Genomic DNA, 57,671 nt, shown 5'->3' with positions numbered 1-57,671 from the left:
CTTCCGCCCATGTTCAGAATCTCTTCCGACATATCTCCGGCAATCTCGCAGATGCGGCTCATGTCAGTGATCATCTTCAAGGCAGCACTGACCGTTCTTAAGTCCTGGGCCATCGGGGCCTGCAGCAGCAGATACTTCATGCATAGCTGCTCAATGGCCTTTTCCTTGGAACGGATCTCTCCCTGCAGGGCCATCGCTTCTTTCGCAGATTTGCTGTCACCCTCCATGAGGGCAGTATCCGCCAGGCGGATGGCTTTCTCTGCAAGTCCTCCCATGGAGATCATTTCGGTATTCAGGTCTCTCAGACCCGAGTCTAATCTTGAACGCATGATGCAGTCCTCCCTTTTCTGACGGTCTGCCAGAATATCACGTGCTGAGGAAGCGGTATCACCATTGCTACATTACCATAAATCAGCACTCGCAATCAGCCGAAAAGGCAGTTCTTCCTCTACCCGAATCAGTATGAAAAATGAATGTAAAGTGAATGCGGAGTGAAACGTTAAATCTATGTAAAAAGTGAAGCAGATCGGCAAAGGACAGGCAGAAATCGGAATGTGATCAGGTCTTTGTGCTACACTGATCCATATGGAAAAAATCGAATCCCTGCAGAACGCCAGAATCAAGGAATGGGCAGCCCTGCACGAAAAAAAAGAACGAGACCGGACCGGAAAATTTCTCGTCGAAGGAGAGCACCTCATTGAAGAAGCCATCTCTGCAGGCATTGCTGAGTGTGTGATCAGCGACCTCGAAGAGACGCCATTTCCAGATATCCGGAACCTCTTCGTTACCGATAAAATCATGAAGAAGCTTTCGGCTAATGTGTCCAAAGCTCATCTGATTGCGGTATGCAGAAAGCCTGAACCATCAATCACTTCGTATCATCGACTGCTTCTGTTAGATGGAATCCAGGATCCGGGCAATCTCGGCACATTGATCCGCACGGCCGTATCGTTTTCTTTTGACGGCATCTGCTGCTCGGAAGAGACGTGTGATTTCTATAATGAGAAGACAATCCGCAGCACCCAGGGGGCACTGTTTCATATTCCTCTGATCCGCACGGATCTGAACAAACTGGTTCCTGAACTTCAGAAACAGGGGGTCAAGGTTATTGCGACAGCTCTCGATGCCAGCATTCCGTTCTCTTCGTTAGAAAAGAGTGAGCAGATGGCCTTTATCCTGGGCAATGAAGGACAGGGCGTTTCAAAGAACCTTCAGCAGACTGCAGACGAACGGATCCGCATAGAGATGCATGGCTTTGAATCTCTCAATGTCGCCGTTGCCGGCGGCATCGTGATGTACCGGTTCCGGGCTTAGTAGTATCCGTATCCGCCGAACTCATAGCGGAATTTCTTCTCGGAAGGATCTGCCCGAAGTTCCGTCTCGGTTTCATGATCGATGCGCATCCAGCGATTCTCCGCAGGCAGTCTCATGCGGAAACGATTGATCGCTGCTTCGTCTCCCTGCAGAACCAGTTCGACATCACCGTCTTCCAGGTTTTTCACATATCCGGTCAGACCTAATTCCTGGGCAAGGGCCATGCACGTATAGCGGAAGCCCACTCCCTGGACTCTTCCTTCATAGAGAATCTTCACTCGTTTCATAGCTTCAGAATAGCACGAAAACACGTTTCAGGAGGTATTCCATGACAGCGATTCTGCTGAATCAGACAAACTTCGATCAGGCATGGGCTGCAGAAACCCTGTATGAGCTGATCCGTCCCGGCATGAAGGTCTGCATATTGCCATTAGCCTATGAAGAAGGCTGGGCCAGCGATGCAGAGATCTTCCAGGATCGCTTCTCCGAAGGAAGCGAATACTATGAAGACCTCAGAAGACCATTTNTTTCCTACGGCATCAAGCAGAAAGATATCTATTTTGCGGACTACCACCGCGAAGAACCGGAAGAGCTGGAACATGACATCCGACGGTCGGATATCCTGTGCGTGGTCGGCAATGACCCGGAAGAGTGCATGCTGCGCATGGAAGACCTGGGGCTGATCCGGACCATCCGGAATTATCCGGGACTTCTGATCACAATCTCGGAAGCATCCAAGATTCTTTTAGAAGAGTATTACCGGACGCCGGATGAGGATCATGAGTTCGAATACCGGGATGGACTGGGGCTTCTGTCCGGGTTTGATCTTGATACGCATTACTTTGAAGACGTATTTCATCTCGGCGGAATCATCCGGGCCCTCGAAGAAAAGGGAAGATCAATCGCGATTCTTCCGGACAAGGGAGGCATTCTGCTGGATCATGGCAACATGGAATTATTAGGCAATGCGTTTATTGCCGGACCGGATGATCTCGATGAGATCTATCAGCTTTACCATGAAGTGGAAGAACGATAGGAATTGATTTTCGGTTCGTTTCTGAATATGATTATTTCTGTTCAAAGCGCAGAAGAAGAGACAAGTACTCGCATCGCATCTGTCCAAGAGAGGAATCGGAAAGGCTGAGACGATTCTGACAGGGGTGCAGAGGAATTCACTCTTCCAGTGAGATTAATCGTCTCCGGGACTCTCCGTTACAGAGCAATCAAGGTGCACTTTCTTTTGAGAAAGTGAATCAGGATGGTACCGCGTTCATGACGTTCCTGGATGTTTCAGGAACGTTTTTTATCTGATCAGGAGGAAAGAGATTCATGAGTGAACACATTGAACAGGTTCAGAACGAAGCCCTGGCAGCCGTGCAGTCTGCCGGAACGATGGAAGAACTGAACCAGGTACGGATCGCGTATCTTGGCAAGAAAGGCTCCATTCAGGCATTGATGGCAGAGATGAAGAATCTCCCGAAGGAAGAAAAGCCTGCCTTCGGCCAGAAGGTCAATGCCTGCAAACAGGCAGTCACGGAAGCCCTGGAGAAACGCCAGGAAGCGCTGAAGGAAGCCGCGTTAGGCACACAGCTTGAAAAAGAGAAGATTGATATCACGCTGGCCGGCGATCGGCTGGAGACGGGAACGATTCATCCGCTGATCATGATTCAGCAGGAGATTGAAGACCTCTTCATCGGCATGGGCTACAAGATTGCCGAAGGACCGGAAGTTGAGCAGGACTACTACAACTTCGAGCTTGCCAACATTCCGAAGGACCACCCGGCAAGAGATATGCAGGATACGTTCTACATCGATCCGAATACGCTGCTCCGTACCCATACCACGGCCATGCAGATGAGAGAGCTGGAAAAGGCACATGGCCAGCTTCCGATCAAGCTGATCTGCCCGGGCAAGGTATACCGCAGAGACGATGACGATGCGACGCATTCCCATCAGTTCATGCAGTGCGAGGGTCTGGTCGTCGGCGAGCATATCACGCTGGCCGACCTGAAGGGAACCCTGGAGTTCATGGCCAACCGCATGTTCGGCGAAGGCCGGCAGATCCGTTTCCGTCCTTCCTATTTCCCGTTCACGGAGCCTTCCGTGGAAGTCGATGTCTCCTGCCCGTTCTGCAATGGCAAAGGCTGCAGCGTCTGCAAAGGCAGCGGCTGGATTGAGATTCTCGGGGCCGGCATGGTGCATCCGCATGTGCTGGAGATGAATGGCTTTGATCCGAAGAAGTGCAGCGGCTTTGCCTTCGGAGTCGGCCTGGAGCGGGTTGCGATGCTGAAGTACGGCATTGATGATATCCGCAGCTTCTACACGAATGATCTGAGATTCCTGAAGACATTCGACCGGTTTGACTGAGGAGGAAAAGACGATGAGATTAAGTTATAAATGGCTCAGTGAATATGTGGACCTTGCCGGCATCAGCCCCGAAGAGCTTGCTCAGAAGATGACGACGGCAGGCTTGGAAGTCGAAGGCATCGAACCGATGGCTTCCGGGACGAACCTGGTCATCGGCGAAGTCCTTTCATGCAACGACATTCCCGATACGCATCTTCATGATACGGTTGTCCGCATTCACGAGAACCCGGAAGAAACCGTTAAGATTGTCTGCGGAGCACCGAACTGCAGAGCAGGCCTCAAAGTCATCACTGCATTGCCGGGGGCAAAGCTTCCGGGCGGAACAATTCTTGCAAAGCCGGTTCATGGCCATGAAAGCAATGGCATGCTGTGTGCACTGTTTGAACTTGGCGTCGATAAGAAATTTCTGAGTGAAGCACAGATCGCCGGCATTGAAGAACTGCCGGCAGATGCACCGGTCGGCGAAACCGAGGTGCTCAAGTATCTTGGCTATGATGATACGATCCTCGATGTGTCGCTGACCCCGAACCGGGCCGATTGCGCGGCCATGTGGAATATGGCAAAGGAAGTCGGTGCGATTCTCCATCGTCCGGTCACCTGGCCGGATTACAGCGGCAAGGACGAAGCCGGAGAAAAGGGAACCTTCTCTGTCACGCTGAAGACGTCGAAGTGCACGAGCTACTGGGGCAAGGTAGTGAATCATGTCAAAGTCGGCCCTTCTCCGAAGTGGATGGTGAACTATCTCCATGCGGCTGGCATGAACAGCATCAACAATGTCGTCGATATCTCGAACTTTGTCATGCTGGAGACCGGTCAGCCTCTGCATTACTATGATCTTTCCAAGCTTCCGCACCATGAGATTACCGTTGTCGATGATGTGGAAACCAAGCTCACTGCTCTTGATGGGGCTGAGTTTGAAATTCAGAAAGGCGATATCCTGATCACGACCGGAGGCGAGCCGACTGGCGTTGCCGGCATCATGGGCGGCGAAGAATCCATGATCGATGAGAATACCAAAGCAATTCTCATTGAAGCAGCCCATTTCGATCATGCGCAGATCCGCCGTACTTCGATCCGTCTGAATCTGATCACGGAAGCAGCTTCACGGTTCACGAAGGGACTGGAGCCTTGTTCCATTGAAAAGGGCATTGCCCGGTCCGTGGAACTGCTGCAGAAATATGCGGATGCGTCCGGCTTTGAAGAAACCGTCAAAGCAGGAAATGAAGTCTATCAGCCGCTGGCGGTTTCAGAAACCCTCAGCCACTGCAATGGCCTGCTTGGAACCGACTTCACGATGGAGCAGGTAGCAGATGTTCTGAAGAGCCTTGATTTCAGACCGGAAATCGATGGCGATACCATCCTCTCGCATATTCCTTCTTATCGTACCGATATTGAAGGACAGGCAGACATCGATGAAGAGGTGATTCGTCTCATCGGTTTTGACAGCCTCGGATCTACACTTCCGCAGATGCAGGCAACTGTAGGAAGACTCTCTCCGGTCCAGGCTCTGCGCAGAAATACGAGAGAAATTCTCACGGCACTGAATCTTCATGAAGTCGTGACCTATACGCTGGTCGGCGAAGACTATATTCAGAATGCCTACCAGCCGGCCGGAGAAGCAATTGCCTTATCCATGCCGATGTCTGAGGCAAGGAAATATATCCGTACTTCTCTGATCAACTCCATGCTGGAATGCGGGCAGTACAATGAAGCACATTCCAATACGGATCTTGCATTCTTCGAGCTTTCCAAAGTTTATGGAAAAGGCGGCAAGGAAGAAGAACGTCTGGCAATTTTCCTTGATGGCAATCTCCATTCTGATCCGCTTCATCAGCATACGGTTTCCGGCGACTTCTATGCCATGAAGGGAATCTTGACTGAATGGCTGAAAAAGTGCGGTTTCCAGGTACCAAGAGTATCCATCCGGGAGAACAAGACCGATCTTGTTCACTTCCATCCGTACCGTTCGGCAGAACTCTGGCTGGATCATTCGTTCCTCGGCGTATTCGGAGAAGTGCATCCGACCTACGCTGCAAAGTATGATCTGAAGCGGGTGGTCTATGCAGAACTCAACCTCGGACCGGTTCTGAATGGCAAAGCCGGAAGAATCCGCTATACGGCTCCGGATCGCTATCCGTCTGTATCCAGAGATATCGCTCTGGTTGTCGATCGCAGTGTACCGGCAGAAGAACTTCTGGAAGTCGTAAGAAAAGCCGGCAAGAAGATCGTACGTTCAGCAGAGATCTTCGATGTCTATGAAGGCGAACATGTGGAAGCAGGCAAGAAGTCTGTCGCTCTGCATATCGTCTATCAGGCATCGGATCATACATTGAAAGAAGAAGAGATCACTGCTGCTCACCAGGCAATCCTGGACAGCCTCAGCAGCAAGCTTTCAGCACAGTTAAGAGCCTGAGCTCAGAAAGGAACAGGGAAAGGACCTGTTCCTTTCTTTGGTGTGCTTTCTTTACAATTCCCGGATATGATTCTCTCTGGAGGATGAGAAACCGATGAGATACTATCTTTCTGCAATTCTTGCTATTCTGTTCTGGAGTTCTTCTTTCATTGCTACCAAGATTGCCTATCAGTCGGTTTCTCCGCTTTTGCTCTGTATGATCCGCTTTGCAATCGCATCCATTCTGATGGGGGCAATCTGCCTTCTGAAAGGAAACCGTCAGAAAATCGAAAAACAGGATCTGAAACCCGTGCTTCTCTCTGCAATTCTCGGCATCAGTGTCTATTATGCTTTGGAGAATATTGCACTTCAGAAGACATCTGCTTCCGATACTTCTCTGATTGAAGCGGCTTTTCCGGCTCTTACTGCCTTGGTCGGTCTGACGGTATATCGGGAAAGACCCTCAAAAAGGATGCTGGCAGGAATTCTCATTTCCATTGCCGGAATTGCTGTGCTCACGGAATATGATCCATCCGAATCTTCTTCTCTCTTCGGAAACCTGCTTCTTCTGGCTGATGGCTTTCTCTGGGGCTTTTACAACTACGAAACCAAGTCGATCTCCGGAAAGTATGATTCTTTTACCATGACGTTTTATCAGACCGTGATCGGAACGATCTTCTTCCTGCCGATGATGGTATTAGAAAAACCGATGCTTACCAGTATTACGCCATCCGTGTGCCTTGCCATTCTGTATCTCAGTGCTGCTTGTTCGGTGGCAGCATTGCTTCTGTATAATTATGGTCTGAAGGGAATCCCCGCTGCTAATGCTGCAATTATCATGAATCTGATGCCGATCTTCGGCGTTTTCTTCTCCTGGCTGATTCTGCAGGAAACTATCAGCCTTCGCCAGGTGTTCGGGGGCATCATCATTCTGATCGGGGTATCCGTATCGACGACGAGACAGCCGGCGTAAAAAAGCACCAGAGAGTGGTGCTTCGCTTCTCGGCTATCTGATTTTCTTCCGGAACACTGCCAGCACGGCAATGAAGGCCAGTGACAGGATTCTGCTGAAGGTCTGTACGCCAGTATGTTCATAGACACAGATATAATTACCAGCTTCTTCAGCATAGAAGGAGACGATGGATTGACTGCTGGGGAAGGTCGTGACTTTCTGTTTCGTTCCATCTGAACTGATGTGATAAACCTGGTAGCCTTTATACCAGGTAAGCGGAAGCAGATAAGTTTTTCCGGTTTGCGATTCCTCAATGGAGAAAGACAGAGCAGTTCCGTCCTTGGTATAAGCAATATCCGTATCCGTTCCATCATTGTTCTTGATAGCAGTGGAATAGCCTCGGAAGTCCGGGCTGTTCAGAGGAAGATAATCCCCTCCGGCAAGTTCTACCCGCATATAGGTTGCAGAATAATAGGGGTCTGTCAGTCTGCCTTCAGTGATATCCGAATAGGTGCTGGAGCTGGTGATTCCGAATGTCCGGTTCATGGCTGGTGCCAGATGCCAGACTCCTTCTGCAGTCACCGCAGCACAGAGCACAACTGGCAACCATGATTTCTTTGCCAGGTGAGAAATTCCTGCAGCTGCGGGGACAGTCAGCAGAACCATTGCCAGTCCCTCTAAGCGCCATGGAAACTGCAGGATCCTGAGGGCTGCTAAGCTGCCCCATGGGATCCAGTCTCCTGGCAGCAGCATCATCACATAGCCCAGAATCAGGCAGCTCTTGATAAAGCACTGCTGTTTTTGTTCCTCGCTTGGAACAAGGAACCAGGTCAGCGGTGCAAAGGTCAGGAAGCAACCGATATTCAGCAGCATCTGCCGGTCTTTTTCCAGATTATTTGAGCCATATCCGAAAATGGTTTGATTGGCAAAGAATTTCCATAACGGCATTGCCCCGGAAGAAAGATCCGAAGAAGCCCCGTAATAGTTCAGGATAAAGGTATTGCTGGAGAGCTGTTCGATCATCGGCAGCGTGAACCAGGCTGTGACAAGAAATGCGATCAATACTGCCTTGCAGAGAGAAATGAACTGATCTTTGCTGATCCGGTTCAGATCGATGCAGAAGAAGACAAGGAACAGGACAACCCCGAATAGAAAGGACAGATTATGACAGCACAGAAGCCCTGTCAGACCAATCGTGACCAGGGGCCAGTGATCTGCCTTCTTCTGGTCCAGAACTTCATAGAGACCTGACAGAAGCACCGGATAGAACACAAATGCCATCGTCTCTCCGACTGCACTGCGCACATAGACATCCGTAATGCGGTAGTTTGCAAAGAGATATGCTGCAGAGATCAGAATTGCTATCCCCGCTTTTCCAGAGGTGCGGTCAATGAGACAGCACATGGCATAAGCAGAAAAGAATGTGGCTGAAAAGATCACGAACTTATAGCAGAAGGCAAGAGAACAGCCGGCGCTGTAGAGCAATGCCGGAATGATCATGAAGAGATCGTTGTAGAACATCGGGCTGGCATAGCCGAAGCCATGATTCTTGTACGGGTAGATACAAGGAAACCAATCGCCGGCCGCGATGCGTTCTGCCATCCCGGTGATCCGGGAAAGATGGAAGAATGTATCATGCTCGATGCCCACGAAGTCTTTCAGCAGATACGGATAGCAGAATACAAGACTCAGAATCAGGGCGGCGAGAAGGTATCTCCCATAATGCGAGAAATAGCGTTTCATATTATCCGAAATACCAGCTCGGGAACCACTCCAGGAACTTGATATAAGCAGTCGTGGTGCAGAATCCTGCTGTAGCCGGAAGGAACATCACAAAGAGCACTGCCACTGCAATCAAGAAGATGCGGGCCCAGAGGTTCAGAGACGAATTGTTCTTCTTCCAGATCCGTTCAATGCAGTAGGCAATTGCAAGAATCATGAAGAAACTGGTCGGATAGAAGTGATATGCAAAGACACAGCGCTTGACCAGGGTAACCCATGGCAGGAATGCCGAGAGATATCCAGCGGCGATGATCCATGCATTCCGGTCTCTGTCTTTGAGAGCTCGCTTGATGACATAGAGGATAGCAGGGAAGCCAGCCCACGTCAGCAATGGATTCGAGAAGCAGGAAATAGAGTGATACATGCCTTCGGCATCCATTCTTCCGAAATACCAGATCGGCCGGATATCAAACAGCCACTGGTACCAGGTGCTCTGGTATGGATGTGTTGCCTTGAGATTGATGTGGTAGTGATACATATACTCGCACTGGCTCCAGACATTGGAAATGGACCAGCCATCTCTCCATACCTTGCACGGAAGATAGGAAACCCAGTAGATCACGATCGGAATGCCGATGAAGAATAAGAAGCACCAGGCAATCGTCTTCCAGAAATATGCCTTGCCATTGCCAGCCATCTTCTGAAGCAGCTCAAGTTCTTCAGCACTGTATTTCGAGGCGTCTCCAGCCAGAGCTTTCACAGCACAATGAGATTCATGAACTCTGACTCCCAGAGTCATAAACAGCAGCACTGCAAGACCGATGGCACTGTAGCAGGCAGTCCATTTCGTAGCGATGCCGATGCCCATTGCGATCCCGCACTTCAGCAGCGTTTTCAGAGAATCTTTCAGGGACGAATCATAGTAATTCGTATAGCAGTAATCGATCATGAACCGGTACATGAGCAGAATCCAGAACACGCTGAACGGTTCCAGCGTTGCAATTCTGGACGTCGCCAGGTGCATGAAGTCGCACGCCAGCATCAATGCTCCCGCACCAGCCACCTTCTCCTTCTGAAACAGCCGCTTCAGAATGCCGTAGAATAACGGAATCAGGAAGATTCCGAACAGGACACCCGGAATTCTCCAGGCTAATGGATTCATGCCGAAAAGCTTGATGCTCAGGGCAATGAGACACGTACCGAGCAATGGATGAACGGTCGCATACATGTATTCGCCATTTGCGATCTCCCAGGCATTGCGCGGATGGTAGACTTCATCAAAATAGCTTTCATTCAGATAGATCGGATCCAGAGCAAGCTTATCCTGTTCATCAATGAGCAGGGTAGCAGGATATTCCATCGTGCCGCCCTCATCTTCCTTCACAGCCACCGGAAGAAACTTCTTCTCCACGGCTGCCTTGAAACCGATCTCGGTCAGCGTGTCGTTCTTATTGACGGAAGTGATCCGGATATAGCGGTAATTCCAGTCTCCGGTGACCAGCTTGTACTGATAGATGCTGCCATCGCTGAGTGTGGTGAGTTCCTGCCAGTTTTCTCCATCTTCGGAGCCGGAGATCTGCAGATCATGGAAACCGAGCTGATACGTATCCAGGTTGCTGTTATTGTCGCCCTCACCATAGATTGCATAGATCGTATCGAAATGCGTGTCTTCCGTCAGCTCCAGCACCACGCTCTGCGGAGTCGTGCTCGGCTGCCAGGTCGTGCTCGGAAACTTCGTGCTGCCAAGCTGCCAGAACGAAACAATCGCATAGCAGACGGTCAGGACACTGACGTACCACCAGTCCTTCTTCGTCCACTTTGAAGTTTTTCTCGTGCCATGAAACCAGGGAAGGTGTTCCTGCTTCTTTTCCTGCTTCTGATCTTCTTTCCATCTGATCGGTGCAAATCGGAACACCAGCCATAAAACGAGCACTGCACATAGACAGCACAGCACCATCGGAAGCAGTTCCGCATCCTGAAATAATCTGAGACTTAAACTGCGCATAAAAACCTCTTTTCAACCAGAAAATTATACTATTTCCATCTGAAAACATTATGCCCAAAAAGACTTCCCTGTTTTCAATAGCGAATGTTATGAATCATAACAAAAATAAGATTTTAGGTTCCGGTATTCCTGCCTGTTCTGAAATATGATACGTTATATAAGCGAAGATTAAGGCAAAATATATAGTTATTGTTACAGAAAATAACATTCAGGAGGACTATGAAGAAATTATCACAGAAAAGACTTGCTGATACGATTCTGAACGGCAGAAAGCAGAAGGGGCTGACGCAGCAGAAGCTTGCCGAACTGACCGGCATCAACCGCACGATGCTCAGCCATATGGAAACCGAAGAATATATGCCTTCCATTCCTCAGCTGGAAGCCCTGGCTTCCGTCCTGGAATTCGATCCGGGTGATCTATTTGAAGAAGCTTCTTCTGCTCAGAGCACAAGGCCGGATCCATCTCTCAGGATTGCAGTAGCCGGTACCGGCTATGTCGGTCTTTCCATTGCCGTATTGCTCAGTCAGCATCATAAAGTCACCGCAGTGGATATCGTGCAAGAGAAAGTGGATCAGATCAATCAGAGAATTTCCCCGATCCAGGATGAATACATCGAGAAGTATCTGAAAGAGAAGACGCTGTTTCTGACTGCAACCATGGATGGAAAAAGCGCCTATGCAGATGCCGACTTCGTGGTAGTTGCTGCACCGACCAACTATGACTCCAGCAAGAACTACTTTGATACCTCTGCCGTGGAACAGGTGATTGATCTGGTCCTTTCGGTAAACAGAAAAGCGATCATCGTCATCAAGAGCACGATTCCGGTCGGATATACGAAGTCTCTGCAGCAGAAATATCCTGGAGCGCATATCCTCTTTAGCCCGGAGTTTCTGAGAGAATCCAAGGCATTGTTTGATAACCTCTATCCATCCAGAATTATTGTCGGTACCGATATGGATCATCCAGAACTGGTAAAGGCTGCTCATACCTTTGCAGAACTGCTTCAGGAAGGGGCAATCAGGGAGAATATTCCGACTTTGTTCATGGGTACGACCGAAGCAGAGGCAGTCAAGCTATTTGCCAATACGTATCTTGCATTGAGAGTCAGCTACTTCAATGAACTGGATACGTATGCCGAGACCAAAGGCCTTGATACGAAATCGATCATTGACGGGGTCTGCCTGGATCCCCGCATCGGAACACATTATAACAATCCATCATTCGGCTATGGCGGCTACTGCCTGCCGAAGGATACGAAGCAGCTATTGGCAAATTACAATGACGTTCCGGAAAACCTGATCCAGGCAATCGTGGAATCCAACCGGACCAGAAAAGACTTTATTGCTGACCGTGTTCTTCAGAAGGCTGGGTATTATTCCTACGGGGAAGATAACAGCTATTGCAAAGACCAGGAAAAGCAGGTGACGATCGGTGTCTTTCGGCTGACCATGAAATCCAACAGCGATAATTTCCGCCAGTCTTCAATCCAGGGAGTCATGAAGCGCATCAAAGCCAAAGGCGCCTCTGTGATCATCTATGAGCCGACGCTGGAAGATGGAACCACTTTCTTCGGCAGCAAGGTAGTCAACAATCTGAAGTCTTTCAAGGATCAGTCTGCCTGCATCCTGGCGAACCGCTATGACAGCTGCCTGGATGACGTGAAAGACAAGGTCTATACCAGAGACCTCTTCCGAAGAGACTGAATGATTCTCGTCAGATCCGGAACTATGCATTCTGCATGTTCCGGTTTTTCTGATGCAAAGAGAATTTCCGGAAACCTTGGAACATCGAGAAGCAGATATATCTGTTTCTCGATGCCTCTTAATAGTTTCTTCATGAAGTCAGCCATATCCGTGCCAGGGTTATGATCCGGACTTGGCCAGCTATGGTGCTTACTGCATTTTCTTTGTTTCTTCTCCTCATTGCGAATGGCAGTATCAAATTCCTATGGATTCCGTGTCAGAAGGTACAGCAGTTTTCAGGAATTCCTCAGCTCATACGGAGCAGTTTTAGTTGGGGATTTATGGTACGTAATCACATTGGATGCAGATGATTTTAATGACTTAATCATCTGCATGCATGTGGATAACGCGCCTGAAATGGTGTAAACCTCACTATTTTGTTAAGAAAATGAGAAAGAAGCTGGTTTGATACAGGAAAAAATCTTATGCTTTACGATAAGATCAGATATCAGCTTATGACACGAAAAAATCCTGGCCACGCCATAGAAAAAAAGCCATCGGAATCATCCGAAAGCTTGCAGTGAACATTTAATTCTTATAGCCGTTTGTCCCAAGAACAATGCGGACATAATCACGGCATGAATCGACAATTGCATCGATGATCACAGTTTGCTCTTCATCATTCACCTTATAAAACACAAGATTCTTTTTCAGAACAAGAACTTTATATCCCTGCCGTTTTAATACTGGATACTTTGGATCAGCACCCATGCGGGGAAAAGCTGAAAGATTGTTGAGGGATTCTTCAATCGAGTCCAATATTTCCAAAGCGTTTGCCGTTCCGAAATTGTCAGCAATCCTAAGGATGATTTCTCTCAGCTGCTCATCAAATGTATCAGTTCTTGTCAGCTGATACATGATTATTCACCTTTTAGTTCCTTCCGAAGAGAATCAAAGGATTCTTTCAAAGGTGCAGTTCTTCCTTCACGAACATCTTCTTCGGCTTCACCAAGCATTTCCAGAAGCTCAAGCCTGGCTTTCATAAGCTGATAATCTTCATAGCCAAGACTGACTGTATCGCCTCTTCCGTTTACTGTAATAATGACGGCTTTGCCATCCTCCCGGCATTCCTTTGACACTTCACTGTAATGATTTCTCAAGTCCGCAGATGGCCTGATAGATTCAGAAAAAATCATAGGCAGCCTCCTTATAGTCAAATTCTATCGTTTTATGACTATTCTTACAAGTCTTCCTGATAGAAAAAGGGTAGAAATCAGGGCATTCTTAACGTAGCAGGATAAGGAGTTTTGCAATACAAAATCCGGTGCTTCGGAATTGCCCAATGGGCAATTCGATGATAACAAAAGGGGTTTCTGCGTATTACAACTGTGTTATATCCTTCACTTTTTCCAGATGATGCCCTTGAGAAAGATTGTGCGCATTCCACAAGGAGTTTTCTCAAAAAAGTGTTTCCCTGCTTTGTTATTCCCGTTTGGTTCTGATCCCCGCTGCTGCTGAGTTCTCCTGCAACCAGACCCAAAAACGCTGCAAAGTTCTTTGCTTTAACGAATCTGGTGAAATCTCCGATTTCTACAATCACAGCCAGTGCAGTCAGCACTTTCACTGACTTAAAGCAGATAAGCTTGTGAACTGCTTCCCGGTATTTATCCGATTCAGCGATTTCTTCAAAGCGCTTGTTCATCTGTTCAATGCGATCAGAAACTGTTTCATATGACAGCAGGTAAGAATTCAGCGTTTCCTTGTTAATTCCCTCCAGAGGAAGCTCCTTAAGCCATTTCATGTGCTTCTTTGTCCAGTAATTCTTACCATCCGTAAATTTATATCCGTGCCTGGTAGTAAAGGCACAGATCTGCTGTTTGATCACTTTGAGCTGCTTCTTGTGATCCTGCTGCATACGGATGAAATCACGTACTGATTCATCTTCTTCATCAGGGGTATAGACTTCACTGTATTCATGATTCTTCAGTGACCTGGCAATCGCTTCGGCATCCCGCTTGTCAGTCTTCTTCCTGCAGCGCATGTTGATTTCTGTTCCGGTAATAGAAGCAGGGGCAAGGATCTTTGTGGTCAGACCATTACTTTCAAGATCGCGCTTCAGTTTAAACCTAAGGCAGCCAGCTTCATATCCGACAATGATCTCTGTTCCTTCGCTGGCGCTTGGCTATCTGATCATGAATCTTTTCCTGGTATCGGGCAATCTCAGCGGAGATGTGTGTTCGACCTTGTTCGGATCCACTTCAATTCTTACACTGACTTCCGGGGAGGTGATGATCTGTGCTCTATTTTCGGCTGTCGTGATGGTGATTTATCTGGTGTATTACCGGGAGATTTTCCGGATTTCCTTTGATGAAGAATTTGCCGAAGCAACTGGCACGAGGGTTTCTGCTCTGAATACTTTTCTAGCCGGGATCATTGCAGTGACGGTTGTTCTGGCAATGGAGCTTGTCGGTTCTCTCTTGATCTCAGCATTAGTGATTTTCCCGGCTGTCACTGCTATGCAGATATTTTCTGATTTCAGAAGGGTTTCGATCTTCTCGGCAGTCATCGGTGCATTTGGTACCGCTGCCGGAATTCTGATTGCAATTCTGGCCGGGACGCCGGTAGGGTCGACGATTGCTGCGACAGATCTCATGATCTTTCTGATGGTCCTGATCGGCGGAAGAATGAGACCATGATCCGGAAGCTTCTGACTGCTTTGATCGCTGGTCTCTTATTTGAATGCATGCATGGTTGCACTCCTTTGAAACCCAGACTTCTCAGGGGGTGGAACCCATCTCTGAATAAGAAGAACCTGATGATGGCATTGATCTCGATCTGGTTGGGCAGAGCAGTACAATTGTTTATTCTGAAGTTTACAGCATGATGCTGAGCCCGGAGAATTACCGGCATAAGACCATCAGAATCTGCGGATATCTTACAGAGGGAAGAAATTCCAGAGGAGAGCAAGCACCGGTATGTCTAATTCCGGACGCAGCCCAGTGCTGTGCTCAGGGTATCCTGCTTGAATGGGAGGGAACACATGTCTATCCGGATGATTATCCGGCCGAAGGAGAACAGATTGTTATCCAGGGAGAATTTGATTATTCTACGGATGAAAACTATATCTATCCAAAACTGCTGGATGCAGAGATGGTTCCATTGTTCGGATGGGATGCGAGTCCTGCAATCGGATCTGCAGGAACAGAATGAGCGGAACAGATCATAGCTTCGACAGCAGAAAGAACGTGGCTGGGAAACCAGGCATTTCTGCTTCTCATTAGAAATATATGCTTAACGGACGGCAAGAGGAAGTTAATCTTTTCTCTGAGTTCAGGATGAAAAGATGCTGCCCGAAGGATTCTTCAGAAAAGAATCATAGGCTCTTTCTGCTTCAGCTCCGGAATATGCCGCAGTTCTTCTGCATGTTCCGGATTATTCTCTCTGGTGCAGTATCTGGTACTTTGATCGGGGCTTAAGAAATCATGGCTTGAATTCCAGACAATAGATCGGTCCACCAGAACGAAGTTCTGCTGGTGGGGTGCTTTCAGCACCTCGCCAAGATTGGATAAGTATTCTGAGACAGAAGAATTCTGAATTTCTGTATTCAGCACAAAATACAGGTTTATTCCCCTATGAACGAGTTTATTCAGATTCTGATATTCGTTCTGAATGGTATTGAGATCAGGATCGGTAAGGAAGAAGAGAACTTCTTTTCGGGCGTGGGTGAGGTCCTGATTCCACGGCTCATGCCAGGAACTTCCTGCATAGTAGTAGCGATCAACGGATATCTCTTCCTGTGCTTCCTGTTCCTGAACTCCATATCCTTCTTTCTGGTACTGCTTCAATCGTTTTCCATACATGGCCATTGCCATCGGAATACGGGAATCCACATAGTCATACACCTTGACCAGGTCTTTTCCTTCATAGTTCCGATGAATGCGGCCGGTATACTGAATGATTCTGCTTTCTCCGGAGATCGGCAGAGTAAGAAACAGACAGGAAAGAATCGGAAGATCGAAACCTTCGCCAAGCAGGGAACTTGTGCTCAGCAGTACGAAGCCTTGTTCGGGATCATGTTTTTTCAATCGTTCGATTGCTGCATTCCGCTCGGTCTTGTTCATAGCCCCAGTCACCAGCTCTGTATAGATATCTGCGTCTTCCAGCATTCTGAACAGGACGTTCAGATGTTCAATTCGTTCTGAGAATACGAGAATTTTCTGGTTCTCATTGTATTCCTTATGGATATCCTGGAAGATCAGGAAGTTTCTTGCCTGGTCTTCTGAGAGCTCCTTCAGAAGGCTGCTGGGGGTAATCTTCGAACCGAGAATTTCAGCGGCAGTATACCGCGGGATCAGTACTTGCCTGAAGGTATAAGACCGCCTTGCTTCAGCAGTGGATTCCCGGAACCGGATCGGTCCGCAGAACATGAAAATGGCTTTCTCGAGCCCGTCTTCTCGTTTCGGGGTTGCAGTAAACCCATAGATGTATCTGCAAGGAGTGTTGCGCAGGATTTTCAGACAGGTTTCAGACCCGGCGCGATGTACTTCATCTATGATCAGAAGTCCGTAATGACTCATGAATTCTTCCAGGTGTTCAAAACCGGAAACCGTATCCATGCTGGCAACGTCGATATGGAATCCCGGGTTCTTGGAGCCGCCTTTCAGCTTTCGGACATATGGATGATGTATCTTTTCTTTGTCGGGGTAGTTCAGAAAAGTATGAATCTGATTTACCCATTGATTCAGAATTGTGATTTTTGGAACCAGGACCAGTGTTGATACCTTCAGCTGTGCAATGATCCAGATCGCAAGCACCGTTTTTCCGAAGCCGGTAGTGGCATCCAGAATTCCCAGATCATGCTTCATGAGGATTGGTGCAGCTTGTTCCTGGTTCTTTCTGAGTTTGCCGAGGAAAGAAACCTCAATGGGTTCTCCGGTCGTTGTCTGATCGCTGATGGTGATCCGGCTTTCAGGAAAGATGGAAACCAGTTTTTCTTCTGTTCCTCGTGGCAGCGAGATGTACTTCTCGTCTTCGTCGCAGAAAGAACGAACTCGAGCAATTCCGTAGACAGAGCGATGGTTTCTCTGCGCTTCAAAGAACTTCGAGTTCCACATGCTTGATAAGCTCCTCAGCTGGAGCAAGGTTGCTGCATTCAGGAATCGTTTTTCAAATCGAAGCATGGCTCCTCTTGTTCCCTTGATTTCTGAACTGAACTTCATCCCGGTTTCGAGACGCATCGCTAACTGGTCCTGGTCAAAGAAGTAGGTTTCAGAATTCTGTGTATTCAGAAAGGCGGCAAGCTCTTCGGCAGTGATTTTCTTCCGCGTGCGAAGGTAATCGAACGGGTGCGGAATCTGAGTGCCTTCTTCAGACAGGAAGAATGTTTTCCCATCGGATAAGTGAGAACCATTCAGGGGCAGGGCAATCAGATTGCCGACACCGTTTTCCGGCAGGTAATCCTGATTCGGGAACAGGCGATCAAAGGAACTGAAGGAAAGATTCCGGTTATGTTTCATAGATTCTCTGAGCAGTCCTTCTCCCATTCTCCGGGCAAGAAGAGCGCGGACAGGAACCGCAAAGAAGAACCAGAGATGTCCGCCTGCTCCGGAATTTGATCGCTCCATGATGGGATAGAAACCATAGGATAAGGCTGTCTCATAGACACCGCGCATGGCATGGAACCAGTCGTCCTCGTCAAAATCGATTGCCAGGATCTGGCAGAGAGAATGATCCATCAGCGGATATAAACCGATCCCCTTTGGAATCGCCTTTCCGGTGAAGTAGTTTTCAAGGTCTTCTTTCTTCAGACCGCGGAAGGAGCGATGAGGGCACTTCAGACAGGTCTGTCCGCTGCCGGAAGCATGAGGACAGACAACTGTCATATTGTTGCGGCATACCGGATTCCAGCCATACTGATCACGTTTTCTGCTGTAGTAGCGATATGCAAAAATATCAGTTCTTCCGGCAAAGTAATCCAGGTAGATTCTGATCTTATCTTCCTTCTTCAGAACCGGGAGGTATTTCTGCGGAAGAAGACCGTGCTCTGAAAGAATCTCTTTCAGCTCTTTGTTTTCGTTCCGCAATTGTTCCAGTTCCTGGTTCTGATCATCCATAAGCAGCCTCAAAGTCGATCTGAACTCATTATAGCGTGTGAACTATCCGATGGCGGAAGACTGCAGGCAGCATGAACCTGCATCATGGAAGAACATGAAAATCCAGGGTTCCATCTTTGTGCAAATGAGCAGAAACAAGGGGAATCGTTGTCGCAAAGACCTATCTGATCTGCAGAGAATAGGCAGAGGTCTGAGGAGGCTCAGCCGTCTGCACTGCAGGAGGAAGCAGTCTCATCAGAAGAATCTGGTATCATAGTTTCGAAAGAGAATGATGAAATGATTTCAGAAAATACTTATCTGAATGAATATCCTCTGAATCTTCTGATTGATGTCTATGAGCAGGCAGGAATACCGTTTGACCCGGCATGCTATGCAATGACAGAAGATCAGAGAAATGGTCTGGAACAGGCAGTCTTTTCTCTGAGTGCCAGACTGCAGAGGTTTCTCAGAAAAAGATATCTCGAGGGGCAGTCCTGCAGAGCAATTGCGGTGTCCGAAGATATTTCGGAAGCCAGAGTCAGGACTGCGCTTCATCGCCTGCTCAAGAATCTTTCCAGACCTGAAAACATGGATCTGATTCAGAACGGGCTGCAGATTGTCCTGGAAAAGCAGAAGGCGGCAATTGCCGGAATCGTTGATGATCCTCGAGCAGAAAAGATCACTCTGGAACAGCTGAACTTGACGGTCAGATCCTATAATCTTCTGAAAGCTGCAGAACTTTTTACGGTAAAAGACATTCTGAAATCAGAACAGGAAGGAAGACTGTCCGCAATCAGGCTCTTAGGAGAACAAGGAAGAAAAGAGGTTCTTGCCAAAGCAGAAGCCGCAATGGTGAAGGATGGTGACGCATCGTGAACAGAAAAGGAATGTATTCTTCCGGTGAGTTTGCAGAAAAAGCCCATGTGACGCTGAGGACGATTCGCTACTATGACAAGATGAATCTGCTGAAGCCTTCCATGCATACAGAAGCAGGGGCCAGATTATATTCTGATCAGGACTTTGCAAAGCTTCAGCAGATTCTGCTGTTCAAGTATCTTGGATTTTCTCTGGAAGAGATCCGTGAAATGACCTTGGCTTCCGCAGATCCTCATTTTCTGAATGAATCGCTGAAGATTCAGAAACGTCTGCTTCAGGAGCGGCAGGAAGAGCTGCAGTCCATGATTCTTGCGGTAGATCAGACCTCAGCAGCATTGGAACAGAAACATGAAATCGACTGGGAACAGATGCTGAATCTGATTCATCTGACCGATATGGAAACAGAACTTCGGACCCAGTATCAGAATGCAACAAATATCAATGCCAGAATTGCTCTTCATCGTGATTTCTCTGTGAACCCGGAAGGGTGGTTTCCATGGCTTTTCCGTCAGATGCCCCTGAAACCTGGAATGCGTGTACTGGAACTGGGCTGCGGAAACGGAGCATTATGGCTGGAAAACCTCAGTCATATTCCTTCAGAGATTTGGATTCTGCTTTCTGATTCTTCAGAGGGCATGGTCAGGGAAGTTCAGCACAAACTGTCAGAGGATCAGCATTTCTCATTTCAGACGATTGAGATGGACCATATCCCATATTCTGATCAGTCATTTGATCTCGTGATTGCAAATCACGTATTGTTCTACAGCAATGACCTGGATCAAACACTGAGAGAGATCAGAAGAGTCCTGAAGCCGGAGGGAACCTTGGCGGCAAGCACGTATGGGGCTAAGCATATGAAGGAAATCACGCAGCTGGTTCAGAAATTCAACCCTGAGATCCGTCTTGCGGCTGAAAATCTCTATGATCAGTTCGGACTGGAGAATGGAGAGGAAATTCTGAAGCCATACTTCAGATCTGTCATTTTAAGAAGATATGAAGATTCCATTGAGATTTCCGAAGCTGACCCTCTGATTTCCTATATTCTCAGCTGTCATGGCAATCAGAACAGACTGCTTCTGGATCACTATAAGGAATTCCGGGAGTTCGTACAGAATAAAGTACGAGATGGATTCCATATCACGAAAGATGCAGGAGTCTTTCTTGCAGAATAAACTAGATATTCAGAAAAATGACCAGAAAGTTCTTGAAGATGACGTAACGTCATCTTTTAATGTGCTTGTTGGAGGAAATGACTGAAGATGAAAGGTATCGTACTTGCCGGCGGTGCTGGCACAAGGCTTTATCCATTGACAAGAGTGACTTCAAAGCAGCTGCTGCCTGTTTATGATAAGCCGATGATCTATTATCCATTGAGCACGCTGATGCTGGCGGGAATCAGAGATATCCTGATTATTTCTACGCCAAGCGATACGCCAAGATTTGAGGAACTGCTGGGAGATGGGGCGTCTTATGGACTCCATCTGACTTATGCCGTTCAGCCAAAACCAGAGGGCCTGGCGCAGGCCTTCCTGATCGGCAAAGAATTCATCGGTGATGATGCCTGTGCCATGGTCCTTGGAGACAACATCTTCTATGGCAGAGGGTTTGCTGCAACCTTGAGAGAAGCAGTCAGAGATGCTGAAGAGAATGGAAGAGCTACGGTATTCGGATACTATGTGGCAGATCCGGAACGGTTCGGAGTCGTGGAGTTTGATGAAGATGGCCATGCACTGAGCATGGAAGAGAAGCCTGCCCATCCGAAGTCCAACTATGCAGTAACTGGTTTGTATTTCTACCCGAAGGGAGTTTCTGCAATGGCGGAGAAGGTGGTACCTTCTGCGCGCGGAGAGCTTGAGATTACAACACTGAATTCCATGTATCTGGAAGAAAAGAAGCTGGATGTTCAGATTCTTGGCAGAGGGTTTGCATGGCTTGATACCGGAACGATGGAGTCATTGCTGGAGGCGGCAGAGTTCATTCATATGGTGGAGGCAAGGCAGGGAATCGTGATCTCTGCTCCGGAGGAAATTGCCTATAAGTTCGGATGGATTACCAAGGAAGAGCTGCTGAAGGCGGCAGAGGCGTATGGGAAGTCTCCTTATGGACAGCATTTACGTAATGTAGCAGATGACAGGATGGTTTATAAGCAGAAATGACAAGAATACTGATTACTGGCTGCAAAGGGCAGCTTGGAACGGAGATTCAGAAGCAGTTAAGACTTGGCTGCAGTGAGATCGGATCCATACCGGAGTCTCTGAAACATGCAGAGGCAGTTCCGATTGATCTCGACACGCTGGATCTCAGCAAGCTTTCTGAAGTAAAAGAATATGTCCGGAATGTGAATCCGGATCTCATTATCAACTGTGCAGCATTTACGAATGTAGATGGCTGTGAGACAAATCATGATGTTGCCTTCCAGGCAAATGCATTAGGTCCTCGGAATCTTGCTATTGCTGCGGAAGAATGCGGAGCGAAGCTGATTCATGTCTCAACGGATTATGTCTTTGACGGAAAAGACAATGGCAAGGTTCCCAGAGACGAATCAGATCGTCCGAATCCGATTTCTGCATATGGTTCCACAAAGCTTGCCGGTGAGGAATTTGTCAAAGCCTTCTGCAGCAGATACTTTATTGTCCGTACTGCCTGGCTGTATTCCTACTATGGGAAGAACTTTGTGAAGACGATTGTGAATGCGGCAAAGAAGACAGGTGCACTTGAAGTAGTGAATGACCAGTGCGGAAATCCTACCAATGCCGCAGATCTTGCCCATGAGCTGCTGCAGCTTGCAGACACCGCAGAATATGGACTGTATCACTGCACTGGGGAAGGAATCTGCTCCTGGTATGACTTTGCTTCAGAGATCGTGAAAGATGCAGGTATTGATGCAACCGTTGCACCGATTTCTACCGAAGGTTATAAGCAGAAACATCCACAGTCGGCAGATCGGCCTGCCTGGTCTGCACTGGATAATCGGATGCTGCGGTGCACGATTGGCAATGAGATGCGCGACTGGCGAACTGCTCTCGAGGAATTCTTCAGGAACTGGGATGGCAATAATGGAATGAAGGAGGAACACTGAATGACTGCAACTTATCTGGTAACCGGCTGTGCCGGTTTCATCGGTACGAATTTTGTCTATTACATGCTTCAGAAATACCAGGATATTCGGATCATCAACCTGGATAAGCTGACTTATGCAGGAAATCTGGAGAATCTGAAAGACGCAGAGAACGATAAGAGGCATATTTTTGTTCAGGGAGACATCTGCGATAAGGAACTGGTTGCTGATCTTCTGAAGAAGTATGACCCGGACTATGTGATCAACTTTGCCGCAGAGTCTCATGTAGACCGTTCCATTGCAAATCCGGAGATTTTCGTTCAGACGAATGTCATGGGTACCGTGAACCTTCTTCAGCGGTGCAAGGATGCCTGGTATGATGCAGAAAGCAGAACCTGGAAAGCAGGAAAGAAGTATCTGCAGGTATCTACGGATGAAGTATATGGAGCACTAGGTGCAGAAGGATACTTCATGGAGACGACGCCATTGAACCCGCATTCTCCGTATTCGGCTTCCAAGGCAAGTGCAGATCTGTTTGTCAAAGCTTTCCATGATACGTATGGGATGCCGGTCAATATCACCAGATGTTCCAATAACTATGGTCCGTATCAGTTCCCGGAGAAGCTGATTCCATTAATGATCAACAATGTGAAGCATCATAAGGAACTGCCGGTCTATGGAGATGGCATGCAGATCAGAGACTGGCTGTATGTCGCAGATCACTGCAAGGCCATTGATATGGTTGCCTCCAATGGAAAGATCGGCGAAGTATACAATGTCGGCGGTCATAATGAAAGACCGAATATCTTCATCGTAAAAACCATCATTGCCCAGCTTCATGATCGTCTCAAGGATGAAGAGATTAATGAAAGTCTCATTCATCATGTCACAGACCGCTTAGGTCATGACCGCCGTTATGGTATTGATCCGACCAAGATCAAGAATGATCTTGGATGGTATCCGGAGACTCCGTTTGAAAAGGGAATCGTATTAACGATTGACTGGTATCTGCACCATGAAGAATGGATGGATCATATCACTTCCGGAAACTACCAGAAGTACTATGAGACCATGTACAGTGCAAAGAAGGAGTTAGACTGATGGAGCAGTTCCGTTTTGAAGAAACAAAGATCCCTGGAGTTGTAGTGATCTATCCGAACGTTCATGGTGATGAACGCGGCTATTTCATGGAAACCTACCAGCAGGATCTGTTTGAACAGGCAGGAATCACAAGACCATTCGTGCAGGACAATGAAAGCTCTTCTTCCAAGGGAGTGCTGAGAGGTCTTCATTTCCAGAAAAATCATACCCAGGGAAAACTGGTCCGTGTTACGAGAGGTCAGGTCTTTGACGTAGCAGTAGACTGCAGACCAAATAGTGCAACCTTCGGTCAGTGGACCGGAGTTACGCTGGATGAGCGTCTCAAAAATATGTTCTATATTCCGGAAGGCTTTGCCCATGGCTTCCTGGTATTAAGCGATATGGCAGAGTTTGTCTACAAGTGCACGGATATCTATGATCCGACCAGCGAGGGCGGCATTCCATGGGATGATCCAACTGTCAATGTAGAGTGGCCGAAGCTGGATGTTCCATACAAGACCAGTGCAAAAGACAAGCTTCATGAATTCTTCAAGGATCAGAAGTTTGAATTCTTCATTAATTATTAACCGCAATAAGTTTGTGATCAAATGAGTTATTTTTATATTCGTATCAATGTGAATAATTAATAGAAAAAAACACTAACATATTGTAAAGCGTTACGTAGATTCCGGATGATATGCAGAATTCCAAGCAAATTGTCTTAAGTCTTAGTTAAAGGAATATGCTGCTCTTTTTTTCAAAAAAGATTCTTTTTCACCGGAAAAGTATTATTTTAAACGGAAGAAATGATCAGTTCTTATTCCTTTTGACTGGGCACCGTGAATTAAACGTATATTAATAAATGGGGGATTTTATGCGCGGTAATCAAAATAAAAAAGCTTTATTATTTTATGCATTGTGGATAGCCTATTTTGTATTTTTGATAATACAGCATAAATTTGTTTTCCTTCATTTTGATGATTTTGGATATGCTAGTTTAAGTTACGGATATACCTTAAATTCAAATGGAATGAATTGGACTTTTGCTGATCTCTTACATTTTTTGAAATGGCATTATCTAAATTGGGGAGGTAGAGTTCTGTTTTTTGCAATTGGAATAATTGCGATACGAATTGGGCAATGGTTCATACAAGATTTTCAAGCCTGCATTATTTTCTTGATCACATTGCTGATATATCAGTTAGTAAAGAAAAAAGAGAAAGATTTCCTTGCTGCATGGATAGCCATTATTCTATACGGTATGACTAGCCTTTCCGTCTTTAGTGATGGGGTGTTCTGGTATACCGCTTCAGAATTATATGTTTGGCCTTTTGTTTTTTTGCTTTTGGCAAATCTTTTGATAAACGTAGGTTTGAAGAAGAACACTCAATTTTTCCTAATTGGTTTATTCTTGTTTATTGCTGGGTTTTCACAAGAACAGGTAGCGGTTTTGACATTTGTATTCTGCTCCATTTTAATAATATTTAGTGTTTCAAAACGTCTTTCCTATAAAAATATAGCTGTATATATTGCTGGAATCGTTGGTGCAATAATTGAAATATTCGCTCCAGGAAATTTTGTTAGAGCGAACAGTGATTTCTACAATGAATTCAGACAACTTTCTTTATTCGAAAAAATAGGAGAAAATCTTCCAAAACTGTTAGTTAATACTCTTGGTGATATTTTTATCTTTATTCTTATTATTTTCTCAATTTGGCTGTCTTTTATTTATGTTGATTACAATATCAAGAATAAAAAGAATAAAAAAATACTCCTTTTATGTAACCTTATAGTGAGTGCTTTTGGGTGCTACTTCTATTTATTGCAAGGACAAAGAATGAATTTTATAGCACTGTTATGCGGATACAGCTTAATCGTTCTTTTTCTAGTCCAGGTCAGTATTTATTTATTAAAAGAAAAAAAGATATATTTGTTTTCTTTGTTAATTGGAAGTGTTTGCTCCCAGGGAATGATGTTGCTTTCTCCTTCGATTGATAGTAGAACTGTATTGCCATTTCTAATAATACTCCATCTCATTTTTGCAGATATTGCAATGTTTAATTATAATGCTACAAGTCATAGCAAAAGGGTTTATCAAGCTGGGCTAATTTCAGTTTCTATATTATCAATTATTAACCTTTCTTATGTCACTAACGGTTACAAAAAAAACTCAGAAATTAATGTGTTGAATCAAAATAAATTATTTGAAAAGTCACAATTAATTAAAGAGGGAGTTCCAGTAGATTATATATTGCTTTATAGATTATATGATGACAGATTTACTTCTCAGATGCCCTACCAGCAATCTATTATTTCTCCATGGTTAAAAAACTTTTATGAAATTCCTCAAGAAGTCGTATTATTGTGGCAGGATTTTGATATGCCGGGAAATGAATATGAGTATATTAAATTCAAAGACCCAGAAATCAAGTCAATCTATCCGGAGAAAATAGACACTTCCACTTCTAGAGATGAGAATCTAGGTGTAAATATTGCTGTGACTCCAGTAGCCATGGATAGAAATACAGTTATAGTCATTAATGATAAAGAATACGAAACAGTTTTTGATAGGAATGGCTATTATTCTACGCATGTTAAAAGTGAAATACTGGCTTTAGGAAAATTAAAAGTTCAATTGGTAGATACTGTTTCGGGGAAAAAATCTGAAGTTAAATATATTTTTGTTGAAGATTAAAATCTTTGCTTTGTAAGTTTATATGTACATGTTGCATTCCACAGGAACTTTTGATAGTTACGTATAAAAAAGTTGAAAGCTTTACAGTTTGAAATTACCTACATAATATTGAATCTATATGAGTAGTTTCGGAAGTCCCGGACGCACTGAAGGGAGGGATGCCTGATAGGTAATGAAATTCATGAATTATTGATTATGAAGAGCAAATGCTGCATGAAAAAAAGGTATCATACGACGCTGCCTGAGAAATGAATTTCTACTGATCAGCTGAAGTGCTCAGCTTTTCCCCAGGCATCAAGATGAATGTTGATACCTGCGAGCATGACGAAGAAGTTATGTTTTGATCCGTTCCGGCAGGAAAGAGAATGAAGACCGTAGTCATTGAGAATGTGGTTATTGATTCATTCAGTGGAAGTACGGTTCTTGTAGATTTCTTTCCATTCGTCAGAGCCATACATCAATGGGCTGAAGAGTTTCCTTTTCAAAGATTTTCACTGCTCCGCCGTCATCTGATTTACTGTACTGATCGCCAAACGGACAGAAATCAATCTTTCTTATTTTGAGAGGATAGCTGGATTTCGTAGCCTTCATAAAACGATCGTAACCATCATGGACCATCTCAGTTCCATTCTGGCAGACAGGAACGCTACGTTCATTGAGATGTCCACATTCTACATAGGGATTTCTAAGGCGTGATTTTCGCATTTTCCAATCAATGACAGGTATGGTATCTTTATGGCGCAGATATTCGTAGATGTTATAAGAAGCGCTTGCAGAATCGAAGCATATATATCTGGGAGGGAGCTCCTGGTTTATGTCGAAAAACTGAGCGGTTGCGATCAGAGAAAGACAACTTGTTTTTCTAATCATGCAGGAAATCGAGATAGTCAGACTTAGAAGAAATATGTTGGAGCATACAGAAACCTCCTCGGTTCCCATAACTAGCCGAGCGGAGCGAGGCCGCGGCCAACAGGTTCTTGTCAAGAGGAAAAAGTAAAAAACCTTCTCAAAAAAAGAGGGGGCAAGGCAGAAATGCCTGAATAAATAGCGGCTTGGTTAAGCCTCAGAAGCTTTTCCGAGACCGCTCCATATTTTTAGGGGGGTATATATGATTAATAAACCAGTGCTCTGGATCGTGATTCCCTGCTACAACGAGCAGGAGGTGCTGCCCATTACTGCGCCGCAGTTTCTGAAGAAGATCCAGGATCTAGCGGGACAGGGACTGATTGCAGAAGATTCGAGAATCCTGTTTGTCAATGATGGCAGCAAAGACAGTACCTGGAAGATCATCTGCGATCTTGCGGCAGAGGATGAACATTATATCGGCATTGCTCAGTCCCGCAACCGGGGACATCAGAATGCGGTGCTAGCAGGACTTATGGAAGCCAAGGATCACTGCGATATCACGATCTCGATTGACTGCGATGGCCAGGATGACATCAATGCCATGGATCAGATGGTGAAGGAATATCTGAACGGGGCGGAGATCGTCTACGGCGTCAGATCGAAGCGCGATACGGATACGTGGTTCAAACGGACCAGTGCAGAATCGTTCTATAAGTTCATGAACCGGATGGGAGTGGAGACGGTCTACAACCATGCGGACTACCGGTTAGTGAGTTCGAAAGTCCTGCAGCATTTTGCGGACTTCAAAGAGGTTAATATCTTCCTCAGAGGCATGTTTCCGCTGGTCGGATTCAAGAGTACCTGCGTGTATTACGAACGTCATGAGCGCATCGCAGGAAAGAGCCACTATCCGCTGAAGAAGATGATCGCGCTTGCGGTAGATGGCATCACGAGTCTTTCGATTGAACCGATTCATATGATCGCAAAGCTCGGCATCTTCGTCTCGCTGATCGGCATTGTCGGCATCATCTGGGCAATTGTCCGGGCAGTGACCGGTCATACGATTGCCGGATGGGCTTCGATTGTATGCATCATCTGCTTCTTAGGAGGCATCATCTTATTGAGCCTTGGCATCATCGGCGAGTATGTCGGCAAGACGTATCTGGAGTCCAAGCATCGTCCGCGCTATATCATCAGCGAGCGTACTTTTAGAGACGAGTCTCAAACTGGCCAATAATCAATTACTTTTCTCAAATAATTAATAGAAAGAAAGCAAATAATATCTTTAATTTCTTAGAGATTGTTTTCACTTTGGTAAACTTTACGTACCTTACTCTTTTTGAAAGATCATCTTTTTTAATCATTGTGTCATTGTTCTATTCTGATTTTTTAATCTTGAGAAGGCTGTTACTTGTCGGACTAATCATGGTAAATAGAGTTTCTTCACTTTTGATGAATCAACTGTATTCTATGGAAGGCCGTCTCGCTGTAATAGTGTGGAAGTATCCATTGTATTTTAATAAGGCCTTCTCCTGATATAAGAGATTCTAATGCAGTAACTGCGGATGTAAGTTTAGTCTACTTTTCTGGACCAGTTTTCTTATTCTGCAAAAGAAGAATTTGATTTCTGATAAAGACGCATTTATTCATGATATACTACCCCCACAGAAGAACTAGCTAGCTATACGTGATGAGTATCGGATACGACAACTCACTTATGGCGGAACAAGATCTTTACAACAGTCGATGGCCATCAGGATCGCCTGATCCTCTCGGATCATATCTGGGTTCTGAATGAAACAGAAATCATGCATGAGTTCGGCGAGAAAAGGAAGAGGGGTACTGTCCAAGGATCAAATCTGCATAGTTGTTGCAATTCAATGCGGCAAAGGAAATTCAACTGGTGAGTGAACTGAAGATTCTCTTATCAAGCACATAAAGCTGGATTCATTAATCGTTTATTATGGAAACGCTTCGAATTATCTGGTGATTACTGAAGCAAGTTGTATTAGAAAAGTCTATAAGGCAGACACTAATGACTCCAAGTGCGTTGAGCAGATGCTGCTGATCCTCAATATGTGTATCTGGCTTTAGAAATATCTCTACAAAGTAATGTATTGAGAATGATGAGTATTCAGTATGATCGTATCGGTCTGTCTGTATATACGTTTCAAATCAGAAAAGGTGGCTGGAGAACAAAAACCGAAATGAGTAGTCAGGACCCTGTTATTAAGAGACGTTCAGCATGCCTGAGAATGTTCGCAAGTCATACCCATTTTTGCTTAGTTCTCGATTACTTTTTTGATTCAGCCATTTGCTGTACAATAACTGCGGTTGCAAGGCGACTGAGTGAAAAGTGAGGGGATTTTATGGTGATTACTAAAACTCCGTTTCGAATGTCATTTTTCGGAGGAGGAACAGATCTTGAAAGCTTTTTCCGCGATAATGGCGGAGCTGTTATCTCAACAACGTTCGATAAATACTGTTATGTGACTGTGAGGCATTTGCCGCGTTTTTTTGATTATTCTACAGAACTTTCTTATTCTAGGACTGAAAGAGTAACATCTATTGATCAGATTGAGCATCCTGCTATTAGGAATGCAATGAAGATGCTTGACATGCATGAAATTCGACTGACTTATGAAGCCGATCTTCCTGCACGATCAGGATTAGGCACTAGCTCATCTTTTGCGGTTGGAATGCTAAATGCATTTTATGCCTTAAAAGGAAAATACGCTGATAAAAAGAAGTTAGCAGATGAAGCAATTTATCTTGAGCGAGTCCTTTGCGCAGAAGCAGGCGGGTGGCAGGATCAGATTGCCGCATCTTTTGGCGGATTAAATCGGATTAATTTTTATGAAGGTGGATATGAAGTTCTTCCGATTATTATCAGTCCTGAAAAAAAAGAAATGCTGAATAATAATCTCATGATGTTTTTTACTGGTTTTACTCGTTTCTCCTCTGATGTTCAGAAAGCAAATGCAGAAAATAACCAAAATAAAGAAAACAATTTAAAGAAGCTTTTATCTTTTGTTGATATTGCGGAACGTATCCTTGAGGATAAGACAAGTGATTTAGATGATTTCGGCGCACTTCTCGATGAGAGCTGGAAAGTAAAGCGGAATACTGGCAAGCTGATCTCTACTAATAGCATCGACTCTTTATATCAGAAAGGAATTGAAGCTGGGGCTCTTGGCGGAAAGCTTCTTGGCGCAGGTGGCGGAGGCTTCCTTGTTTTCTATGTTCAGCCTCAGTATCAGAATGCAGTGAGAGAAGCAATGCATGGCTTGCTTCATATTCCCTTTAAATTTGAGAATGATGGCACTAGAGTTCTTTATTACAATCCAGAGAATTATGAATATAGAGAAAGATTATGAAGACAGTGATTATGGCTGGGGGACGAGGAACTAGAATTGCCTCAATTGCACCAGATATTCCAAAACCATTAATTCCAATCAACGGTAAACCTGTTCTTGAACGTGAAATCGAGTGCCTGAGAGATCAAGGGTTTACTGACTTACTATTGACTGTAGGTTATAAAGCAGAACAACTGATCAATTATTTCGGAAATGGAGAGAAGTTTGGGGTTCATATTGAATATTATCTTGAAAAAACTCCTTTAGGGAATGCGGGTGCATTATTCAAAATAAGGGATCAGCTAAGCAATGAGTTTTTACTACTTAACGCTGATGCAATGTTTGACATTGATTTTAATCGTTTTGTGGATTTTCACCATAGTAAAGGAGGATTAGTCACACTATTTACACATCCTAATGATCACCCATATGACAGCGGTTTAATTATTGCTGATTCAGATCATATGGTTATTCAATGGCTTAATAAAGAAGATGTTAGGCCTGAATGGTATCAGAATCGTGTAAATGCAGGGCTTCATGTAATTAACAAAGAGGTTCTGTATTCGCAAAATATTGTTCCCGGCTTGATTGGAACAATAGATAATGAGGGAAAAACCAAGAAAGTAGATCTTGATCGGGATCTCCTAAAACCACTAGCTGGAAAAGGAAAAATGTATTGCTATGACAGTCCGGAATATGTCAAAGATATGGGAACTCCCGATAGATATGAGTCAGTATGCAAAGATTATGAACTAGGGATAGTACATCAAAGAAATTTATTAAATCCTCAGAGAGCAGTTTTTCTTGATAGAGATGGAACCATAAATAAATATGTTGGCTTCTTGACTGATATTAACCAGTTTGAATTAATTGAGGGAGTTGCTGATGCAATCCGTGAGATTAATCATGCCGGTTATCTGGCGATTGTTGTTACAAATCAACCAGTAATTGCACGAGGTGAAGTTACAGTTCCGCAGCTTCGGCAAATTCATAATAAAATGGAAACTCTTCTTGGAAGACAAGGAGCCTATTTGAATGCAATATATTACTGCCCTCATCATCCTGATCGAGGATATCCTGGCGAAATCAAAGAATTAAAGATCACGTGTGAATGTCGGAAACCAAAACCTGGAATGTTGCTGAAAGCTGCTGAAGAATATAATATTGATCTATCTTCTTCTTGGATGGTAGGAGATGGGAAAAACGATATTCAAGCCGGAATAAATGCTGGCTGCCATACTGCTCTGATTGGGGAAGAAGATTTTGGGCAGGAAGTTACAGTTAGTTCTCTGAAAGAATTCTCTGATCAAGTGATATCGAACAGATTAGGTTGCGAATAAATGGAAAAGAAATTAGAAAAACATCTTGATACTTTAGTGGAACGTTATCCCTCATTGAAATCAATCCGAAAGGAAATTACAGATGCGTACCAAATCATGGAAAATTCATATGAGAATGGCGGAAAACTACTGATTGCAGGAAATGGGGGATCTGCCGCTGACTCGGAGCACATTGCGGGAGAATTGATGAAACGTTTCAAAACTCCTCGGCCTGTCCCTGAAGATTTTGCGGAAAAACTGATAAAAATTGATCCTCTTCTTGGAAAGAGTCTAGCTGCAAATCTGGAGCAGACCCTTGAAGCTATTCCGCTGGTTGCCCATGAGGCGTTAACCACAGCATATATTAATGATGTTGACGGACTTGGAGTTTTTGCACAGCAGCTTTACGGCTTTGGGAAAAAAGGTGATGTATTTCTTGGAATCTCTACTTCAGGAAATAGTAAAAATATACTCAATGCTACAGTTGTCGCTAGAGCACTCGGAATTAAAGTAATCGGATTAACGGGAAATGATGGAGGTCAGCTTGCAAAGGTTTCAGATATTGCTGTAAAGGCACCTGAGAGAGAAACATATATGATTCAGGAACTACATTTGCCCATCTACCATTGCTGGTGTCTGATGCTTGAGGATCATTTTTTTGGCAAGTAATTGAATTACTGAAGAATTACAGTAGGATGGGCATTAAGATGGGATTTAAGAATACTTTAAAGAAAATATATCATCTGTTCTTCCCTTTTGGGTCAAAAAGATGGTTAAAAATGCATGAATGGAAAATGAGAATTGATGGGAATATGAAATCCCATGGAATCATTTCTGGCGATGCATTAACAAATAGACAAGAAGCAAAAAAAAAGCAGGAAAAGATTCTGAATCAGCCATTAATTCATATCGATTTTCCATCGATAGAGGCGCCAGAAGTAAGCATAGTGATCCCATGTTATAACCAGCTTCGGTATACCTATGCATGCCTTCTCAGCATCAAAGAGCACACGGACTTTGAAAAGACACCATATGAAATCATTATTGCGGATGACGTATCGACGGATGATACAAAGAATATCAGCAGATATGCCTCTAATCTTGTAATTGCCCGGAATGAAGTGAATCAGGGCTTTCTTAAGAACTGCAATCAGGCAGCTGCGAAAGCAAGAGGGAAATATATTCTTTTTCTGAATAATGACACAACGGTGAGTGATCATTGGCTTGACAGCCTGACCGGACTCATGGAATCTGATTCTTCAATCGGAATGGTCGGCTCAAAACTGGTATATCCGGATGGCAGGCTTCAGGAAGCAGGGGGAATCATCTGGAGCGACGGAAGCGGATGGAATTACGGACGTCTTCAGGACGCAGGGCAGCCTCAGTTTAATTATGTAAAAGAGGTAGATTATATTTCCGGTGCAGCGATCATGATCCGGAAAGAGCTGTGGGAAGAGATCGGCGGGTTCGATGAGAGATTTGCGCCAGCATATTGTGAAGACAGTGATCTGGCCTTTGAAGTACGGAAACATGGAAAGAAAGTAGTTTATCAGCCGGCATCGGTAGTGACGCATTATGAAGGAATATCGAATGGAACTGATGTCAATGGCAGCGGTCTGAAACGATACCAGGTTATCAATAATGAAAAGTTCAGAGAAAAATGGGCCGAAGAACTGTCCAGACAGGCAAAAGGGCCTGAGGAACTTCTGATAGCCAGAGATCGGGGATACGGAAAGAAATATATTCTGTTTGTTGACCATTATGTGCCGACATTTGATCAGGATGCAGGATCAAAAACAGCATATGAATATATCCGAATGATGATCAAGAATGGGTATCGGGTTATATTTGTAGGCGATAACTTTGCAAAGATGGAGCCATATACCTCAGTGCTGCAGCAGATGGGGGTAGAAGTGCTGTATGGGAATGAGGCATATTTCAATTTCTGGAAATGGTTTGATGAGAACCATCAGTTTATTCATGTGGCATATCTGAATCGTCCGCATATTGCAATCAAATATATTGATAAGATCAGAAAATATCCGGATATCCGAGTAATTTACTATGGAGAAGATTTTGCTTATCTGAGAATCAGCAGAGAATATGAAGTGACCAGGAATCCTGAGAAGAAAGCAGAAGCCGAGAAATTCAGAGAAATGGAATTCAGCCTGATGAGAAAAGCGGATGTGAGCTATTTTCCTAGTCAGGCAGAAGTCGATATGATCCATAAAATGGATCCGACCATCAAAGCAAAAGCAATTGATGCATTTATCTACAGTGATCAGGCAGCAGTGAATGAGAACTGGGCAGAAAGAGAAGGGCTTCTATTTGTAGGAGGATTTGTCCATGATCCTAATCGAGATGGGATCATCTGGTTTGTAAAAGAAATACTTCCGAAGGTTCGTGAAAAGATACCAGGGATTCGGGTCATGGTAGCTGGCAGTCATCCGAATGAAGAAATCAGAAAATTAGGAGAGACGGAAGGCGTGAACGTGCTTGGGTATGTCAGCGATGAAGACCTGGAGAGACTGTACCAGAATACAAGAATAGTAATAGCTCCGCTCAGATATGGAGCAGGAGTAAAGGGAAAAGTAATGCAGGCGCTATATGAAGGAAGTCCGCTGGTCACAACGACAATCGGAGCGGAAGGAATACCAGGGATTGAAAAAATAGCATGGATAGGAGATAGTGCGGATGCATTTGCAGAAGCAGTAATAACCCACTATGATGATACGGAAGCGCTGAAGCAAGCATCGGAGAAAGCAGTGAAGTTCATAGAGGAGAATTACTCGCAGACAGCTGCATGGAAGAAAATTTCTTCCGATTTTCAGTGAGTGGAGGCTTTTATGTCAAAAAAGAAAGTATTACTTTTTCTGATATTACTTTTTTTCGGAGTCTTAAGTAACTTTGCTGTAATTACTCTTCCTTCTTCTATTGATGACTCTGATCTGATTACTCTATGCTTTTCTATGAAAGCTCCTTCCTCTTCAGATGTAATTGTTTCCTATTCTTCTGATAATTCTGACGTTCATGGTGAAGAAGCTTCTCTTAATTCAAAATCTGTTTCATATTCTTCTGTTAACGACACTCAAACCTTTACTTTTAATATTCCAGCTACTGCGGAAAAGTTTTTTTTGTTACCTACAGATACTAATGAAGAGATTACACTGAGCCCTATTCTGATTTCCTATAATGGGTATTCTTTTTCAGATTATTCTCTTTATTATGATCAGGCTTCTTCCACTGAAATGATTGCTTCTATTGAAGCTAATGAAAATGGGTTTATTGTTGGGACTGGTGATTCTCGTTCTTCTTTTACGTGGAACCTGGATTCAAAAACAATAAGTGATTTTGTCGGAAGGCATAAGCCTGTCTCTAATTATTTGCCGCGTATTCTTACTTGTATTTTAATTGATTTGCTTCTGATCTATTGCTTTGTAAAAGCCGGAGCTTTATTTGAAATTCCACTTGAAGTTATTCATAACCATAAACTTGTATTTTCTCTTGCTAAAAATGATTTTAAGACGAAATTTGCAGGCTCCTATCTTGGCGTAATTTGGGCTTTCATTCAGCCAGTGGTCACTATTCTTGTGTATTGGTTTGTATTTCAGAAAGCTATGGGTGTTGGTGAGCAACCTATTCGTTCCGGCGGATCAGCACCGTATATATTATGGCTTACTGCGGGATTGGTTCCTTGGTTTTATTTCAGTGATACTCTCTCTCAAGGAACAAATGCGCTTATTGATTATAATTATCTAGTAAAAAAAGTGGTATTTAAGATCAGTGTCCTTCCGACTGTTAAAGCTGTATCTAATTTATTTGTTCATATTTTCTTTGTGTGCTTTATGCTCGTTATTTATCTTATTTATGGATATTATCCTGATCTGTACTGGCTGCAGTTAATTTATTACAGCGGATGCATGTTTGTGTTTCTTCTTGGCCTGATATATCTGAATAGTGCAATCGTAGTTTTTTTCCGTGATCTGTCCCAGCTTGTTAATGTAATTCTCCAGATTTGGATTTGGGCGACGCCTATCATGTGGAATATCGATACAATGAATCTTAATGGTAAATTGTTGTCAGTATTTAAATTGAATCCAATGTATTACATTATCAACGGATATCGTGATTCAATGTTAAATAAAGTGTGGTTCTGGGAACACCCAAAGTTAACGATATTATTCTGGGTTGTCACTGTTTTGGTTTTTGGCTTTGGTGTAAGAATATTTCGCAGGTTGAAAGTTCATTTTGCTGATGTTTTGTGATTGTGAGGAAAATATGACAGCTAGCAATGAATACGCCATCCGTGTAGAGGATGTTTCCAAAATTTATAAGCTTTACAATAAGCCCTCCGACAGGTTTAAAGAAGCACTAAATCTTACTAGAAAGAAGCTCTCCAAAGACCACCATGCACTAGATCACCTTTCCTTTGATGTAAAAAAAGGGGAGTGTGTTGGCCTCATTGGACAGAATGGAGCAGGTAAATCTACTATCTTGAAAATAATTACAGGTGTTCTTAATCCAACTTATGGCAATGTTGAGATTAATGGCCGCATTTCCGCATTGCTTGAATTAGGAGCTGGATTTAATCAGGAATACACTGGAATTGAGAATATCTATTTGAATGGAACCATGATTGGCTTTTCAAAAGAAGAAATCGATAAGAAAATGGATTCCATTCTTAGCTTTGCTGATATAGGGGACTTTGTCTATCAGCCTGTAAAAACATATTCTTCTGGAATGTTTGTTCGCCTTGCCTTTGCTGTTGCAATTAATATTGATCCTGAAATTCTCATAGTTGATGAAGCACTGTCTGTCGGAGATGTCTTTTTTCAGGCAAAATGTTATCAGAAATTTGATGAATTCAAGCAGGAAGGGAAAACCATCCTGCTCGTAAGCCATGACTTAGGAAGTGTTTCGAAATACTGTGACAGAGTCATTCTTCTTAATAAAGGGAAAAAATTAGCCGAAGGTTCTCCTAAAGAGATGATAGATCTTTATAAGAAAGTCATGGTAAATCAGGCAGATGTTGAGGCAATTGAAAAAAATGGTGGGGATGTCCGCGTTGCTTTGAAAAAGCGTGAAGTAAAAGAAGATCCTGGGCATAGGTGGAAAGATCATTTCACAATAAATCCTGATCTGAATGAATATGGTGACGGCAGAGCAGAAATCATCGATTTTGGAATTCTCGATGAGAATAATAATGTTACATCTTCTATTATGAAGGGGACAAGATTTCAGATTCGATCAAAAGTTAAATTTCATCAGGACATTCCGAACCCAATCTTTACCTATACATTTAAAAATGTGAAAGGGGTTGCTATTACTGGAACAAATACAATGTATGAGAAAAAAGTTGTTCCCCTTGCCAAGAAAGGCGAAATCTATATGGCAACTTTTGATCAGGAAATGAATCTGCAGGGTGGGGAATATTTGCTTTCTTTGAGTTGTACCGGGTTTCAGAATGGACAATTTGTTGTATATCACCGCCTTTATGATGTGATTAGTGTTACCGTTATATCTAACAAGAATACAGTTGGATTTTATGATATGAATTCGGAAACGAATGTCATCAAAGTCTCTGAATAGGTGAAGTGTAGAAAGGAATGCAGTGGATAACAATGTCATTTGAACACCATAGGGGAAATCTGATTGATTGGATTTATTTTTTTGACCAATCCCAGCATCAGAAAGAACAAATCATTGTTGCTATCCTGGGCGATTCCGAGTATGATCTTCCAATTTTTGAAAGAATGAAGTACCGGGCGGATCATCTTTCTGATTCTTTGGAAAATAATGTAAAATATGATGCGGTTTTCTACCCGCGACTTACAAAGAATACTTTATCTGAATTTAATGATAGTATTGAAGATCTACTATTAAATGCATCTTCACATTTAAAACCATCTGGGATTATTGCTGTGGGATTCAATAACCTGAATTCTATCAGAAGTCTCTCTGGAATCTCTGATGATACTGATGTTGTTTCTGTGTGTTTTCAGGACTTGAAAACTCTCTCTCAAGATTTATCAAACCGATTCCAAGAAGTAAAATCTATTCTGTATTATCCAATGCCATCACTTGAGGTGGCTCTGAATCTTTATACTGATGATTGGCTTCCCGGTGATGAGTATGGGCAGACTTATTCTCGTATTACTTCTCAGGGATTATTTAAGGAACTTGCCCCTGCATATCTTTTCATTGTTCAATTTGGTAACATTTCGGAAAAGAACTATCCGATTTACATCAAATACGATTCAAGTCGAGTCCCTGAGTATGCAATACGCACAGAAATATTAAAAGACGAAAAGCTTCATGTAGTTAAAGAGAGCATATATCCGGCAGCAAATAATCATATTCGCAATTTGAATTGCCGAATTAAATTAATGCAGGAAAGTAATTCATCTGTTTATTACAGTAGCCCTGAGTCTTTTTTTCCATCCCATGATGATAATCATCTATCAGCGATCCAGCTCCCTTTTATTGAAGGAATAGCATTGGATGAAATACTTGCACGCCATATTTCAGATGGGCAGCCTCCTTATTCTGAAATTTCATCATATATCAAGCAAATACTTGGAGTTTCTGATGGAAAGATTCAGCCAGCGAATTTCGATAGTTTATTTGAAAATATAATCCTTAAAGATGGAAAATTATACGCAATTGATAATGAATGGATTTCACCCGATGGATATGATTCAAAGTTCCTTGAATTCCGAATTCTGAAATATTGGTATCAGAAATATCATTCTAGTCTGAATGTTTCGGAAGAGGAATTTTATGGACATTTTTTGATAAAAAGCCAGGATATCTCAGAATATGAATCTCGTGAAAAGAATATCCAGTTTTTAATTAATGGAAGTGGAGAAGATTCGAATATTTCTGTTTTTTATGATCAGGAGATAACTGCCGAAAAATATAAGGAAGCAGTTAGTCAGAAAGAATATTATGCACAGATTGTTTCTAGGCAAACAGATGAAATAGAAGAACGCAATAATCATATCAAGGAATTAGACCATCAGATTTCGGAATTAAATGTAATGCAAGAGAACGCAGCAGAAAAATTAAAAGAGAAAGATGAAGCAATTGTCGATTATCAAAAAGAAATTACAGTTTTTAATCAGAAGATCGATGAAAACAATAAATCCATAAACTCTCTTTTGGGAGAAATCAATGAATTAAAAGAATCTGTAAACTCACTTCTCAGAGTGACTGATGAGAATCATCAAAGGATCGCTGAACTGCAGCAAAGCATATATAAAATCAAACATCCATTCTTTTACCTCCGTATGAAGATAAAAGAGAAAATGCATAGACTTAAAGAAAAGTGCAAAAATAGATTCCACGAAAAATATCCGGTCGGATCTCGTAAATGGAAATATTTCCATTATCTCCTGCATTTATTCAAAGAGCCAAAAGTGTTTTTCCCGAGGATATTTACAAGCCATGGAAGAAACTTGATGCATGGTGACTTCAATATTGGACAATTATACCTTGATCATGGAAAAGTGGTTTTTCCAGTAACAGAGGCGCCAGAAGTAAGCATAGTGATCCCATGTTATAACCAGCTTCGGTATACCTATGCATGCCTTCTCAGCATCAAAGAGCACACGGACTTTGAAAAGACACCATATGAAATCATTATTGCGGATGACGTATCGACGGATGATACAAAGAATATCAGCAGATATGCCTCTAATCTTGTAATTGCCCGGAATGAAGTGAATCAGGGCTTTCTTAAGAACTGCAATCAGGCAGCTGCGAAAGCAAGAGGGAAATATATTCTTTTTCTGAATAATGACACAACGGTGAGTGATCATTGGCTTGACAGCCTGACCGGACTCATGGAATCTGATTCTTCAATCGGAATGGTCGGCTCAAAACTGGTATATCCGGATGGCAGGCTTCAGGAAGCAGGGGGAATCATCTGGAGCGACGGAAGCGGATGGAATTACGGACGTCTTCAGGACGCAGGGCAGCCTCAGTTTAATTATGTAAAAGAGGTAGATTATATTTCCGGTGCAGCGATCATGATCCGGAAAGAGCTGTGGGAAGAGATCGGCGGGTTCGATGAGAGATTTGCGCCAGCATATTGTGAAGACAGTGATCTGGCCTTTGAAGTACGGAAACATGGAAAGAAAGTAGTTTATCAGCCGGCATCGGTAGTGACGCATTATGAAGGAATATCGAATGGAACTGATGTCAATGGCAGCGGTCTGAAACGATACCAGGTTATCAATAATGAAAAGTTCAGAGAAAAATGGGCCGAAGAACTGTCCAGACAGGCAAAAGGGCCTGAGGAACTTCTGATAGCCAGAGATCGGGGATACGGAAAGAAATATATTCTGTTTGTTGACCATTATGTGCCGACATTTGATCAGGATGCAGGTTCAAAAACAGCATATGAATATATCCGAATGATGATCTAGAATGGGTATCGGGTTATATTTGTAGGCGATAACTTTGCAAAGATGGAGCCATATACCTCAGTGCTGCAGCAGATGGGGGTAGAAGTGCTGTATGGGAATGAGGCATATTTCAATTTCTGGAAATGGTTTGATGAGAACCATCAGTTTATTCATGTGGCATATCTGAATCGTCCGCATATTGCAATCAAATATATTGATAAGATCAGAAAATATCCGGATATCCGAGTAATTTACTATGGAGAAGATTTTGCTTATCTGAGAATCAGCAGAGAATATGAAGTGACCAGGAATCCTGAGAAGAAAGCAGAAGCCGAGAAATTCAGAGAAATGGAATTCAGCCTGATGAGAAAAGCGGATGTGAGCTATTTTCCTAGTCAGGCAGAAGTCGATATGATCCATAAAATGGATCCGACCATCAAAGCAAAAGCAATTGATGCATTTATCTACAGTGATCAGGCAGCAGTGAATGAGAACTGGGCAGAAAGAGAAGGGCTTCTATTTGTAGGAGGATTTGTCCATGATCCTAATCGAGATGGGATCATCTGGTTTGTAAAAGAAATACTTCCGAAGGTTCGTGAAAAGATACCAGGGATTCGGGTCATGGTAGCTGGCAGTCATCCGAATGAAGAAATCAGAAAATTAGGAGAGACGGAAGGCGTGAACGTGCTTGGGTATGTCAGCGATGAAGACCTGGAGAGACTGTACCAGAATACAAGAATAGTAATAGCTCCGCTCAGATATGGAGCAGGAGTAAAGGGAAAAGTAATGCAGGCGCTATATGAAGGAAGTCCGCTGGTCACAACGACAATCGGAGCGGAAGGAATACCAGGGATTGAAAAAATAGCATGGATAGGAGATAGTGCGGATGCATTTGCAGAAGCAGTAATAACCCACTATGATGATACGGAAGCGCTGAAGCAAGCATCGGAGAAAGCAGTGAAGTTCATAGAGGAGAATTACTCGCAGACAGCTGCATGGAAGAAAATTTCTTCCGATTTTCAGTGAGTTAGTTCTCTTCTATTAGGAGATAGATAATGAGATTAAAGAAAAAGTGTCTTGTTTTCCTTTTGCTTTCTTTAGTTTTCTGCTGTTCTTTTTCAGGGTGTTCAAAGAAAAATGATGCTTCTTATACTCCTGATTTCAGAATTTATCTAATGCGTCATGGACAGACTGTTGATAATGCTACTGGAATTCTTGCTGGGTCCGGGACTGATAGCGAATTAAATGAAATTGGTGTAGAGCAGGCTGAAGAAGCTGGTAAAGCATTAGATCAATTAGGCATCCATTTTCAAGCGGCTTATTCGAGCCCTTTAAAACGTGCTCAATCAACTGCAAAACTTGTTCTTGCATGCAATGAAACCGATAACATTCAGAATGTAACTATTGCTGATGATCTGAAGGATATTTACTGGGGTAAAGCAGAAGGCCAGAAAATTGATAATGTTAGAGCAACTTATGGAGATGCTCTTGATGAATATTTATCGGGCCAGTTTAATGACAATTCTGAGAATCCTTTTGAAGCTGAGACAAAGGCACATTTTGTGTCAAGATTTTCAGATGGGATTAATGAAATCGTTGATTTAATGGAAGAATCAGAAGCCAATGGAAATGTCTTGATTGTGGCGCATTCTTCTGCTTCTTTCTGGCTATCTTCAGTGTTTCCTGATTTTCAAGGCGGTTTAGATAATGCATCAATCACAGTAATACATGTTACTGATGAAGGTATGTCATTAGAAAAAGCTAATGTAACTGATTATTCCCAATTAGCAGATTAATATTACAGCCCGATTAAGAAATAACCTGCATTTCTAGTGAATGGGGTTTTATGAATATGATATTTTATACAAAAATGTAGACGAGTTCTTTTATCCTTGAATTGCAAAGATCCATAAAGTGCTTCGACAGAGCTCTGACTACTCTGAAACACTTCAGAGAACTTAGATVCTTGTTTCATAGTATTAAGCACTGATATTTTTATGGAATCACGCTCTCTGCTGGCTTTCTGGAGAATTGGCAGCAGTTTATAATTTTTAGCCCCTACGCTGTTACTGGAATGCTGACGATAAAGGATAAGTGATTCATTCAGACATGAGATTTTTCCGAACTTTGCTGCTATTAATGAAGCCCACCAATCGTGCATGATAATATTATCGTGGTTTTCTGAAACGACCATCAGATCACGGAGGGGCCGATTAATCATAGTAGTACAGCCGGTTACAGCTGCCTGAACCATTAACTGCTTCAAAGAGAGGTCTTTATAATTGAGTTTCTGATAGTATTCCATCTTTTCAGCAATGCAGTTCAGAGATTCATCAACAACCCTCAGATCTGTAAAGACTAGACAAGGCAGCTCCTTCTCTTCAATTTTTTTCATTCTTTGATAAGTCTTTTCTATTTTCTCTGGAAGCCAGACATCATCCTGGTCACAGAAAAAATAATAAGGGGCTTCAACTTGAGACAGAAGATAGAAAAAGTTATCCCGGGAATTTCCTGTGGCTGGTCCATCCAGAATGGTGATGCGGTCTGGAAAGCGGAGCTGATACTCCTGAATGACTGCAGGCGTCTGATCTGAGGAACCATCATCATGAATAAAGAGATGCCAGCCCTGATCAGTCTGCCGGAATAAAGAATCCAGCTGCTCCCTGATATACCGGCCCCCATTGAATGAAGCCAGAAGTATGGCATTTTCTTCAGTTTTATACATCTGAACTCCTGGTCATCTCATTTTCAGCATCTTTCCGGCCAGCCCGATTTCCGAGATAGCGCGATGCACAATCACCGGTGAATCTGAACCATTCAAAGATTTTTCCCTGCTTCCAGAGCGCACCTGAAACATAGCGGAATAATTTCATTCCTTCTGAAGAAGCATTTTCATGACTGAGAAGTTCCTTATGTTTTTCAAGCTCGTATCCCTGGATATAGTTGCGCTGATACTCTTCTCTGAAAGAAAAATTGTGAGAATGAATCACCCTGGCATCTGCAGCATAAGCAACAGAATATCCGCTCTGTATCGCTTTTGCGGCAAACAGCATATCTTCATTTGTCCGGATCGGATATTCAAATCCTCCTAGTTCCTGATAAACAGATTTTTGATACGCAGCAAATACATCAGAACAGAAAAAAGTCTTGATTCCATGTAAAGGAATATCCTTCTTTGAATATACATGGGAAGTGCCCGGATAATTGAATGATCGGATCAGACATTCAGAGGTTGATGCTTCCGGACGCGGCAGCTGTCTTCCGTAAGAAACAGCAATATTCTGATCCTTCAGAGGCTGAATCAGATTGCTGATTGAATCATCATCTGCCGGAATGGCATCCTGAGTCATGAAAATAATGATATCTCCCTTTGAATGCTTTACCATCAGATCTCTGGTTTTTCCGTGATCAAATTCAGAACGCCTGATATTGGTAATTCTGATATCTGGAAAAGACTTCAGTATTTCCAAAGTCGAATCGCCTGACTGAGAATCTGCAATGAGTATTTCATCAGGAATCACAGTCTGCTGATAGATGGAATTCAGAAGATTTCGGATCGTTTTTTCTGCATTCAGAGTAGGAATAATCAAGCTGATCATAGCACGCAGATCATAACATAAGTCCAGGATTTAGTATAATACTTCTGTCTGTCTGAGAGAGGTGAGCCGGAACTATGAGCAATCTGAAGAGATATACCGGATATCTGCTCAGGGTGATTGATACCATCGCCTGTTTTCTTGCATACCTGATTGCATTTCTGATCTCGTTCTATATATTCCCTGGAAGGAACCATGTTCATCTGGTTATCCAGCTTGATGCGTATCTCAATCTGCTTCTGATCGCATTGGTATCCTATTACCTCGTTACGATTCTGTTCCTGTACAACGATGATGATTTTCTGAAGAGGTCAGCACCTGAGGAATTAACAGTCTCGTTTAAAATTGCTGCTTATGTGGTCGTTTTTCTCAGCATCTATATCTTTTTCTCAAAAACCAGCATCTATTATTCCAGATTCTTCATCATCGTCTTCTTTCTGAGCTTTCTTTTTATAGATGATCTTCTGAGAATTTTTCTGAAAAAGAAGATTCTCCCGAAATACCGCAAGAGCAGAAATTCAGAAAAAATCCTGATTATTGCGAGCAGTGCCAATGCAGAGAAAGTACTTCATGAATTCTATGCTTCAAAAGACTGGCGCTACTATATCACGGGTATTGTTCTGACCGATCGCAGCTCTATTGACACAATTGTCGGAATTCCGGTACTTATGCATTTGAAAGACTTGAATGACAGGATTTCCGAGCTTGATTATGATTCTGCCCTGATTGTGCCCCAACCATCTTATCCTGAAGGATACACTACAGATAAACTGACGGAACTGATCAGAAGAAACGGGAAAACGGTAGAGATCCGTATTCCTGATTATCAGGTAAAAAACAGCTGCCGGAAACTGGATCAGTTCGGCAATTCTCCTGTTCTGGTTTATTTCAGCAGCAATCCGATGCCGAAACGGCAGGAAATCCTGCGGAGAATTCTGAACCTGATCACTTCAATCATCCTGCTTCCGGTGTTTCTGCTGTTCTTTCTGATCGTTTCCATTGATCTTTCCATTGAATCACCGGGAAAGGTCCTGATCAAAGTCCCGAGAATCGGCAAGAACGGAAGACTGTTTTCTATGTACCGGTTCCGCACATTCCGTATGGATGCCGAGGAACGTCTGCAGAGTCAGCAGACTCCTTATACTCATATCGGTGCTTTTCTTCATAAAACGCATCTGGATGGTCTGCCTCAGATCCTGAATGTTTTCTTCAATGATATGAGCTTTGTCGGACCTCATGCTGCTTCTATCCATGAATTCACGGATTCTGCAGAAACCCGTGAGAATATCCAGATCATGATCCGCCCGGGTATTACGGGTTACTGGAATGTTCTGCAGGGAACCGGAAGAATCCGGAAAAAGGAGAATGAATACCTCGGATCCTGGAGCCTGGTAAAAGATCTTGGTATTATATTGCTCTCCTTCGGACATTACCTGACAGGAACATCATATCAGCCTGCTGATTATTCCAGAGAAGAGCTCCAGGAAATCATTCAGTCCCGTACAGTCAGTGAAGATTATTGTTATGATCATGATCTGTATCAGGCTGAACGGTCATTCCGCCGCAGTCTGTATCTGTTCTTCAAGAGAGCATTTGATATTCTTCTCTCAGGCATTCTGATTGTCCTGCTTTCTCCGCTGCTTCTGATTCTTGCGATCATCATCTCTGCAGATGATGGAGGAGCTCCTTTATACGCTCATAAGCGAGTAGGAAAGAACGGCAGAATCATTTCGGTGTACAAATTCCGCAGCATGAAGATGGATGCTGCAGATCTTGACAAATACCTCACCCCGGAACAGAAAAAAGAATACCTGAAGGAATACAAACTTGATGCTGATCCGAGAGTTACAAAAATCGGTGCGTTCATGAGACGGACTAGTCTGGATGAACTGCCTCAGCTCTTTAATATTTTCAATGGAACAATGTCTTTCATCGGACCAAGGCCGGTGGTTGCTGATGAATTGTCCAATTATTCAGAGGAAGAAATCGCAAGAATTCTTTCAATAAGACCGGGTCTGACTGGCTACTGGCAGACATATGCGAGAAATAATGCTGAATATAAAACCGGACAGAGGCAGAAAATGGAATTATATTATGTGGATCACCAGAGTTTTCTTCTGGATGTCAGAATCTTCTTCCATACCTTCCGAAGCGTTCTGAAAGAGGAAGGAATTAAATGACTGTTCACCCATTATCTCCAGGTGCTTCGATAAGCACCTGGATTTATTTTCTCGATCTTCCGGAATACTCTGGAAAGATAAGCTGCATCATTCAGCCCGCATTCTCCGGCTATTACCTCAAGCGTTTTGTCTGTGAATCGCAATTGTTCTTTTACATAGGTGATCCGCTTCTGCATCAGGTACTGATCTATGGAAACTCCGTATTGTGCCTTGAATACCCGGGTCAGATAGTATTTGTTGATGAAGAAGATCTGAGCAAGGTCTTCCAGACGGACCTTTTCTGCATAATGAATATCCAGGTATTCCCGGATCTGTTCCAGGCGATTGTCGGTGTTCTTCCTTCTGCTTTTTTCCGGATCCCAGCTTTCTTTCATCAGTACGGTCAGAAGCTTCGCAATCAGTTCATTCAGATACATGTCTCTGATATAATCTCTTCTTTCTGCAGTCTCATAGATCTGTTCCAGAAGGGAAAGAATCATCTGATCTTCATGAATATGGAACGCAGGGTTCCCGCCGCGTTCCTGATATTTCCGATAAATGGCAGGCATGCTGGATCCATTGAAATGAACCCAGGAAAGAGACCATAGATCTTTGCTTGTCTTCTGCCAGTATCCATTTCTGCAGTCGATGAAGACTGCATCTCCTTCGGAAAGAGGATAATCCGTTCCCTCATAGTGCAGGATACCGGAACCGTGACGGACATAGAAAAACAGATAAGAGTTCAGATGGTCTCTTTTTGAAATGTGTTCTTTTGTTGCAGTCAGGGTTCCGGTTTCCTGAAGATAGAGGAGGCTGTCACTGGCAAAAGAGGATGCAGTATAGATGCATCTTCTGCTCGAAACCAGATCGCCATGGAACAGAGAGTCCTGCTTGTTCATAAAGTCAATATAATACAAAAAATAGTCTGCAAATGCATTATTCAGATGATCAGATAATGGTTACTATTAATAACGAATTATACAAAGGAGTCCATATGACACGGAAAAAGGCATTGATTACTGGGATTACCGGGCAGGATGGTTCTTATCTTGCAGAATTTCTGCTGGAAAAAGGATATGAGGTACATGGGATTCACAGAAGATCTTCAATCTCCAATACCGGAAGAATTGATGGTCTTCTGGAAAAGAATCTGATCAAGCTTCATGATGGAGATCTGACGGATTCTTCTTCTCTGATCCGGATCATCGGGGAAGTGAAACCGGATGAGATCTATAATCTGGCTGCGCAGTCTCATGTGCAGGTCAGCTTTGATGTCCCGGAGTATTCAGGAGATGTAGATGCATTAGGAGTACTGAGAATTCTGGAAGCAGTGAGGATCTGCAATCTGGCAGAACATACCAGAATCTATCAGGCTTCTACTTCGGAATTATTCGGCAAGGTAGAAGAAGTGCCTCAGAAAGAGACGACTCCGTTCCATCCTTACAGCCCTTATGCAGTTGCGAAGCAGTATGGGTACTGGATCGTGAAGGAATACCGGGATGCCTATCATATGTTTGCGTGCAATGGCATTCTCTTCAATCATGAGTCTGAGAGAAGAGGAGAGAACTTCGTGACCAGAAAGATCACTTTAGCTGCGGGCAGAATTGCGGAAGGGCTGCAGGATCATCTGGAACTCGGAAATATGGATTCTCTGCGTGACTGGGGCTATGCAAAAGATTATGTCGAGTGCATGTGGCTCATTCTGCAGCAGGAGAAGCCGGATGACTTTGTCATTGCGACTGGCCAGCAGCATACCGTGCGCGACTTTACCGAAAAGGCGTTTGCGGCAAACGGGATTGTGCTGAGATGGGAAGGCAGAGGCCTTGAGGAGAAGGGATATGATACGAAAACCGGCAGGATGCTGGTTTGCGTGAACCCGCAGTGGTTCCGCCCCACGGATGTTGATAATCTCTGGGGAGACCCGACGAAGGCAAAGACCGTACTAGGCTGGAACCCCCAGAAGACTAGTTATGAGGAACTGGTAAGAATCATGGCAGAACATGATCGCGATCTTGCAAAGAAAGAAAAAGCAATGCGCAATGCATGAGGAGGAATAAGAGATGATACCGGAAGAATATCAGAGCAAACAGCCGCCGATGGCAAAGGATGCGAAAATCTATGTGGCAGGGCATAGAGGAATGGTTGGATCAGCCATTGTCCGTGAACTGAATCGGCAGGGATATACGAATATCATTACCAGAACGCATCGGGAACTGGATCTCTGCAGACAGGATGCGGTAGAAGAGTTTTTTGGCATGGAGAAACCGGAATATGTCTTTGTGGCTGCTGCCAAGGTCGGCGGCATTGTCGCAAACCAGGAGGCATTGGCAGATTTCATGTATGACAACATGATCCTGGAGATGAATGTGATCCATAGTGCCTGGAAGAATGGCTGCAGAAAACTGGAGTTCCTGGGCAGTTCCTGCATCTACCCGCGCATGGCACCGCAGCCGATGAAGGAAGACTGCCTGCTGACGTCTTCTCTGGAGAAGACGAATGAAGCTTATGCATTGGCAAAGATATCCGGTCTCAAATACTGTGAGTATCTGAATCGTCAGTATGGAACGGATTATATTTCCGTGATGCCGACCAATCTGTATGGACCGAATGATAACTATCATCCGACGCATAGTCATGTGCTGCCTGCTCTGATCAGAAGATTTCATGAGGCAAAGGAACAGAATCTTCCCTATGTGACCTGCTGGGGAGATGGGTCACCATTAAGAGAATTCCTGTATGTAGATGATCTTGCCAATCTCTGCGTATTCTTAATGAATAATTACAGCGGCAATGAGACGGTCAATGCAGGGACTGGCAAGGAACTGACCATCAAGGAACTGACTGAGAAAGTGGCTTCGATCATTGGCTATACCGGAGAGATCCGCTGGGATCTTTCCAAACCGAATGGAACACCGAGAAAGCTGCTTGATGTCTCCAAATCAAAGGCAATGGGCTGGGAACCGAAAACGAGCCTGGAAGAAGGAATCCGTCTGACTTATGAAGATTTCCTGCATAACCCGATGCGGGCGGAGCGGTAATTCTATATGAATATCATTCTGCTTTCAGGAGGATCAGGAAAACGGCTCTGGCCGCTTTCCAATGATGTGAGATCCAAGCAGTTCATCAGGCTGTTCAGAAATGAGCAGGGAGAATATGAATCCATGCTTCAGAGAATGTACCGGGAGATCCGGAACATTGACTCTGAAGCACAGGTCACGATTGCGACAGCAAAGTCTCAGATCAGCGCCATTCATAATCAGATCGGGGAAGACGTGAATATCTCTCTGGAACCATGCCGGAGAGATACTTTTCCTGCGATTGCATTAGCATGTGCTTATCTGCATGATGTAAAGCACATTTCTGAGAAGGAGCCGATTGTGGTGTGTCCGGTGGATCCGTATGTTCAGAAAGACTATTTCGAAGCTCTGAAGAAGCTTTCTGAACTGGCAGAAGATCCTTCTTTCCATCTGACTCTGATGGGTATTGAACCGACTTATCCGAGTGAGAAGTACGGATATATCATTCCTGAGACTTCAGATCTGGTATCCCCGGTGAAGACGTTCAAAGAGAAACCAGATGCTATTACCGCAGAGTCCTACATCAGCCAGGGGGCTCTCTGGAATGGCGGCATCTTTGCATTCCAGCTTGGCTATCTCTGGAACAAGGCACATGAACTGATTGCATTCACGGATTACTATGATCTGTTTTCCAGATATGAGACCGTGGACAAGATCAGCTTTGACTATGCCGTTGCTGAAAAAGAGCCGAAGATTCAGGTGATGCGGTTTTCAGGGGAATGGAAAGACCTCGGTACCTGGAATACGCTGACCGAAGCGATGGAAGAACCGGTCATTGGCAAGGCAGTACTTGATGAAACCTGTGAGAATACGCATGTGATCAATGACCTTGATATGCCCATTCTCTGCATGGGACTGAAAGATACTGTAGTAGCCGCAAGCCCGGAAGGCATTCTGGTATCTGATAAGAAGCAGTCTTCTTATATCAAGCCATTTGTAGATTCTTTTGATTCACAGGTGATGTTTGCAGAGAAGTCATGGGGCAGCTATCTGGTTCTGGACGTGGAAGAGACTTCTATGACGATCCGCATTACGCTGAATAAGGGACACCGGATGAACTATCATTCTCATGAACATCGCAATGAGGTCTGGACGATTATTTCGGGAACCGGAAGAACCATCGTAGACGGAATGGAGCAGCAGGTCATGCCAGGAGATGTCATCACCATTCAGGCTGGCTGCAGGCATANCATCATCGCAGATACGGATCTGAAGGTCATAGAAGTTCAGCTTGGCCGAAATATCGATGTGCATGACAAGATCAAGTATGACCTGGAAGACTGATGAACCTTTTCTGCTGAAACCAGCCTTCAAGGACTATCTCTGGGGCGGCGATCGTCTCAGGGGCGAATACCATAAAGAAACAGATCTTTCGCCATTAGCAGAATCATGGGAATGCAGCACGCATCCGGATGGAACCAGTCTTGCCCTGATTGATCAGAAAGAGATTCCGATGACGGAAGTTCTGAAAAGACATCCGGAAATTCTCGGAACTCATCCGAGAACCAGAGATACTCTTCCGATTCTGATCAAGCTGATTGATGCAAAGAATGACCTGTCAGTTCAGGTACATCCGGATGATGACTATGCCCGGATCCATGAACATGGGTCTCTTGGAAAATCAGAATTCTGGTATGTGCTGGAAGCAGAACCAGGTGCAAGCCTGATCTATGGCTTTTCTCAGGATGTGACGGAAGAACAGGTCAGACAGGGGATTGTTGATGGTACCATTCAGAAATATCTTCAGAAAGTTCCAGTCAGGCGGAATGATGTTTTCTTCGTCCAGGCAGGAACGGTTCATGCGATCGGGAAGGGAATCGTCATTGCAGAGATTCAGGAAAGCTCCAATCTGACTTATCGGCTGTATGACTATAACCGAAGAGACAGGAATGGGAACCTTCGTGAACTTCATGTGGAGAAAGCACTGGACGTTCTGAATCTGCATTCCAGTGCAGAACCTGCACAGCCAATGAGACTGCTGCGATATCAGCCTGGCTATGCGTCAGAACTGCTGACTAGATGCAGGTATTTCGAGGTGGAGCGGATATTGCTGAATACAGCTCTTTCTGCTTCCGTTCCGTATCAGACGGCATCTTCTTCCTTCGAAGTGCTAATGTGTGTTCAAGGAAAGGGAGTAATAACAGGAAAAGATTTCAGAATTCCTTTTCTGAAAGGAAGTACTATTTTCTTGCCTGCTGACTCAGAGTCTATGTTCTTATCTGGAAAAGCAGAGCTGCTGGCAATTAATTGCTGAGAGTATCTGCTTTTTTCCGGTATTTCTTAGAAGGCTTCGGATAAATCAGACACCCCAGGCAAAGCCAGAAAAATGGATCTTCAATATGGCTATCCTGTCCGAGTACGCCAGGATTCAGCGAAGCTGAAATCAGGAAGCAGATACAGAGAATAAACATCCACCAATTCTTCTGGAGGGTAATGGATTCCACATTCTTTACCATAAACAGATAGGATGCCAGAATGAGAATCAGAAACAGAACTAAGCCAGGATACCCGGTAAAGACCAGAACATTAATGAATATGTCATGATAATCTACTACCATTGCTGAGTAATTCAGATAATCCAGGCCGATAATCGGGAAAGAACCCCATCCCCAGCCAAATATCGGACTCTTGTTTGCCACCTTGATCGCTGCTTGCCATATGGACCATCTTCCCGTTGACAGTGAATTCATTTTCTGAAAGAAAGCTTCGGGATCTGAGGAGTGCAGGGCCGATTATTTCGAGAAAGCTGCAGCTGCTGAAAGAATAATTGCAAAGAGCAGTATTCCCAGCAGAATCTGAACCAATTTATACTTTGTTCTATACTCGCAGAAGTGAACCAGAAGTTTTTTTATCAGATACCAGATCAAGAATGCTGCGGTAAGAAAGAGACCAATTAGAGAACTTCTGCAATCCTGCAGGACCAGCATCACTGCACAGATTACTCCATTAGTACTTGCCAGCAACCATGGCATTTTCCGCTTGTCCGCCAGAATAAGCCCGATTAGTAGACTCAGCAGGCAGCGATAGCTGCCATCAGTTATCCATTCATAGATACCTTTGAACTGTTCGCCATGCTGTCCGTTATCCATAACAAACAGATTTGAACTTGCCAGTATTCCTGAAAGTTCTGAACCCCCGGTTTTATAGTGAATGTAGCAATATAGATTAACCAGATTAATGATAAGAAAAACGATTACGACCTGGTAGCCGATAAAAGTGAAAAAACGATCTGTCTGTTTCTGACCAATGCGTTTTTTCAAAGTTACGAGCAGATAAGAATTCATCAGAAATAATGCCAGCTGCCTTGCACTTTCGTGGGAGAGGCCGTTTGGGTTGAAAAATGTGCAGATAAATGCCCAGCCGAAGAATATCCAGAAAGAAATCTGCTGTTTCTTGATAATCAGCTTTCCGCTGAATAGCTCTACCAGCATGTCAAAGGCAACATAAAAAGCCAGGAACCAGCCGAACCGATAGAAGAATGAAAGTGCTTGCCCGGAAGAAAAAATATCGATCAAAACATCACGGATATAAAGAAGATGGAAGATATACAGAGAGATCAGGAGTCTTCTGTCAGTAACGATTTTCCAGAACTTTGATAAGAAACCAAGCATATTTTCCCGATTTGCTAGATTACTATACCTGTGCGCTGAAACAGATGTCAATTGCGTAGAATAATGAAATCTGAAAATAGATTGTACGGATATGAGTATAATAGTTCCATTGCCAGCGATGACTGCTGATTCAATTCTGGGGGAAAATGAAATGGTGCCAAGCATGCTGATGTTCCTGATTTCTATACTGACAGTTCTGGTTCTGATGGGATCAGGCTATTGTTATGGAAGAATATACCAGAAGTTTTGTTCCGGGCTGAAGCGGTTCAGCTGTACGTTTCTTGGAGTGTTTACCATCATTGCACTCTTTCAGATCTGGGTGTTTTTTGCGGTTCCTTCCGGGATCAATACCAGGTATTCTCTGCTGTTAACAGGAATATTGATTCTGGCGGGGCCGGTGCTTGCAATCGTGATGCATGCGGACCTGAAAGTCAGAAATACCGATCTTCGGGCGTGGATGACTGGATTGATCTTTTCTGTGATCATCTGCATTGCGAGTGCCCGGCTGAATCTGAACAGTGTATATTTTGATACGATCACCTATCTTTCTGAGACCCTGGAATCCAGTACGGCAGACCGATTTGCGTACATGCTGTTTGATCGGGGCGTGAAGATTACCTGGATTGATAATCTGCATGATTATACGGGCTACTATTATTTCTGGGGCATGCTGTTACGAGCAGTGCGCGGAATTACAGGGATCCGTACTTCCTTGACCCCGGTCTATATCTGGGGCGGCACGATCTTCTATGCAATGAGTCTTGGGGAACTTACCTGGAATGCATTCATGCAGTTCTACCGGAAGAATCCCTGGAGAAGCTTTCTTGTGGTCTTATTGGTGCTTGCCCCTTACTATACGAACTATTTCAATACGACGCTTGGGTTCTTCGGCAATACGATCCGAACCGTGATCTGCGGGTGGAGTGTGTTTCTTTCTTATCAGATTCTGATCAAGCATGATGCGAGATTGTTCCTTCCGCTGTCAATGTCGTATTTTGCAGCAGTATGTGCTACTTCGTCGGGCTTCTTTCTGAGTGCTTTTGTACAGGCGGCTTTGGTTTTTGCAATGGCTCTTACCGGAGAAAGTGATGAGAAGGTATGGAAGGGATTTGCACTTTCCTGCATTCCGCTCATCCACTATGCAGAGATTATTCTGATCAGTTCAAGGATTTCTCAGCCGCTGATTCTGGCTGCAGGGGCTGTTCTGGCTGGCTCTGTTTTATGGCTGGTGGTATCAGTTCTGAAAAATCACCTGGAGGGCTTTGATCGCTTTCTTTCTTATCTACTGCCTCTTGTGATTGCGGGGCTTGTGCTGGTTTCTTTCTTATTCTGCCGGCAGGATTACCCGTATTCTGACTTTTTCAAGGCAACGGGTCTTACTTCGATGGGGATGAATTTCTTTGCCTATGATAACTGGGCAGAGAGGCTTCGAAATCTTATTTTCTATGTTCTCTTGATCAGCTTGTTCTTCCATTTCAGCCGGAATCATAAGATGAAGACACTGATATTTCTGTTTCTGGCGTTATTCCTGAACCCTCTGGTCATGCCTGCAGTAGAGAAATACATGACTGCTTATGTCTATGTGCGGGCGTTTGATCTTCTGATCAATCCGTTTGTTCTGACTTTTCTGGTCTATCACTTCGATCAGCTGATCACTGGCAGAATTCTGAATGTGGAGCTGAAATCGATCATGGCTTTTTCAAGTGTGATCGTGCTGCTGTTCAATATTCTGGATACAAATTCCGGTTCTTTGCGTTACAAGGGAACGGGATGGGACTGGAAACTGAAGGTTACTGATGATTCCTATGAGATGTATCAGTATATTCAGGACAATCTTTCAAGTTCAGAAGATAGCCCTTCCGTCATGTCTCAGGATATTAACCTGAAGGGATATGTGACCGGGGTGGAGATTTCTTTCTGCAGCACCGAGTTCCGGGAAGTGCTTGGCAATCCGGAAGCGTATCCGGACAAGCTGGACCTGGTGAGGCTGCTGTACCCGACTTCGCATTACCCGGGACAGAAACTGCTTGGTCAGGAAATAGACTATACCAAGCTTCCGGATCTCATCATGAGCTATAATCCGGATTATCTTCTCATCAGCAATCAGACGGCTGTCTGGAACGATAGGGGATGGTATGACAAGGTGTATCTGAAGCTGGAAGCAGATGGACTTGCTGAGATGCAGTATCAGAATGATACCTGGGCATTGCTGAAAATCAATCATGATTACCAGGCAGCAGGACAGGAGGGCTGAGCAATGACACAGAAAAAGAAATCCGGATCGATTACGCTGGAAGTGCTGTTAGCTGGCTGCATAGGCATTGTTTTTGTCATTGCACTCTCTACCTGGGTTCTCAGTCTGAAAGAGCAGTATGCAGGGGGAACTGCCTACAGCAGGGAACAGATGAAGAACCTTCTGGGAGACTCTCTGGAGTATCAGATTGTCAAGCATTTCTATTCCAAAGAAGCACTTCTGAGCTTTCAGGATTCTGCGGTTCATGAGGAACAGCAGGAAGAAACCAATTCCTCCTCTGAAACAGCATCTGCTGATTCTGATATTGAGATTCAGAAAATCTACGGGCCTACTTATGAGGGCTATATGATGCTGGTTCATAACCCGGAAGACTTGTCTGTGGCCATCAATCCGTATTTTGCAGAAGGGGGAGCGGGTCCTTCCCTGGATGAGTATGTGTCTTATTACAATGCCATCGGCGGCTTGAATGCAGGCGGCTTTGAAGATGTGAACGGAAAGGGAGACGGAAGCCTGGCTTCTGGAATTGTCATTCATGATGGAAAGCTGATTTCCGGGGAACTGGATGCCTACTGGCCGATGATCTGCATCACTTATACGAATCGGCTTACGGTGATGTATGCAACGGGGCAGCAGATGCTTGACTGGGGAGTGAGAGATGCAGTCACGTTTCAGCCGTTTCTGATCAGTGAGGGGCAGGTAGTATATCAGAGCGGAGATGGAAATTATCCGAATCTTTCCCCGCGCTCTGCAATTGGTCAGACGGATGACGGTACGTTTCTGCTTCTTGCCATTGATGGAAGAGGACCGAGTTCCTTCGGTGCTACCTATGAAGATCTGATTTCGATCTTCCAGAGCTATGGAGCGGTAACCGCAGCAACTCTGGATGGAGGCAACAGTACGGCTATGATGTATAACGGTTCCTATGTGAATACGCCGGTTTCGATGTATGGGTCCAGAAATCTTCCTACCGTATTCCTGATTCGTGCGGAGGACAACTGATATGGAACTGAACAAGAAGATCAGAAAACCGACTGCAGTGATGGTTCTTGTCATGACTGCTGTCATCAGTATCGCGATTTCTTATCTTTATCTTCATTCCCTCAGAAAGCAGTATGCATCGATGGAACAGGATTCTCCGGAATCTGCCATCACCGAATACTTCCGCAAAATCAGCCAGAAATCCTATGAAGAGCTCTATCAGGAAGCAGAAGAGATTTCACCGGACTCGAATTCTGAGGAAGCCTATATTCAGAAGCTGCAGAGTGTCTATGATGGGGTCAATACAGATGCGATTGATTATTCTCTGGAATCTTCTGATGAAACGTCATATACCTATGCGCTGAGGTATCACAATGCCGATTTCGGCAAGCTTCTGATCAGAAAGAACGAGGAAGGAACCTGGATTGCTTCAACACTGTTTGAAGGAAATGAAACCTGGAAGATCGAAGTTCCTTCCGGGCTGACTTTATTGGTCAATGGAAGTCCGGTTTCCTCTGACCAGATGATTTCTTCTGCAGCGGTGCCAGATAACTTCAGCGGCATGTATGATCAGAGTTCTGTCCCACCGGTCGATATCTATGAACTGACCAATCTGCTCGATCAGCCGGAAGTCTCGATTGAAGGCGATGATAGCTATGCGGTATTGAAAGACGTCAGCTCCAATACGTTGTATGCTGGAAAAACATCAGAAGATCAGAATCTGATCCAGGCCATGATCGATGACACGCAGACTGCTGCTGCTTACCCAGCCAAGGATGCATCATTAGCTGAGGTTGCTGCAGTCTCCATTACCGATTCTGACTGGTACAGCAGAATTTCTACCCTGGAGAATTACTGGTTTACGGATCATTCGGAATCAAATTTCTCAAATCAATCCGTAACGAACCTGATTCAGCAGAGTGATCACACTGCCTTAGCTTATGTCACCATGGACTATTATGCGACGAATGGAGAAGTAGAGCGTACCTGGCATTGCGGGTATCAGGTATCTCTAATCAATCTCGATGGCAGCTGGAAAATTGCTCAGATGACCGTAGACCAGGAACTGAACCCGGCAATGACAGAATAGGAAAAATGAACGTACGGAAAGATATGACTGATGGTACAATAACAAAGGTTTCGGGGGAGAAGAGTAATGGCAGAAGAAACAAGAATAAATGGCGGACAGAATAATAATGTGCAGAGAGTAAACCAGGTTACAGTGATTGATCTTAGCGAAGTATGGCGCCTTGCAAAGACGAAAATGCTGAAGCTGATGATTATTCTGATTGCGGTTGGTGCAGCAGCGGCATTGGTTACGATGTATCTGATTCCGAAAACTTATACCAGTACTGCCGTCATTTATCTGACTCCGCTGGTTTCCGATCAGGGCTCTGTTGACTACTCGTCTCTGCAGACAAACTCCAAACTTGTCAGCAATGTTGTAGCACTTCTGAAGCAGGATAATATCATGAGCTATGTAGCTGAAAAAGATGGATTTGAGGATGCGGACGCACTCAGAAAAGTTGTAACGATTACGAATGAGACAAATACCGAGCTCATTGATGTCTCTGTGACAACTAATGATGCGAAGCTTTCCCAGCAAGTGGCTGCAGATGTGTCATCCTATTTTATTGAAACGATGACAGAAAGCCTGAATGTAAGGAATATCCAGATTGTTACTCCTCCGAAAGTGGCGGACAAAAATTTGATAACTTAAATCAAGTCCTTTTTCAGAGATTTCTTCGATAAATTCATAAGCTTCAGAATTTTTCTGATCGGCCACCACGAAAAGAGGAAACAGGCTCCCCGGTTTTGAAAATTCGTTCTA

General features: G+C 44.1%; 47 protein-coding genes (1 of these 47 running past the window's edge). 33 read left to right on the top strand and 14 right to left on the bottom strand.

Annotation, left to right across the window (positions count from 1 at the left end; translation table 11 throughout):
* On the bottom strand, positions 1-329 hold the 5' portion of the coding sequence (gene phoU / locus FYJ51_RS07490) for a phosphate signaling complex protein PhoU (RefSeq protein WP_154504624.1). Its footprint begins 316 nt before the window's first position; 329 of the gene's 645 nt are visible here — the first part of the coding sequence; it begins with the start codon at positions 327-329; the stop codon falls past the left edge of the window.
* A gap of 256 nt (positions 330-585) precedes the next feature.
* Here phoU and FYJ51_RS07485 point away from each other — a divergent pair, with 256 nt between their 5' ends.
* Positions 586-1,314 (top strand): TrmH family RNA methyltransferase, encoded by a 729-nt coding sequence (locus FYJ51_RS07485; RefSeq protein ID WP_154504622.1) that lies wholly within the window; start codon positions 586-588, stop codon positions 1,312-1,314.
* Here FYJ51_RS07485 and FYJ51_RS07480 read toward each other — a convergent pair.
* Positions 1,311-1,601, bottom strand: coding sequence for an acylphosphatase (locus tag FYJ51_RS07480; RefSeq protein ID WP_154504620.1), 291 nt, complete (start codon positions 1,599-1,601; stop codon positions 1,311-1,313). The two genes, FYJ51_RS07485 and FYJ51_RS07480, sit on opposite strands and share 4 nt — an antisense overlap.
* Positions 1,602-2,643: 1,042 nt before the next feature.
* On the opposite strand from FYJ51_RS07480, the gene pheS reads away from it, so the two are divergent.
* From pheS to FYJ51_RS07460, 3 genes are all read left to right on the top strand, one after another.
* On the top strand, positions 2,644-3,681 hold the full coding sequence (pheS, locus tag FYJ51_RS07470; RefSeq protein WP_105303379.1) for a phenylalanine--tRNA ligase subunit alpha: 1,038 nt from the start codon (positions 2,644-2,646) through the stop codon (positions 3,679-3,681).
* Between the two features lie 13 nt (positions 3,682-3,694).
* Positions 3,695-6,094: a phenylalanine--tRNA ligase subunit beta gene (gene pheT / locus FYJ51_RS07465; RefSeq protein ID WP_154504616.1), complete on the top strand. Its 2,400-nt coding sequence runs from the start codon at positions 3,695-3,697 to the stop codon at positions 6,092-6,094.
* Between the two features lie 94 nt (positions 6,095-6,188).
* Entirely contained in the window at positions 6,189-7,046 is an 858-nt protein-coding gene (locus FYJ51_RS07460) for a DMT family transporter (protein WP_154504614.1), read from the top strand.
* Positions 7,047-7,079: 33 nt separating this feature from the next.
* Here the strand turns inward: FYJ51_RS07460 and FYJ51_RS07455 are convergent, their stop codons facing one another.
* Both FYJ51_RS07455 and FYJ51_RS07450 read right to left on the bottom strand, forming a co-directional pair.
* Positions 7,080-8,768 (bottom strand): glycosyltransferase family protein, encoded by a 1,689-nt coding sequence (locus FYJ51_RS07455; protein WP_154504612.1) that lies wholly within the window; start codon positions 8,766-8,768, stop codon positions 7,080-7,082.
* A 1-nt stretch (position 8,769) separates the two neighbouring features.
* On the bottom strand, positions 8,770-10,752 hold the full coding sequence (locus tag FYJ51_RS07450) for a glycosyltransferase family 39 protein (RefSeq protein ID WP_154504610.1): 1,983 nt from the start codon (positions 10,750-10,752) through the stop codon (positions 8,770-8,772).
* Positions 10,753-10,971: 219 nt separating this feature from the next.
* On the opposite strand from FYJ51_RS07450, the gene FYJ51_RS07445 reads away from it, so the two are divergent.
* A complete protein-coding gene (locus FYJ51_RS07445; protein WP_154504608.1) occupies positions 10,972-12,456 on the top strand; it encodes a nucleotide sugar dehydrogenase in 1,485 nt (494 codons plus the stop codon).
* A gap of 567 nt (positions 12,457-13,023) precedes the next feature.
* Here FYJ51_RS07445 and FYJ51_RS07440 read toward each other — a convergent pair.
* The 3 genes from FYJ51_RS07440 to FYJ51_RS07430 form a co-directional block, all read right to left on the bottom strand.
* The gene (locus FYJ51_RS07440; protein ID WP_154504606.1) at positions 13,024-13,353 is read right to left on the bottom strand and encodes a type II toxin-antitoxin system RelE/ParE family toxin; all 330 of its coding nucleotides are present in this window, start codon (positions 13,351-13,353) and stop codon (positions 13,024-13,026) included.
* 2 nt (positions 13,354-13,355) lie between these two features.
* The gene (locus tag FYJ51_RS07435) at positions 13,356-13,631 is read right to left on the bottom strand and encodes a type II toxin-antitoxin system Phd/YefM family antitoxin (RefSeq protein ID WP_105303386.1); all 276 of its coding nucleotides are present in this window, start codon (positions 13,629-13,631) and stop codon (positions 13,356-13,358) included.
* Between the two features lie 77 nt (positions 13,632-13,708).
* Entirely contained in the window at positions 13,709-14,554 is an 846-nt protein-coding gene (locus FYJ51_RS07430) for a transposase (protein ID WP_154504604.1), read from the bottom strand.
* 34 nt (positions 14,555-14,588) lie between these two features.
* Between FYJ51_RS07430 and FYJ51_RS07425 the strand changes: the two genes are divergently transcribed.
* Together FYJ51_RS07425 and FYJ51_RS07420 are read left to right on the top strand one after the other, a co-directional pair.
* Positions 14,589-15,131, top strand: coding sequence for a metal ABC transporter permease (locus tag FYJ51_RS07425; protein ID WP_205946240.1), 543 nt, complete (start codon positions 14,589-14,591; stop codon positions 15,129-15,131).
* Positions 15,132-15,315: 184 nt separating this feature from the next.
* Positions 15,316-15,645 carry a hypothetical protein gene (locus tag FYJ51_RS07420; RefSeq protein ID WP_154504600.1) on the top strand — a complete coding sequence of 110 codons (330 nt, stop codon included), beginning with the start codon at positions 15,316-15,318 and terminating at the stop codon, positions 15,643-15,645.
* Positions 15,646-15,797: 152 nt separating this feature from the next.
* On the opposite strand, the gene FYJ51_RS07415 is transcribed toward FYJ51_RS07420, so the two are convergent.
* Entirely contained in the window at positions 15,798-18,548 is a 2,751-nt protein-coding gene (locus FYJ51_RS07415; protein ID WP_154504598.1) for a TOTE conflict system archaeo-eukaryotic primase domain-containing protein, read from the bottom strand.
* A 276-nt stretch (positions 18,549-18,824) separates the two neighbouring features.
* Between FYJ51_RS07415 and FYJ51_RS07410 the strand changes: the two genes are divergently transcribed.
* The 7 genes from FYJ51_RS07410 (at position 18,825) to FYJ51_RS07380 (ending at position 26,236) form a co-directional block, all read left to right on the top strand.
* Positions 18,825-19,403: a DNA-directed RNA polymerase subunit alpha C-terminal domain-containing protein gene (locus FYJ51_RS07410; protein ID WP_154504596.1), complete on the top strand. Its 579-nt coding sequence runs from the start codon at positions 18,825-18,827 to the stop codon at positions 19,401-19,403.
* Positions 19,400-20,575 carry a MerR family transcriptional regulator gene (locus tag FYJ51_RS07405; RefSeq protein WP_328597270.1) on the top strand — a complete coding sequence of 392 codons (1,176 nt, stop codon included), beginning with the start codon at positions 19,400-19,402 and terminating at the stop codon, positions 20,573-20,575. Before FYJ51_RS07410 ends, FYJ51_RS07405 begins: the two co-directional genes overlap by 4 nt.
* Positions 20,576-20,662: 87 nt before the next feature.
* Positions 20,663-21,559: a glucose-1-phosphate thymidylyltransferase RfbA gene (rfbA, locus tag FYJ51_RS07400; RefSeq protein ID WP_154504594.1), complete on the top strand. Its 897-nt coding sequence runs from the start codon at positions 20,663-20,665 to the stop codon at positions 21,557-21,559.
* Positions 21,556-22,482, top strand: a complete 927-nt coding sequence (rfbD, locus tag FYJ51_RS07395; protein WP_154504592.1) for a dTDP-4-dehydrorhamnose reductase — start codon at positions 21,556-21,558, stop codon at positions 22,480-22,482. Before rfbA ends, rfbD begins: the two co-directional genes overlap by 4 nt.
* Complete coding sequence (gene rfbB / locus FYJ51_RS07390; protein WP_154504590.1) at positions 22,483-23,562, top strand: dTDP-glucose 4,6-dehydratase; 1,080 nt, start codon at positions 22,483-22,485, stop codon at positions 23,560-23,562. It abuts the gene before it with no gap.
* On the top strand, positions 23,562-24,128 hold the full coding sequence (gene rfbC, locus FYJ51_RS07385) for a dTDP-4-dehydrorhamnose 3,5-epimerase (RefSeq protein ID WP_154504588.1): 567 nt from the start codon (positions 23,562-23,564) through the stop codon (positions 24,126-24,128). Before rfbB ends, rfbC begins: the two co-directional genes overlap by 1 nt.
* 287 nt (positions 24,129-24,415) lie before the next feature.
* Positions 24,416-26,236 (top strand): DUF6056 family protein, encoded by a 1,821-nt coding sequence (locus FYJ51_RS07380; protein WP_154504586.1) that lies wholly within the window; start codon positions 24,416-24,418, stop codon positions 26,234-26,236.
* Between the two features lie 444 nt (positions 26,237-26,680).
* Here the strand turns inward: FYJ51_RS07380 and FYJ51_RS07375 are convergent, their stop codons facing one another.
* A complete protein-coding gene (locus FYJ51_RS07375) occupies positions 26,681-27,106 on the bottom strand; it encodes a hypothetical protein (RefSeq protein ID WP_154504584.1) in 426 nt (141 codons plus the stop codon).
* A gap of 238 nt (positions 27,107-27,344) precedes the next feature.
* On the opposite strand from FYJ51_RS07375, the gene FYJ51_RS07370 reads away from it, so the two are divergent.
* From FYJ51_RS07370 to FYJ51_RS07325, 10 genes are all read left to right on the top strand, one after another.
* Entirely contained in the window at positions 27,345-28,319 is a 975-nt protein-coding gene (locus FYJ51_RS07370) for a glycosyltransferase family 2 protein (RefSeq protein WP_154504582.1), read from the top strand.
* 1,132 nt (positions 28,320-29,451) lie between these two features.
* Positions 29,452-30,459 carry a GHMP family kinase ATP-binding protein gene (locus FYJ51_RS07365; RefSeq protein WP_154504580.1) on the top strand — a complete coding sequence of 336 codons (1,008 nt, stop codon included), beginning with the start codon at positions 29,452-29,454 and terminating at the stop codon, positions 30,457-30,459.
* Positions 30,456-31,778: a D-glycero-beta-D-manno-heptose 1,7-bisphosphate 7-phosphatase gene (gene gmhB / locus FYJ51_RS07360; protein WP_154504578.1), complete on the top strand. Its 1,323-nt coding sequence runs from the start codon at positions 30,456-30,458 to the stop codon at positions 31,776-31,778. The genes FYJ51_RS07365 and gmhB overlap by 4 nt, the downstream gene beginning before the upstream one ends.
* Positions 31,779-32,426 carry a D-sedoheptulose-7-phosphate isomerase gene (locus FYJ51_RS07355; protein WP_154504576.1) on the top strand — a complete coding sequence of 216 codons (648 nt, stop codon included), beginning with the start codon at positions 31,779-31,781 and terminating at the stop codon, positions 32,424-32,426.
* Between the two features lie 26 nt (positions 32,427-32,452).
* Complete coding sequence (locus FYJ51_RS07350) at positions 32,453-34,591, top strand: glycosyltransferase (RefSeq protein WP_154504574.1); 2,139 nt, start codon at positions 32,453-32,455, stop codon at positions 34,589-34,591.
* A gap of 12 nt (positions 34,592-34,603) precedes the next feature.
* Entirely contained in the window at positions 34,604-36,022 is a 1,419-nt protein-coding gene (locus tag FYJ51_RS07345; RefSeq protein WP_205946238.1) for an ABC transporter permease, read from the top strand.
* Positions 36,023-36,035: 13 nt separating this feature from the next.
* A complete protein-coding gene (locus FYJ51_RS07340; RefSeq protein ID WP_154504572.1) occupies positions 36,036-37,346 on the top strand; it encodes an ABC transporter ATP-binding protein in 1,311 nt (436 codons plus the stop codon).
* A gap of 32 nt (positions 37,347-37,378) precedes the next feature.
* Positions 37,379-40,186, top strand: a complete 2,808-nt coding sequence (locus tag FYJ51_RS07335) for a glycosyltransferase family 2 protein (RefSeq protein ID WP_205946237.1) — start codon at positions 37,379-37,381, stop codon at positions 40,184-40,186.
* Between the two features lie 42 nt (positions 40,187-40,228).
* Positions 40,229-41,191 (top strand): glycosyltransferase, encoded by a 963-nt coding sequence (locus tag FYJ51_RS07330; protein ID WP_154504568.1) that lies wholly within the window; start codon positions 40,229-40,231, stop codon positions 41,189-41,191.
* A 29-nt stretch (positions 41,192-41,220) separates the two neighbouring features.
* Positions 41,221-41,961 (top strand): histidine phosphatase family protein, encoded by a 741-nt coding sequence (locus FYJ51_RS07325; RefSeq protein ID WP_154504566.1) that lies wholly within the window; start codon positions 41,221-41,223, stop codon positions 41,959-41,961.
* Positions 41,962-41,963: 2 nt separating this feature from the next.
* Here the strand turns inward: FYJ51_RS07325 and FYJ51_RS07320 are convergent, their stop codons facing one another.
* Together FYJ51_RS07320 and FYJ51_RS07315 are read right to left on the bottom strand one after the other, a co-directional pair.
* Positions 41,964-42,890 (bottom strand): glycosyltransferase family 2 protein, encoded by a 927-nt coding sequence (locus FYJ51_RS07320; RefSeq protein ID WP_154504564.1) that lies wholly within the window; start codon positions 42,888-42,890, stop codon positions 41,964-41,966.
* Positions 42,883-43,764, bottom strand: a complete 882-nt coding sequence (locus FYJ51_RS07315; protein WP_154504562.1) for a glycosyltransferase — start codon at positions 43,762-43,764, stop codon at positions 42,883-42,885. The genes FYJ51_RS07320 and FYJ51_RS07315 overlap by 8 nt, the downstream gene beginning before the upstream one ends.
* 74 nt (positions 43,765-43,838) lie before the next feature.
* Here FYJ51_RS07315 and FYJ51_RS07310 point away from each other — a divergent pair, with 74 nt between their 5' ends.
* Positions 43,839-45,941, top strand: coding sequence for a sugar transferase (locus FYJ51_RS07310; protein WP_154504560.1), 2,103 nt, complete (start codon positions 43,839-43,841; stop codon positions 45,939-45,941).
* Positions 45,942-45,952: 11 nt separating this feature from the next.
* Here FYJ51_RS07310 and FYJ51_RS07305 read toward each other — a convergent pair whose 3' ends face one another.
* Complete coding sequence (locus FYJ51_RS07305; protein WP_205946236.1) at positions 45,953-46,837, bottom strand: helix-turn-helix domain-containing protein; 885 nt, start codon at positions 46,835-46,837, stop codon at positions 45,953-45,955.
* A 77-nt stretch (positions 46,838-46,914) separates the two neighbouring features.
* Between FYJ51_RS07305 and gmd the strand changes: the two genes are divergently transcribed.
* From gmd to FYJ51_RS07285, 4 genes are all read left to right on the top strand, one after another.
* Entirely contained in the window at positions 46,915-47,967 is a 1,053-nt protein-coding gene (gene gmd, locus FYJ51_RS07300) for a GDP-mannose 4,6-dehydratase (RefSeq protein ID WP_154504558.1), read from the top strand.
* A gap of 13 nt (positions 47,968-47,980) precedes the next feature.
* Entirely contained in the window at positions 47,981-48,958 is a 978-nt protein-coding gene (locus tag FYJ51_RS07295; protein ID WP_268892641.1) for a GDP-L-fucose synthase family protein, read from the top strand.
* A gap of 6 nt (positions 48,959-48,964) precedes the next feature.
* Positions 48,965-50,281 (top strand): sugar phosphate nucleotidyltransferase, encoded by a 1,317-nt coding sequence (locus tag FYJ51_RS07290; RefSeq protein ID WP_154504556.1) that lies wholly within the window; start codon positions 48,965-48,967, stop codon positions 50,279-50,281.
* Positions 50,265-51,251 (top strand): type I phosphomannose isomerase catalytic subunit, encoded by a 987-nt coding sequence (locus FYJ51_RS07285; protein ID WP_154504554.1) that lies wholly within the window; start codon positions 50,265-50,267, stop codon positions 51,249-51,251. The genes FYJ51_RS07290 and FYJ51_RS07285 overlap by 17 nt, the downstream gene beginning before the upstream one ends.
* On the opposite strand, the gene FYJ51_RS07280 is transcribed toward FYJ51_RS07285, so the two are convergent.
* Both FYJ51_RS07280 and FYJ51_RS07275 read right to left on the bottom strand, forming a co-directional pair.
* Positions 51,241-51,687 (bottom strand): O-antigen ligase family protein, encoded by a 447-nt coding sequence (locus FYJ51_RS07280; RefSeq protein ID WP_154504552.1) that lies wholly within the window; start codon positions 51,685-51,687, stop codon positions 51,241-51,243. The genes FYJ51_RS07285 and FYJ51_RS07280 overlap by 11 nt on opposite strands.
* Before the next feature lie 42 nt (positions 51,688-51,729).
* Entirely contained in the window at positions 51,730-52,773 is a 1,044-nt protein-coding gene (locus FYJ51_RS07275; RefSeq protein WP_154504550.1) for a hypothetical protein, read from the bottom strand.
* Here FYJ51_RS07275 and FYJ51_RS07270 point away from each other — a divergent pair.
* The 4 genes from FYJ51_RS07270 to FYJ51_RS07255 all read left to right on the top strand — a co-directional run bounded on the left by FYJ51_RS07270 (position 52,760) and on the right by FYJ51_RS07255 (position 57,560).
* Complete coding sequence (locus FYJ51_RS07270; protein ID WP_154504548.1) at positions 52,760-54,862, top strand: hypothetical protein; 2,103 nt, start codon at positions 52,760-52,762, stop codon at positions 54,860-54,862. The two genes, FYJ51_RS07275 and FYJ51_RS07270, sit on opposite strands and share 14 nt — an antisense overlap.
* A 3-nt stretch (positions 54,863-54,865) precedes the next feature.
* On the top strand, positions 54,866-55,861 hold the full coding sequence (locus FYJ51_RS07265; RefSeq protein ID WP_154504546.1) for a phosphodiester glycosidase family protein: 996 nt from the start codon (positions 54,866-54,868) through the stop codon (positions 55,859-55,861).
* Between the two features lies 1 nt (position 55,862).
* Positions 55,863-56,930 (top strand): NTF2-like N-terminal transpeptidase domain-containing protein, encoded by a 1,068-nt coding sequence (locus tag FYJ51_RS07260; protein ID WP_154504544.1) that lies wholly within the window; start codon positions 55,863-55,865, stop codon positions 56,928-56,930.
* 66 nt (positions 56,931-56,996) lie between these two features.
* Positions 56,997-57,560 (top strand): YveK family protein, encoded by a 564-nt coding sequence (locus FYJ51_RS07255; RefSeq protein WP_154504542.1) that lies wholly within the window; start codon positions 56,997-56,999, stop codon positions 57,558-57,560.
* Positions 57,561-57,671 lie beyond the last annotated feature (111 nt).

The organism is Stecheria intestinalis (assembly GCF_009696165.1).
GTDB classification, from domain to species: domain Bacteria; phylum Bacillota_I; class Bacilli_A; order Erysipelotrichales; family Erysipelotrichaceae; genus Bulleidia; species Bulleidia intestinalis.
This window is presented reverse-complemented; position numbering and strand designations above follow the sequence as displayed.

What these genes read in the sequence shown, in the direction of transcription:
- FYJ51_RS07265 (WP_154504546.1), top strand. Translation starts at nt 54,866, where the DNA reads ATGACACAGAAAAAGAAATCCGGATCGATTACGCTGGAAGTGCTGTTA.
- FYJ51_RS07355 (WP_154504576.1), top strand. Translation starts at nt 31,779, where the DNA reads ATGGAAAAGAAATTAGAAAAACATCTTGATACTTTAGTGGAACGTTAT.
- pheT (WP_154504616.1), top strand. Translation starts at nt 3,695, where the DNA reads ATGAGATTAAGTTATAAATGGCTCAGTGAATATGTGGACCTTGCCGGC.
- FYJ51_RS07445 (WP_154504608.1), top strand. Translation starts at nt 10,972, where the DNA reads ATGAAGAAATTATCACAGAAAAGACTTGCTGATACGATTCTGAACGGC.
- gmhB (WP_154504578.1), top strand. Translation starts at nt 30,456, where the DNA reads ATGAAGACAGTGATTATGGCTGGGGGACGAGGAACTAGAATTGCCTCA.
- FYJ51_RS07325 (WP_154504566.1), top strand. Translation starts at nt 41,221, where the DNA reads ATGAGATTAAAGAAAAAGTGTCTTGTTTTCCTTTTGCTTTCTTTAGTT.
- FYJ51_RS07275 (WP_154504550.1), bottom strand. Translation starts at nt 52,773, where the DNA reads ATGCTTGGCACCATTTCATTTTCCCCCAGAATTGAATCAGCAGTCATC.
- FYJ51_RS07365 (WP_154504580.1), top strand. Translation starts at nt 29,452, where the DNA reads ATGGTGATTACTAAAACTCCGTTTCGAATGTCATTTTTCGGAGGAGGA.
- FYJ51_RS07280 (WP_154504552.1), bottom strand. Translation starts at nt 51,687, where the DNA reads ATGAATTCACTGTCAACGGGAAGATGGTCCATATGGCAAGCAGCGATC.
- FYJ51_RS07285 (WP_154504554.1), top strand. Translation starts at nt 50,265, where the DNA reads ATGACCTGGAAGACTGATGAACCTTTTCTGCTGAAACCAGCCTTCAAG.
- FYJ51_RS07370 (WP_154504582.1), top strand. Translation starts at nt 27,345, where the DNA reads ATGATTAATAAACCAGTGCTCTGGATCGTGATTCCCTGCTACAACGAG.
- FYJ51_RS07480 (WP_154504620.1), bottom strand. Translation starts at nt 1,601, where the DNA reads ATGAAACGAGTGAAGATTCTCTATGAAGGAAGAGTCCAGGGAGTGGGC.
- FYJ51_RS07260 (WP_154504544.1), top strand. Translation starts at nt 55,863, where the DNA reads ATGGAACTGAACAAGAAGATCAGAAAACCGACTGCAGTGATGGTTCTT.
- FYJ51_RS07310 (WP_154504560.1), top strand. Translation starts at nt 43,839, where the DNA reads ATGAGCAATCTGAAGAGATATACCGGATATCTGCTCAGGGTGATTGAT.
- FYJ51_RS07345 (WP_205946238.1), top strand. Translation starts at nt 34,604, where the DNA reads ATGTCAAAAAAGAAAGTATTACTTTTTCTGATATTACTTTTTTTCGGA.
- FYJ51_RS07335 (WP_205946237.1), top strand. Translation starts at nt 37,379, where the DNA reads ATGTCATTTGAACACCATAGGGGAAATCTGATTGATTGGATTTATTTT.
- FYJ51_RS07450 (WP_154504610.1), bottom strand. Translation starts at nt 10,752, where the DNA reads ATGCGCAGTTTAAGTCTCAGATTATTTCAGGATGCGGAACTGCTTCCG.
- FYJ51_RS07485 (WP_154504622.1), top strand. Translation starts at nt 586, where the DNA reads ATGGAAAAAATCGAATCCCTGCAGAACGCCAGAATCAAGGAATGGGCA.
- FYJ51_RS07270 (WP_154504548.1), top strand. Translation starts at nt 52,760, where the DNA reads ATGGTGCCAAGCATGCTGATGTTCCTGATTTCTATACTGACAGTTCTG.
- FYJ51_RS07330 (WP_154504568.1), top strand. Translation starts at nt 40,229, where the DNA reads ATGGAGCCATATACCTCAGTGCTGCAGCAGATGGGGGTAGAAGTGCTG.
- rfbD (WP_154504592.1), top strand. Translation starts at nt 21,556, where the DNA reads ATGACAAGAATACTGATTACTGGCTGCAAAGGGCAGCTTGGAACGGAG.
- rfbA (WP_154504594.1), top strand. Translation starts at nt 20,663, where the DNA reads ATGAAAGGTATCGTACTTGCCGGCGGTGCTGGCACAAGGCTTTATCCA.
- FYJ51_RS07410 (WP_154504596.1), top strand. Translation starts at nt 18,825, where the DNA reads ATGATTTCAGAAAATACTTATCTGAATGAATATCCTCTGAATCTTCTG.
- rfbC (WP_154504588.1), top strand. Translation starts at nt 23,562, where the DNA reads ATGGAGCAGTTCCGTTTTGAAGAAACAAAGATCCCTGGAGTTGTAGTG.
- FYJ51_RS07420 (WP_154504600.1), top strand. Translation starts at nt 15,316, where the DNA reads ATGATGCTGAGCCCGGAGAATTACCGGCATAAGACCATCAGAATCTGC.
- FYJ51_RS07350 (WP_154504574.1), top strand. Translation starts at nt 32,453, where the DNA reads ATGGGCATTAAGATGGGATTTAAGAATACTTTAAAGAAAATATATCAT.
- FYJ51_RS07340 (WP_154504572.1), top strand. Translation starts at nt 36,036, where the DNA reads ATGACAGCTAGCAATGAATACGCCATCCGTGTAGAGGATGTTTCCAAA.
- FYJ51_RS07455 (WP_154504612.1), bottom strand. Translation starts at nt 8,768, where the DNA reads ATGAAACGCTATTTCTCGCATTATGGGAGATACCTTCTCGCCGCCCTG.
- FYJ51_RS07440 (WP_154504606.1), bottom strand. Translation starts at nt 13,353, where the DNA reads ATGTATCAGCTGACAAGAACTGATACATTTGATGAGCAGCTGAGAGAA.
- gmd (WP_154504558.1), top strand. Translation starts at nt 46,915, where the DNA reads ATGACACGGAAAAAGGCATTGATTACTGGGATTACCGGGCAGGATGGT.
- FYJ51_RS07435 (WP_105303386.1), bottom strand. Translation starts at nt 13,631, where the DNA reads ATGATTTTTTCTGAATCTATCAGGCCATCTGCGGACTTGAGAAATCAT.
- FYJ51_RS07415 (WP_154504598.1), bottom strand. Translation starts at nt 18,548, where the DNA reads ATGGATGATCAGAACCAGGAACTGGAACAATTGCGGAACGAAAACAAA.
- FYJ51_RS07375 (WP_154504584.1), bottom strand. Translation starts at nt 27,106, where the DNA reads ATGATTAGAAAAACAAGTTGTCTTTCTCTGATCGCAACCGCTCAGTTT.
- FYJ51_RS07315 (WP_154504562.1), bottom strand. Translation starts at nt 43,764, where the DNA reads ATGATCAGCTTGATTATTCCTACTCTGAATGCAGAAAAAACGATCCGA.
- FYJ51_RS07425 (WP_205946240.1), top strand. Translation starts at nt 14,589, where the DNA reads ATGATCTCTGTTCCTTCGCTGGCGCTTGGCTATCTGATCATGAATCTT.
- pheS (WP_105303379.1), top strand. Translation starts at nt 2,644, where the DNA reads ATGAGTGAACACATTGAACAGGTTCAGAACGAAGCCCTGGCAGCCGTG.
- rfbB (WP_154504590.1), top strand. Translation starts at nt 22,483, where the DNA reads ATGACTGCAACTTATCTGGTAACCGGCTGTGCCGGTTTCATCGGTACG.
- FYJ51_RS07295 (WP_268892641.1), top strand. Translation starts at nt 47,981, where the DNA reads ATGATACCGGAAGAATATCAGAGCAAACAGCCGCCGATGGCAAAGGAT.
- FYJ51_RS07380 (WP_154504586.1), top strand. Translation starts at nt 24,416, where the DNA reads ATGCGCGGTAATCAAAATAAAAAAGCTTTATTATTTTATGCATTGTGG.
- FYJ51_RS07460 (WP_154504614.1), top strand. Translation starts at nt 6,189, where the DNA reads ATGAGATACTATCTTTCTGCAATTCTTGCTATTCTGTTCTGGAGTTCT.
- FYJ51_RS07255 (WP_154504542.1), top strand. Translation starts at nt 56,997, where the DNA reads ATGGCAGAAGAAACAAGAATAAATGGCGGACAGAATAATAATGTGCAG.